Source organism: Nonomuraea maheshkhaliensis (assembly GCF_039529435.1).
Lineage (GTDB): Bacteria > Actinomycetota > Actinomycetes > Streptosporangiales > Streptosporangiaceae > Nonomuraea > Nonomuraea maheshkhaliensis.
Window position 1 is genome coordinate 28759 of sequence record NZ_BAAAMU010000024.1, and the last position, 55975, is coordinate 84733.

Here is a 55975-nt window from a genome sequence, read left to right on the forward strand (position 1 = left end):
TGGCTTGGTCGTGCCGACCTCGCGACAGTCAAGACCAGGCGCTCCGCGCGTTGGCTTGGTCGTGCCGACCTCGCGACAGTCAAGACCAGGCGCTCCGCGCGTTGGCCCCTACTCAGGCCCTGGAGATGGTCCAGAAGGTGGCATAGCGGCCGTCGCGGCTGAGCAGCTCCTCGTCGGCGCCCTCTTCCAGCACCCGGCCTTCGTCCAGGAAGGCGATGTGGTCGGCGTCGCGTACCGTACGCAACCGCTGCGCGGCCATCACCAGCGTCCGGCTCGCTACCTCCGGTTTCGAAACCGAAGGTAGCGTAACTTGGTATCGTGTGAGCGTGAGCACGACTTCGAGCACTCCCGCCCGGCCGCCCGGCCGCCCGCGTTCCGGCATCAACGACGTGGTCTTCGCCGCGACGCTGAGCACGGTCCACGAGCTGGGCTACGCGCGGGCCACGGTGGAGCGCATCGCCGCCGCGGCCGGCATCGCGAAGACGACGATCTACCGGCGCTGGCCGACGAAGGGGGCGCTGATCGTGGACTGTCTGCTCGACGCGTTCGGCCCGGTGCCGATGGAGGGTGACAGCCGGGCCGAGATCACGTCCTCGGCCGTCCGCTGGGCCGCGGGCAAGATCGCCGAGCCGGGGGTGGGCGACGCGTTCGCGGGCGTGTTCAGTGACGGCGTCAGCGATCCGGAGCTGCGCGAGATCCTCTCCTCGCGGCTGCAGGACCCCTACCGGCTCGCCCTCCAGGACGCGCTCGGCGAGCCGGAGCACCGGGTCCTGTTCTTCATCGACGTCGTCGTCGGGACCCTGCTCCACCGCATGGGCATGACCGGCCGGCCGATGGCCGGCGATGACGTGGACGCGCTGGTGGAGCTGGTCCTGCCGCTCTTCCGCTGAGAACGCGAAGCCAGGCCGGAGCCCCCCGGAAGACGGCGCCCCCGCACGGCGGGATGGATCGATCCAAAGATTAAGGACTTTGACAACCGTTTTCATTTTGGCGCATACTGAGTTCCATGATGTCAGGATTTTCCCGGTTGCGTGCCGGCGGTCTGCTGGCCACGGCCGCGCTGTTCGCCACTGCCGCCTGCGGCGCCGGCGCCGCTGAGACCGCCCCCGACGGCAAGCCCGCGGTGGTCGCCGCCTTCTACCCCCTGCAGTGGCTGACCGAGCAGGTCGGGGGATCCGACGCGCAGGTGAGCGGGCTGACTCCGCCCGGTGTCGAGCCGCATGACGTGGAGCTGGGCATCCAGCAGGTCACCGAGCTCAAGAACGCCACGCTGGCCGTCTACGTCAAGGGTGTCCAGCCGGCCGTGGACGAGGCCGTCGAGCCTGACACGAGCTTCGACGCCGCCACCTCTGTGGCGACCATCCCAGTCGGTGAGCACGCCGGTGAGCACGCCGGGGAAGGCGAGGAGAGCGCCGAGGAGCACGGTCACGAGGAGCTCCCGTACGACCCGCACCTCTGGCTCGACCCCTCCCGCCTGGCCACCGTCGCCACCAAGCTGGGCGAGCGCCTGGCCACGGCCGACCCCGCGCACGCCCAGGGCTACAAGGACCGCGCCGCGAAGACGGCCGCCGCTCTCACCGCCCTCGACCAGGAGTTCGCCAAGGGGCTCACCACGTGCACGACCAGGACGCTGGTGACCGCGCACGAGGCGTTCGGGTATCTGTCGGACCGTTACCGGCTCAAGCAGATCGGCATCACGCTCGACCCCGAGACCGAGCCCTCCCCCGCCCGCCTGTCCGAGGTCGCCAAGCTGGCCAAGGCCGAGGGCGTCACCACGATCTTCACCGAGGCCCTGGTCAGCCCGAAGGTGGCCGAGGTGCTGGCGAGCCAGGTCGGCGCCAAGACGGCCGTGCTCGACCCGCTGGAGAGCAAGCCCTCGGGCGATTACCTCTCCGCCATGCGCGATAACCTCAAAACCCTACAAACAGCACTGGGGTGTACAGCATGAACGAAACGGCCTTCGCGATGACCGACGGCCGGGTCTCCTTCGACGGCAAGCCCGTCCTGCGAGGGATCGACCTGACCGTCTGTCCCGGGGAGGTCGTCGCCCTGCTGGGCGCCAACGGCTCGGGCAAGTCCACGCTGGTGCGCACCCTGCTCGGCCTCACGCCGCTGACCGGCGGCAAGACCCTCGTGTACGGCACCCCGCCGAGCCGCTTCCGCGACTGGTGGCGCATCGGGTACGTGCCGCAGCGGCTCCAGGTCGGTGGCGGCGTGCCCGCGACCGTGCGCGAGGTCGTCGCCTCGGGCCGGATCGCCAGGCAGAGCCGGCTGCGCAGGACCAGCGCGGCCGACCGGGCGGCGGTGACCGGCGCGCTGGAGGCCGTCAGGCTGGCCGACCGGGCCGGCGACCCCGTCCAGTCGCTGTCCGGGGGGCAGCAGCAGCGGGTGCTCATCGCCCGCGCGCTGGCCGGCGAGCCGGACACGTACGTGATGGACGAGCCCACCGCGGGCGTGGACGCCGAGACCCAGCAGTTGCTCGCCGACACGCTGGCCGGGCTGGTGACCGGCGGCAAGACCGTGGTGCTCGTGGCGCACGAGCTGGGCCCGCTGGAGCCGATCATCACCCGCGGCGTGGTGATCCGCGAGGGCCGCGTCGCCCACGACGGCAGCCCGCCGCGCCCCGAGGGCGAGTGCGCGCGACCGGGGCACGAGCACCAGCACCCGCACGCCGACGAGGCCGCGGCGGGCCCGCTCACCGGGTGGCAGGGGGGACCAAGGTGATCTTCGAACTTCTGCAGGAGCAGCTCTTCCAGCTCGCGCTGATCGCGGCTCTGCTGGTGGGGCTCTGCGCGCCAGCCGTGGGCACGTTCATCGTGCAGCGGCGCCTGGCGCTGCTCGGCGACGGCGTCGGGCACGTGGCTCTGACCGGCGTGGCACTGGGCTTCCTGACCGGCACCGCGCCCGTGCTCACCGCCGTCCTCGTCTCCATCGCCGGCGCCGTGGCCATCGAGCTGGTCAGGGCGCGCGGCAGGACCAGCGGTGACGTGGCGCTGGCGCTGCTGTTCTACGGGGGCATCGCGGGCGGCGTGATGCTCATGGCCGTCTCTCCCGGCGGCAGCAACGCCAAGCTCAACTCCTACCTGTTCGGCGCCATCGCCAGCGTCACCCCCCTGGACATCTGGATCGTCGCCGCGCTGGCCGTCACCGTGCTCGGGGTCGTCGCGATCTTCGGCAGGGAGCTGTTCGTGCTCTGCCAGGACGAGGAGATGGCCAAGGCCAGCGGCCTGCCGGTGCGCTTCCTGAGCCTGCTCATCGCGGTCACCGCCGCGCTCACCGTCGTCATCGCCATGCGGGTGGTCGGCCTGCTGCTGGTCAGCGCGCTGATGGTGATCCCGGTGGCGACGAGTCAGCAGCTCACGCGCGGCTTCAGGACCACGATGGGGCTGGCCATGCTGTTCGGCGTGCTGGCCTCCGTGGGCGGTCTGCTCGCCTCCACCTACTCCCCCAAGGTTCCTCCTGGCGCCGCGATCGTTCTTCTTGCGCTCGCCGGCTTCGTCCTGGCCCTCGGTGTCGGTAAATTCGTACGCCGAGGCCGTACTCAGGAGTCCACTTTGAGCGAGCGACCAAAGCTGCGCGTGGAGGAGGTCGCATGACGACGAGGCGCGACGCTGTGCACGACACCCTGCGCGGGAGCTCCGGCTTCCGCAGCGCGCAGGACGTCTATGCCGAGATGCGCCTGCACGGGGCGAAGATCGGGCTGACCACCGTCTACCGCGCGCTGCAGGCGCTGGCCGACGGCGGCAAGGTCGACGTGCTGCGCACCGACGACGGCGAGTCCGTCTACCGGGCGTGCGCGACCGACTCCCATCACCATCACCTGGTGTGCCGCAAGTGCGGGCAGACGGTGGAGGTGGCCGGGCCCGCCGTGGAGCGCTGGGCGGAGATGGTGGGCAGCGAACACGGCTTCACCGAGATCACCCACACCGTCGAGGTCTTCGGCACCTGCTCGTCCTGCTCGACGCCGTCCAGGACCGCCTGAAGCCGGTCCCGTGGCGGCCGGCGGCGACGGGCGCTCCCGCTCAGACGACCGGTGCGCGCTCCCCGGCCGCGGCCGGTTCCGCCGACGGGGCCGGGGCGGGCCTGGCGCGGCGGGAGCCGTACAGGACGCCGAGCACGATCACCGCGCACCCGGTCAGCTGCACCGGCGACGGCCGCTCCCCCAGGGCCAGCGCGGAGATCGCCACCGTGGTCAAGGGCTGGATCAGCAGCAGCAGCGCGGTGAGCGCGGCGGGCTGGCGCGGCAGCGAGAACGTGATCAGCGACCAGCCGAGCACCTGCGGCCCGAGCGCGAGCAGCAGCAGCCACCCGTGACCCGGCCAGGTGGGCATCAGGTCGGCTCCGCCGAACAGCGGGCTGAGCGCGGCGATGGTGAGGGTGGCCACCACGGTCGCGTGCGCCAGCGGCCCCGCTCCCCGCTCGGAGCCGCCCTTCATCAGCAGCAGGAACGCCGCGTACGACACCGACGTCGCCACCCCGGCGAGCACCCCCAGCACGGGATCGCTGCCGTACGCGGCGCTGTCGAACACCCCGGAGATCAGCACGACCCCGGCGAACACGACCGGCGTGCCGACCATCAGCCGCGACGACGGCCGCTCGCCGAACACCGCCCACGCGGCGAACGCGACGATGAACACCTGCAGATTGCCCAGCACGGTCGCCAGCCCCGCGCCCACGTAGTCGATCGCGTGATGCCAGAACAGCAGGTCGAGCGCGAACACCACGCCCGCGAGCCAGGCCGCCACCATGCCCCTGCGCGGCAGCGGCCCGAGCCTGCGCCGCTCCAGCCAGGCCAGCAGCAGCATGGGCGGCACGGCGTACGCGCACCGGAACAGGGCGGACGTGGCGGGCGACACCTCGGACAACCGCACCAGAGGAGCGGAGGTGGAGATGATGAGCGCACCGGCCACCGCGATCAGCACGATACGGCGATGTGCACTCACAGAAACCCCTACAACTGCTGACAGGAGATACGCTGCGACCACGCTAGAACCCGGTGCGGACAGGAGTCAACATGACGTTTGGCCATGACATGGTGCATTCTCTGGCCACCGTTGTCGAGTTGGTCAACACCTCGCCGTCCACCGGCGGCGACGAGGGTCTGCCGGGTCTGCCGGAACTCGCGGCGTTCATCGAAGCCCGCGAGATCAGCGGCATCGGCGCGGTCACGGCCCGCGACCTGGGTCAGGTGCGGATCGTGCGCGAGGTGTTCCACCGCGTCTTCACCGCCGCCGATCAGCCTGCGGCCGTGCGCACCCTGAACGCGTTGCTGTCGGACACGCGGATCACGCCCCGGCTGGTCGAGCACGACGGGCATCCGCTGCACGTCCACTATCACGCGGCCGATTCGACGCTGGCGGAGCACCTGGCGGCCGACTGCGGGGTGGCGCTGGCTCACCTGCTGGTGGAGGGGGAGGCCGAGCGCCTGCGTACGTGCGCGGCCCCCGACTGCGACCGGGTGTTCGTGGACGAGTCGCGCAACCGGTCGCGGGTCTACTGCGACAGCCGCACCTGCGGCAACCGCATGCACGTGGCCGCCTACCGCGCCCGCCGCCGCGCCTGAACGACCCCGCCTGGGACGCGGTGCGACCGGCGGGGTTCCGGGTCAGCGGCCGAAGTCGCGGCGGCGCAGCGCGAGCAGGCCGGCCGACGCGAGCAGCGCCGTGACCGCGAGCAGGCCCGTGGTGGGCCCGGCGGCGAACGGCGGCCCCGTCATCGCGTTGCCGACGAAGTGGAACGGCTCCACGGGCAGCCCGCCCCACACCCCGTACAGGGGACCGGCGACCTGACCCAGGGCGGCGGTCAGGACCCACACGAGCCAGGAGACCGCCACGCTCGCCCGGGGCAGCAGCCCGTACGCCAGCACGCAGAGCGCCCCCACGCACCACGCCGCGGGCACGGTGCTCAGCGCCCCCGCCAGGAAGCCCGGCAGGTCGCTCGCCAGGTCCCCGACGAGCAGGGAGTAGACCGTGCCGAAGACGAGCCCGGCCACGGCCATGAGGCCCGCGGTGCCGAGCGCGGTCACGACGAGCTGACCGGCCGCCCAGCGCAGCCGGGTCAGCGGCGTCGACTGCACGTTCTCCGCCCGGCCCGAGAGCTCCTCCGCGCGCAGCCGCAGCGTCATGAGCACCGGGTAGAGGGCGACGGCGTAGGCGAGGATCAGGATCAGGTACCACGAGTACGCCCCCAGCGCCTCGGGGCCTGACGCGATGCCGAGGGAGCGCCGCAAGTTGTCGACCACGACGCTCGGCCGCGACAGCAGGTCGCGCGTCAGCGGGCTCAGCGCGCCGCCCGCCGCCGCGAAGACCGCCACGCCCGCCGCCCACTTTCCCAGCAGCCCCCTGTGCAGCCGCCAGGCCAGGCTGACCGGGCCGCGCAGCTCGGGGGCCGACTCCCGTCCCTGCCGCTCGGGGAGCAGGCCGGAGCCGAGGTCCCTGCGGCCGAGCAGCCGGTACGCGAGCGCGTACAGGATCGCGGCGGCCGCGATCGACACCCCGAGCAGCCACCACCGCTCCTCCTGGTACGGCCGCACCAGATGACTCCAGCCCACCGGTGAGAGGTACGCCGTCCACGACACCCCCGCCGCGTCGCCCGCGTACCGCAGCACGTAGGCGGCGGCGAGCGTGGCCAGGGCGGCGGCGGTGGCCGTGCGGGCGCCGCCGGCGATCTGAGCGGCCACCGCCCCGACGCCGCCGAACACCCAGCCGGCCACGGTGATGGCGGCCCCGTACGCGAGCGACCCCACGGGCTCCAGGCCGATCCCCGTCAGCACGGCGGCGGTCAGTGCCCCGCCGAGCAGGCTCACCGCGCCCGAGACAAGCATCGCGGCGGTCAGGGGCGCGTACCTGCCGACCGAGCCCGCCAGGACCAGCTCGCTCCTGCCCGCGTCCTCCTCCGCGCGGGTGTGCCGGATGACGGACATCAGGGCGGCGAAGGCGCTCGCCACGTAGAGGAAGCCGCCGCTGCGCCACGTGGCGAGCACCTCCAGCCGGGGCTCGACGGCGCCGCCGCCGAGGCCGCGCAGGAAGGCGTTGCGGCCGATCACCTCGACGTAGGTGGCCTTCAGCTCGGGGGTGGCCATGTTGGTCTGGATGTACTCGACCATCACCAGGGCCAGCGCCACCAGCGCCAGGATCCACCAGGGCGCGATGCCCCTCTCCCGGCGCAGCGCCAGGCGGACCAGGGCGGCGAGGCCGGGCAGCCGGGCGGCGCGCGATCCGTTCACCACGACCAGCTCCTATCCATGAGTGCAGCTGACTGTTCGCTAGGACAGGACGCTATACCCGTGTATAGCCGCACGGCAATCCGGGGCCGCCGACCTCAGGCAATCGGGGACCACGCAAGGGAAAGGCCCGCACAGAGCGCGCGAATCACGGCGCCGGGCGGGCCAAAGGGGCGGCAGGCCGGTCAGGCGGATGCCAGGTGAGGCCGCGGCTGGCGGCCGGGGGCGTCCGCTGAGGACCGCGCGTCAGACCTGGTTGGGGATCGCGCCGCCGTAACGCCGGTCGCGCTTGGCGTAGATCTCGCACGCTTCCCACAGGTCGCGCCGGTCGAAGTCGGGCCAGAGCCGGTCGAGGAAGACCATCTCGGCGTACGCCGACTGCCACAGCAGGAAGTTGGAGAAGCGCTGCTCGCCCGACGAGCGCAGGAACATGTCGACCGGAGGGATCTCCGGCTCGTCCAGGTAACGGGCGAACACCTTCTCGCTGACCTTGGACGGCTTGACCCGGCCGGCCGCGATGTCGGCCGCCAGCCGGACCGCCGCGTCGACGATCTCGGCCTGCCCGCCGTAATTGACACAGAACTGCAATGTGAGCTTACGGTTGGTGAGCGTCATCTGCTCGGCGGTCTGCAGCTCGGAGATGACGCTCTTCCACAGCCGCCCGGGCCGCCCGGCCCAGCGCACGCGCACGCCCATCGCGTTGAGCTCGTCGCGCCGCCGCCGGATGACGTCGCGGTTGAACCCCATCAGGAAGCGCACCTCGTCGGGCGAGCGCTTCCAGTTCTCGGTGGAGAACGCGTACGCGCTCAGGTAGGGGATGCCCAGCTCCAGCGCGCCCTCGATGACGTCGAACAGCGAGGACTCACCCGCCTTGTGCCCTTCGGTGCGCGGCAACCCGCGGGCCTTGGCCCAGCGCCCGTTGCCGTCCATGACGATGGCGACATGCTGGGGCACCAGCTCTTTCGGGATGGACGGCGGGGTCGCTCCCGACGGATGCGGAGTAGGCGGTCGTACGTTCACGCGGGCTCCCTTTCGACGTGTCGGAGAGAGCGTATTCCGTGTTCGAGGTGCCATTGCAGATAGGCGGCCACCAGGCCGCTGCACTCGCTGCGATGGCGCGGCTCTGAAGCGTCGGCGGCGGCCCAGTCGCCGCGCAGCAGCGCCGTCATGAGCCCCAGCGTCTCCCCTGCGGGCACGGCCGCGCCGGCCGGCTTGCACGCCCCGCACACCACGCCACCTGCGACGATGGCGAACGCCCTGATCGCCGGCGCCTGGCACTTGGCGCAGGCCTCCAGCGCGGGGGCGTAACCGGCCACGGCCAGGGAGCGCAGGAAGTAGGCGTCGAGGACCAGCCTGGCCTCATGACCCCGGTCGGCGAGCGTGCGCAGCCCGCCCACCAGCAGCAGGAACTGCCGCAGCGCCGGCTCCTTCTCCCCGTGCGTCAGCCGGTCGGCGGTCTCCAGCATCGCGCTGCCCGCGGTGTAGCGGGGATAGTCGGCGGCCAGCGCCTCGCCGTAGGGCCTGATCGTCTCGGCCTGGGTGACCACGTCGAGCGTGCGGCCGGTGTGGAACTGCACGTCGACATGGGTGAACGGCTCAAGCCTCGCCCCGAAGCGCGAGGTCGTGCGGCGCACGCCGCGCGCCACCGCCCGGACCTTTCCCGTGCGCTTGGCCAGGACGGTGATGATCCGGTCGGCCTCCCCGAGCTTCTGAGTGCGCAGGACCACGCCTTCGTCACGGTAGAGACTCACTCGGACATCTTACGGCCACCCCCATACCGGCGGACGGGACGTTACGGGCATGCTCTGTTGACGCGACTTTGCGTCACTCTCACTAGACTTTGACGCCTGTCCCCGCATCACCCGTTGTTCAACCCCCCGCTACCGCCTCGAAAGGGAGTCATGACCCGCGTGGTCCTGCTGGGTTCCTCGCCCGGCCCCGACATCTCTCCGACCGGCCTGAGGCTGGCCGCGCTGCCCGGCACCCCCACTGTTGCCGAGCGGCTTCGCAGCCAGCTCACCTCGATGGATCCGCGCTTCGCCACGATCCAGTCAGGCGACGTGGCCACCGCCCTTCGTGCCCTGGCCGACGTTGCCGAGTCCGCAACGGAGAACCTGTTCATCATCCCGGAGAACTCGGTCGTCCACGACGAGCTGATCTACCAGATCACCAAGTCCAAGCGCGGTGCGCTGGCGCTCGTCGCGAAAGAACCGCGGGTGGGGGTGACGGAGGAGCAGGAGGACAACGGCCAGGACGACAACGGTCCTGAAGACCGCATCCCGATCGACGAGGCCGACCCCGAGATCGGGCTCAACCGCGTCGAGGGACTGCCCGTACGCGTCCGCGTCGGCAAGTCGCGCGTCGTCTCGGTCGGCACCGCCAACCACGCCGTGACCAGGCCCAACGCGGTGATCCTCGGCCCGATGCACATCAGCGCGCGCAACGCGCCGACGCTGGCCGCCACCTGCCGCGAGCTGGCCGACATGGCCGACCGGTTCGGCGGCGACGACGACCTGATGCAGCTCGTCGTGTTCGGCCTGGTGCGCAACGGCGTGTCGGTCGGCATCAGGGGCCGCCGCGACCTGTTCTACCGCCGGGTCACCACCCAGGAGGAGATCAACGAGGCCGGCGCCGAGATGGCCGGCATGGACGAAGACCGCGCCCGCCTCAACAACGCGGTCAAGGGCGCCGACGGCTTCTTCACCACCTACTTCGTCTCCACCTACTCGCGCTACATCGCCCGCTGGGCCGCCAGGCGCGGGCTGACGCCCAACCAGGTGACGCTCATCTCGATCACCCTCGGCGTCGCCGCGGCCGCCTGCTTCGCCACCGGCGACCGGCCCTGGATGATCGCGGGCGGCGCGCTGATCTACTTCGCCTTCGTGTTCGACTGCGTCGACGGGCAGGTGGCCCGCTACGCGCGCAAGTTCGGCGTGCTCGGGGCCTGGCTGGACGCCACGTTCGACCGGTTCAAGGAATACGTGGTCTTCGCCGGTCTGGCCGTCGGCTGGGTCGTCTCGGGCAACGGCGACGACATCTGGATCCTGGCGCTGGCCGCGCTCGGCCTGCAGTCCGTACGCCACCTGCTCGACTTCTCCTTCGGCATCTCCAACCGCCGGAGCAAGACCCCCAACCCGCTGCCCACGACGCCGCTCGACGCCCCCGACGACCGCGAGCTGCGCCAGGCGCTCACCCGCCGCAAGGTCGAGCGGAGCCAGGGGCTCCGCGGCGTGCTGAAGATGTGGACGAAGGCGGGCAAGTACCGTGTGGTCCATTGGGCGCGTAAGATGATCGTCTTCCCCATCGGCGAGCGTTTCGCGGCCATCGCGATCACCGCCGCCCTCTTCGACGCCCGGATCACCTTCATCACCCTGGTGATCTGGGGCTCCGTCGCCGCCGCCTACACCCTCACCGGACGCCTCATGAGGTCGCTCGTATGATCACCCACCCGCAGGCCATGGCCACCCCCACGCCGGACCCCGACGAGGAGCGCCGCCGCATCCAGACCGCCCGCCTCGTCGCCTACCGCGACGACGGGCCCCTCGCTCACGCGCTGTCCACCAAGATCGGCAGCGGCGTTCCCCCTGTTCCGGCCACGCTCGTGGCCCTGCTCGCCGTGGTCGGCATCACGGCCGCCGGGCTGCTCGACCGCGGGCCGATCCTGCTGCTGCCCGTCGCGATCGTGCTGCTGCTCGTGCTGCCCACGACGCCGCGCGACCACCTCGGCCGCTTCGACTGGCTCACGCCGCCGCTGCTGCGCGGCGCGGAGTTCCTCACCGTGATCGCGGTCGGCCTGGCCGCCGACGCGCCGAAGTGGCTGCTGTTCGTGCTGGTGTACGTGGTCGGCTACCACACCTACGACACCGTCTACCGCACGCGGCAGAGCATCTGGCCGCCCGCCTGGGTGTTCCGGGCGGGGCTCGGCTGGGAGCTGCGGCTGCTCATCATCGGCCTCGGCGCGGCGCTCGACGTGCTGACGCCGGTGCTGGCGGTGCTGACGGCGTACTTGTTCGTGCTGTTCGCGGTGGAGAGCGTGACGAGCTGGGTGCGCCTGGACAAGGCGTCCGCCCAGGCCGGCGCCGACGCCGAGCAGGACCTGGAGGCCTCCCCTGAAGACGCCCTTGAGCAGGCCACGGGCGAGGCGGAGAAGGGCTGACCCGCCGCTCATCCGCGTCGCGGCGCCGCACACTCGTGCGGCGCCGCGGCGCTTTTGGCTTTCCGGCGCGCCATCGGGGGCACTGACTCCTTAGTCTGGGTTTCAGGGACACCTCGGACCGGGGTGCCGGTCCGGGCGGAGCCAGGAGACGCGGATGGCGTTCTTGTCGCGGCTGTTCAAGCGGGCCGATCCGCCGGCCGAGCGCGAGGAGGCGCACCGGCGGGGGATGCGCGACGCCCGCGAGCATCCCCTGAGCGAGTTCACCGATCCCGGCTTCCAGCCCGCTTACGTCACGGAGATCCGGGCCCTGGCCCGCGAGGAGATCACGCGGGTGGACCGGCGGCTGGCCGCCACGCGTACGGCGCTGCTGGAGCGGGCGCTCGGGGAGCGGGAGACGATCCTGCGCGAGCTGGGCCGCGCCGGCACCCGCCCGCCCGCGAACGGCCACGCGCCCCCGCCCTCCGGGAGCGACCCGGCGCAGGCGGACCCGTTCATCTCGATCGCGGAGTCGAGGGCGCGGCGGGAGGAGGCGCGGCGGCGGGTCCTGGTCGAGGAGTCGAACGCCGGCGTGCAGCGCTCCAGGGCCCGCATCGAGCACCTCACCCAGGAGTGGGAGAGCGCGCTGATCGAGCGCGACCACGAGGTGGAGGCGGTGCACGCCAGGGCCGAACGGCTCATCGCCGCCTACAAGAGCGGCGTGCTGCGCGCTCATCCGCGCAGGGAGGAGATCCCGTCCCTGTGGAAGGGCGAGGTCGTCGCGATGGACGCCACCGGCGACCGGCCGGCGGCGGTGTCGGGGCGGGAGGAGATCGGGCGGATCCTGCGGGAGGTGGAGGCGCGGATCGAGGTGTGGCACGCGGAGGTGTTACCCCGCGAACTCCCCACCGGCCCCGAAACCAGGCCCACCCCGGAGCTCACCCGCCAGGACGCCTCGGAGCGCATGCCGGAGGACATCCCGGAGTTCCCCCCGGAAGCCGCCTCGAACGACACCCCGGACCTCAGCTCGGACGCCACCCCGAGCCCCGCTACGAAGGACGGCTCGGAGAACGCCGGCGGGGGCAGCGGCCGATGGGCGGGCTGATGGGTGGGGCCGGGAGGGGTGCGCGCCGGCTGGTCGCGGGGGTCGGGGTGCTGTCGCTCGTCGCCGCCGGCCTGGCGGGCTGCGGGACCGAGGCGAAGGCCGTCTGTGGCGTGATCGTGGACTCCACCAGCTACGCCGACCCGGCCACGTCCAGGAACGACGTCACCTCCAAGCTCCCGCCGTTCACCGAGGGCTGCGACTGGATCGCCTTCGCCGCGGTCACCGGCAGCTCGGAGAGCAGCACGTGCCGGCAGGACCCGGTCGCCCTGGCCGCCACCAGGGCCGAGAACCCGAACGACAACCCCGTCGTCGAGGAGCGCGTCAGGGAGCACCGCGTCACGGAGGTGCTGCCGAGAGCGGTCAAGCTGTTCGACTGCCCGGCCGAGGGCGAGGGCTCCGACGTCCTGGGAGCGCTGCGGTACCTGGCCAAGCAACTCGGCGCGCGCCGGCAGCCCGACAGCGCCCACCAGATCATCGTGTTCAGCGACCTGATCAACAACCGCGGCGAGCTGGACGTCAACCGGCTGGACCTGAGCGCGGCGGCGCGGCAGCGGAAGATCAAGGAGCTGAGGGACGCGCGGCTGCTGCCCGACCTCGACGGGTACGCGGTGGTCGTCCACGGCTTCCTCCGGGAGAAGACGTCGAGCCCCGACCGCTTCCCACTGCTCGAAGGCTTCTGGCGGGAGTCGTTCGAGGCGGCGGGAGCGGCCACGGTGGACCTGCTCTGACCCGTTCGGAGAGCGCTCTCTGACAGCCCGTTCCGGCGTCTTGTGCGGATTGTTGACAGGAAGTCACGCCTGTGTTCACATCTTGTGAGAGCGCTCTCTCACCTCCGCCTCAGCACCCCCTGGAGCGATGATGACAACAGAACTCAGGTACAGACGCCGTCTGGCGGCTGTGGCCGTGGTGCTCGTGGCACTCAGCGGCCTGCTCGTCAAAGTGGCCGTGAGTGCCTCCGCCGCCGTCCCGCCCACCCCCTCGGGCTGGTCGCTGGTCTGGTCGGACGACTTCGACGGCCCGGCCAACACCCTCCCGTCGTCGTCCAACTGGATCATCGACACCGGGCACGCGTACCCAGGAGGACCCGCCAACTGGGGCACCGGCGAGATCCAGAACTACACCTCCAGCACCGGCAACCTGAGCCTCGACGGCTCGGGCAACCTGCGCATCACGCCGCTGCGCAGCTCCTCCGGCGAGTGGACCTCGGCCCGCATCGAGACCAGGCGGGCCGACTTCAAGCCCGCCGACGGGCGGGTGCTCCGCATCGAGAGCCGGATCCAGATGCCGAACGTGACGGGCAACGCCGCCCTCGGCTACTGGCCGGCGTTCTGGGCGCTGGGAGCGCCGTACCGGGGGAACTACTGGAACTGGCCGGCCATCGGTGAGTTCGACATCATGGAGAACGTCAACGGGCTCAACTCCGTGTGGGCCGTGCTCCACTGCGGCGTCAACCCCGGCGGGCCGTGCAACGAGACCACCGGCCTGGGCGCCAGCCGCGCCTGCCCCGGCTCGACCTGCCAGTCGGCGTTCCACACCTACCGCTTCGAGTGGGACCGCAGCGTCAGCCCGAACCAGTTGCGCTGGTACGTGGACGGCCAGCAGTTCCACAGCGTGAACCAGGCCCAGTTCGACGCCACGACCTGGAGCAACATGACCGGGCACGCGGGCTACTTCCTGCTGCTCAACGTGGCCATGGGCGGCGCCTTCCCGAACGCGCTCGGCGGGCAGACGCCGACCGCGGCCACCGTGCCGGGGCGGCCGATGGTGGTCGACTACGTGGCGGTCTGGCAGAGCGGCACCACCACCGACCCGACCGACCCGCCCGGCGGGGTCGACGCCCGCTCGACCATCCAGGCGGAGGCGTTCCAGGCGCAGTCTGGCACCATCACCGAGGCGACCACCGACTCCGGCGGCGGCCAGAACATCGGCGCCATCGCCAACGGCGACTGGCTGCGCTACGACGGGGTCAACTTCGGCTCGACGGCCGCCACGCAGTTCCGCGCCCGGGTCGCCTCCGGGGCCGGGGCCGGGGTGAGCGGGCTCGTGCAGGTGCGCCTGGACAGCCCCACGGCCACGCCCATCGGTGACTTCGCGCTGGGGAACACGGGCGGGTGGCAGAGCTGGCGTACGGTGCCGGCGAACATCTCAGGGGTGACGGGGACGCACACCGTCTACCTGACCTTCTCCTCCGGCCAGCCGGCCGACTTCGTCAACGTCAACTGGTTCAGCTTCTCGACCTCCTGAGGGGACTCGGGCCTTCAGGAGCCCCGCCGAGCCCGGTCACCTTCCCGGGCTCGGCCCCTCACGTCAGGGGTGGTCAGGGGCGGGTGGTGCGGCGGTGGTGGACGATGCGTTCGGCCCAGCTCGCCGCCTCCGGGTCCTTGAGCCCTTCCACGACGCCTCCGAGGTAGGCCGTACCCAGGCTGTCGAAGCCGCTGTCCAGTTGCCGCACCCGCCCGGCCCGCCGCCGTTCCACGCCTTGCAGATACTGCGCGATGCTCTCCGCGTACGAGGCGTCGCGCTGGTACGCGGCCTGCGCGGCGGCGCAGGCGCGGGACTCGGCGTCGCGCTTGGCGCGCAGCTCCCACAGGCGGCGGTCGTTCGGGTTGTGCATGCGCCGGCCCAGGTCGGCGGCGATGAGTGCGGTGGCGATCAGCAGCGCGAGGAGCAGGATCATGGTGGGGAGCTGCCCGACCCCGTCGGAGGTGGGGCCGATCTCCTGGCCGTCCACGACCAGCGGCCTGACCAGGGCCTCGCGGCGCAGGACGGCCACGGCGGCGATGAGGCCGAGCCAGACGAGCGCCGCGCCGATCAGCAGCACGCGCCCTTTGACCGGGCTGCCGTGCTCCTGCCAGGAGCGGAACGCCCGCCCGTACATGTGCGGCGCGACGAGCATGATCAGGGCGGCGCCGGCCGCCAGCAGCGCGGTCATGGCCACGCTGTCGCCCCAGCTCAGGATGACCTGGTAGAGGATCGGGACCTCGACGATCAGCAGCAGGAGCAGCAGCAGCGCGGCGGGCAGCCAGCGGCGCACGACGGGCCAGCGGCTGCCCGAGACGGCGATGGAGCTGGGCCGGCCGTCGCCGGGGCGCCTGCTGGGCTGCTCCAGCTCGGCGACCCGGCGCTGACTGTCCTCCAGGGCCTTCCTGGCCTCGCCGAACGCGCGCTGCGACTCCGCCAGGCTGATCTTCTGGCCTTCGAACTCCGCCCGCGCCCGCTGGATCTCCTGCTCCGTGCGCTCCTCGATCCTGGCCAGTTCCTCCAGCCGCTCGTCCTCCAGCTCGTGGAAGCGGGGCACGCTGCCGGTCTGCAGGGTGAGCGTGTCGATCTGGCCGTCGGCGGCGTGCGCGCGCCCCAGCTCGCGCTCCTCGCGCCGGCGCGCCGCCCAGTCGGGCAGGTGGTAGAGGTCGCCGTCGTAGGCCACGGCGGGCGCCCGGCGGACGACCTCGCCGTCCTCGGCACCCTCCGTACGGTCGCGGCTGAGGCGGGAACGGTTGCGGCGTAACAGGCGCATCGGGCCTCCCCGGCGGGGTTCTCCCTTCGATGCTAAGCCGCGCGTCCGGCACGGCCCTGGCTACCCGGGCGATTTGGGGAACAATGGTGCGGGTGAGCGCATTGCCGGTGATCGACGTGTCGCCCCTCCTCGCCACCGGAGCCGGACCCGAGCCTGAAGCGGGCAGACGGCGGGTCGCGGAGGAGATCGGGGCGGCCTGCCGGGAGAACGGCTTCTTCTACGTCACAGGTCACGGCGTGCCGGCCGAGCTCATCGACCGGCTCGACACGGCCGCCAGGCGCTTCTTCGCCCTTCCCGAAGAGGTCAAGGACGAGATCCGGATGGAACGGGGCGGCCGGGCCTGGCGCGGCTTCTTCCCTGTCGGCGGCGAGCTGACCTCCGGCCGTCCCGACCTGAAGGAGGGCGTCTACTTCGGCGCCGAGGAACCGGCGGGTACGCTGCCGCTGCACGGCCCCAACCTGTTCCCCGAGCGGGTCCCCGAGCTGCGGGAGGCGGTGCTGGAGTATCTGGGCCGGATGACGGAGCTCGGGCAGGCGGTGATGAGCGGGATCGCGCTGAGCCTGGGTCTGGAGGAGGACTACTTCCGTACGGGATACACCGCCGACCCGACCATCCTTTTCCGGATATTTCACTATCCGCCGAGCCCGCCTGACGACGACGGCTGGGGTGTGGGCGAGCACACCGACTACGGCCTGCTCACCCTGCTCCTCCAGGACGCCAACGGCGGCCTCCAGGTCCGTACGCGGGCCGGCTGGATCGACGCGCCCCCGGTGCCGGGCACGTTCGTGTGCAACATCGGCGACATGCTCGACAAGCTCACCGCCGGCCACTACCGCTCCACGCCCCACCGTGTTCGCAACCGCAGCGGCAACGAGCGCCTCAGCTTCCCGTTCTTCTTCGACCCCGGCTGGGACAGCGAGGTCCCGCCCCTCCCCTACGCCCCGGGGCGCCGGTGGGACGGCCAGGTGGACTTCACCGGCACGTACGGCGAGTACCTGCTGTCCAAGGTCGCCAAGGTCTTCCCCCGCCTCTTCGAGCAGCAGCTCTAGGCGGCCCTGAGCGGCTCTGAGCCGCCTTCTAGGCCGACTCGCGCACGACCAGCCGGGCCGGCAGCACGACGGAGGTGGTGTGCCGTCCCTCCAGGCGCGACAGCAGCAGCCGGGCCAGCGCGAGCGCCTGGTCGGCGACCGGGACGCGGACGGTGGTCAGCGCCGGTGTGGTGGCCGAGGCCGCGTCCACGTCGTCGAAGCCGACGACCGCGAGGTCCTTGGGCACCCGCCGCCCGGCCTCCCGCGCCGCCGCGAGCGCCCCGATGGCGAGCTGGTCGGTGGCGGCGAAGACGGCGTCCAGTGACGGGTCGTCCTCGAGGAGACGGCGGAGGGGCGCTGGTCGCCCGGCTGATGGACCGGCAGCTGCGCTGCCCCCCGCCCCCGCCGCGCGGGTGAGGTCGTCGGCCACGGCCAGGTGCGGGCTCAGGCCCGCCCGCCGCAGCGCCGTACGGTGGCCGGCCAGCCGGTCCTGGACGGTGACCAGGTCCATGGGGCCGCAGATCATGCCGATGCGCCGCCGGCCGAGCGCGACGAGGTGGTCGGTGGCGGCCGCCGCGCCGCCCGCGTTGTCCACGTCCACGTACGGGACCAGCGACGCGATGGGCGGCTTGCCCAGCAGCACGACCGGCACCTCGGTCCGCGAGAGCCGCTCGGCCAGCGTGTCGCCCCGGTCGGGCGGCAGCAGCACGACCCCGTCCGCCAGCCCGCTCTCGACGTGCGCGACGATGCGGCGATGGCTCTCGGCCGTGTCGGCGAGCATGAGCGTGATCTGCTTGCCCGCGCCCTCCAGCAGGCTCGTGACGTACTGGACGACGGACTGGACGACGGCGGCCGTCAGCGCGTCGCCGCCCTGGCGGGGCACGGACAGCACGAGGGCGACGGCGTTGGTGCGGCGGGTGACTAGGCTGCGGGCGGCGGCGTTGGGCACGTAGCCGATGTCCCTGACGGCCCGCATCACCGCGGCCCTGACCGAGGAGCTGACCGACGACTCCCCGTTGACGACGCGCGAGACCGTGGCCCGCGACACCCCGGCGCGGGCGGCCACCGTCTCCAGGGTCGGGCGTTTCGGCCGGGTCTCGGTCAGGCCGTTGCGGCTAATGACGTCGCGGTACCACAGGGCGCTGTCCTTCGGCCGGCGTTTCTGGGTGGCGAAGTCGACGTGCACGAGGCCGAACTTGCGCTGGTATCCGTCGGCCCATTCGAGATTGTCGAGCAGCGTCCAGACGAGATATCCGCGCACCTTCGCGCCGTTCTCGACCGCGCCGCGCAGGGCCCGCAGATGTTCCTCGACGAAGCTGATCCGGTCGACGTCGTGAATGCCGTCGCCGGTCACCACGTCCACGAAGTCGGCGCCGTTCTCGGTGACCATCAGCTCCAGGTCCGGATATTCGCCGGAAAGGCGGTCGAGGAGCAGCGCGAGGCAGTTGGGCACGATCGGCCAGCCCATCGCGGTGACGGCCGTGGGAATGGTGCAGAAGAGGATTCCCTCGCTGCCGGGAAAGGCCGGGTCGGCGGGCTCGCTCGGCTGGGCCTGGACGACCAGCGGGGTGTAGTAGTTGACGCCGAGCAGGTCGAGCGGCTGGGCGATGACGTCGAGGTCGCCGTCGCGCACGTGATCGAGGCCACCGTGGCGCTCGGCGATGGCGAGCAGTTCGGCGGGGTAGGCGCCGCGCAGCATCGGTTCGAGGAACTGCCGGTTGGCCAGGGCGTCGATCCGCGCGACGGCCTCGGCGTCCTCGTCCGACAACGTCCTGCCGAAGTCGCTGACCTGGGCCGGCGTCATCACGGGCGAGATGTTGAGCACGGCGCCGACCTCGGCGGCTCCGCCGTCGCGCAGGGCGCGCGCGCTCAGGCCGTGCGCGAGCAGCATGTGGTGGGCGGCGCGGAAGGCGTCGGCGGCCGACGCGCGGCCCGGGGCGTGCACGCCTGAGCCGTAGCCGAGGAAGGCGGCCACCCACGGCTCGTTCAGCGTGAACCAGGTGCCGACCCGGTCGCCGATCCGCTCGTGCACGGCGGCGGCGTAGTCGGCGAAACGGTAGGCCGTGTCCCGCGCGGGCCAGCCGCCCAGATCCTCCAGCCACTGCGGCAGGTCCCAGTGATAAAGGGTGGCGTACGGCGTGATGCCCGCGCCGGTCAGCTCGTCGGCCAATCTGTCGTAGAAATCGAGCCCGGCCTGGTTGACCTTTCCCGACTCGTCGGGAAAGACGCGCGTCCAGCTCACCGAGAACCGGTAGGCGGCCATGCCCAGCTCTTTCATCAGCCGCACGTCCTCCGGATAACGGTGGTAATGGTCGCACGCCTCGGCCCGGTCGGCGGTGAAGGTGTCCCAGATCGACGGGGAACGGCCGTCGGCGGTCGTCGCCCCCTCGATCTGGAAGGCCGAGGTCGACACTCCCCACACGAAATTCTCGGGAAAGCTGGCGATATTCATGCTGCGAAATACCTTCCGGTGACACGTCGAAGGGGCGGCGCTCGACGGGGGTCGCGGCCGGCCCCGCCCAGTGTCCCGCGTGCCGCTCGTCGCGCGCCAGCCTGGCCAGGCGGTATACAGAGCGCGTGGAACTGGACCGGCTCGATCGTGACATCATCGCGGCGCTCGTGGACGACGCCCGCCAGACCTACGCCGAGATCGGCCACCGGGTCGGGCTGAGCGCCTCGGCGGTCAAGCGGCGGGTGGACCGGCTGCGCGAGCTCGGAGCGATCACCGGGTTCAGCGCGCGGGTGGCGCCGCAGGCACTCGGCTGGACGACCGAGGCGTACGTGGAGCTGTTCTGCCAGGGCAAGACGAAGCCGTCGGACATCGCGCTGGCCGTGACCAGGTTCCCCGAAGTGGTGGGCGCGGCCACGATCACCGGCGAGGCGGACGCGCTCCTGCACATCAGGGCGACGGACGTGCGCCACGTCGAACGGGTGATCGAGCGCATCGCGGCCGAGGCGTTCGTGGTGCGGACCAAGAGCGCCATCGTGCTGTCGCGCCTGGTGGACGCAACTCACAACCCGTCTGTGCCCGAGGTGCGCAACGAATCCCCCTCGACCGGGTGAAAGACGCAACCGATCAGCGGCAAGACGCAATGTCAACCCCTTGGCTTGCCCAATCGGGAATTCCTAGGCTTGCTCCGTCCCCCTGAAGAGGGGTTTCCCCTGGTTACGACACGTTGGAGCGTTGCATGCCCAAACACTTCCTCATGTGCCGCCCGGACTTCTTCACGGTCGAGTACGCGATCAACCCGTGGATGCGTCCCGAGGCCGGAGCGGACCGCGACGTGGCGGTCCGGCAGTGGGAGGGCCTCAAGACGGCGTACGAGGAACTCGGACACCAGGTGAGCCTGATCGACCCGATCGCGGGCCTGCCCGACATGGTGTTCGCCGCGAACGGCGCCCTGGTGGTGGGCGGCCGCGTCTACGGCGCGCGCTTCGCCTACCCGCAGCGCGCCGCGGAGGGCCCGGCCTACCTGCGCTGGTTCACCGACCGCGGCTACGAGGCGCTCGAACCCTCCCACGTCAACGAGGGCGAGGGCGACTTCCTCACCCTCGACGACGTCATCCTGGCCGGGACGGGCTTCCGCACGGACGTGGTCGCCCACCAGGAGGCGCAGGAATACCTGGGCCGGCCCGTCGTCTCGCTGACGCTGGTGGACCCGCGTTTCTACCACCTCGACACGGCGCTGTTCCCGATCGACGGGCACAACGTCGGCTACTACCCCGCCGCCTTCTCGCCCGGGAGCCTCGCGGTGCTGCGCCGCATGTTCCCCGACGCGGTGATCGCGACGGACCGCGACGCCGAGGTGCTCGGGCTGAACGCGGTCAGCGACGGCACGAACGTGGTCATCAACGCCGAGGCCTCCGATCTCCACCTTGAGCTCAAGCGGCGCGGCTACGAGGTGATCCCCGTCGATCTGTCGGAGCTGCGTAAGGCGGGTGGCGGCCCCAAGTGCTGCACACTTGAGATCAGGGGGGAGATCTGATCATGACCAGCAGCGCAGAACTGATCGAAGTGAGCGAGCGCCGCAGCGCGCACAACTACCATCCACTGCCCGTGGTGATCCACGAGGCGCACGGCGCCTGGGTCACCGACGTCGACGGCAAGCGGTATCTGGACTGCCTGTCCGGCTACTCCTCGCTCAACTTCGGCCACGGCCATCCGAAGATCATCGAGGCCGCGAAGGAGCAACTCGAACGGCTGACGCTGACCAGCCGCGCCTTCTACCACGACCAGTTCGCGCAGTTCTGCGCCGGGCTCGGCGACCTCACGGGCAAGGACCTGGTCCTGCCCATGAACACCGGCGCCGAGGCGGTGGAGACCGCCATCAAGGTGGCTCGCAAGTGGGGCTACGAGGTCAAGGGCGTCGAGCCGGACCAGGCCAACATCATCGTGATGGAGGGCAACTTCCACGGCCGTACGACCACGATCGTCAGCTTCTCCACCGACCCCGAGGCGCACGACAACTTCGGCCCGTACACGCCGGGCTTCCGTGTCGTCCGCTACGGCGACGTCGAGGCGATCAGGCAGGCCCTCGACGCCAACACGGTCGGGGTGCTGGTCGAGCCGATCCAGGGCGAGGCCGGGGTGCTGGTGCCGCCGGACGGCTACCTGGGCGAGGTGCGGGAGCTGTGCACGGCCGAGGGCATCCTGATGATCGCCGACGAGGTCCAGTCGGGGCTGGGGCGCACGGGCCAGACGTTCGCGTGCGACTTCGAGGGCGTCGTGCCCGACATCTACGTGCTGGGCAAGGCGCTGGGCGGCGGCGTCGTACCGGTCTCGGCCATCGCCGCGAACCGGGACGTGCTCGGGGTCATCCACCCCGGCCAGCACGGTTCCACGTTCGGCGGCAACCCGCTGGCGTGCGCGGTGGCCAACGCGGTGATCGAGATCCTCGGCACCGGCGAGATCCAGGCCAGGGCCGCCAAGCTGGGCGAGGTGCTGCACACGCGGCTGCGCGACATGGTCGGCAAGGGCGGCGTGGTCGCGGTGCGCGGGCGCGGGCTATGGGCGGGCGTGGACATCCACCCCGACCTGGGCACCGGCCGTGAGGTGTCGAAGGCGCTGCTGAAGCGGGGCGTGCTGGCCAAGGACACGCACGGGTCCACGATCCGGCTGGCGCCGCCCATCGTCATCTCGGAAGAGGACCTGCTCTGGGCGATCGACCAGTTCACCGACGCCATCTACGACCTGCAGCACCCGCAGAACTCGTAGGACCTACAGGAACTCGCAGGACTCGCAGGACGAGCCGGGCCCGGCCGCCCGTGGTGGCCGGGCCTCGCACATCAGCCGGGCCTCGCACATCAGCCGGGCCTCGCACATCAGCCGGGCAACGGACGTCGGCCGGGCCCTGGGCGTCAGCCGGGCAGCGACCACACCTGAATGCCGTCGGGCGCGTCCTCCGCGACGAACCCGTGCTCCTTCAGCTCGGCCACCAGCACCTCCCCCGCAGGCCAGTGGCTGGTGGAGACCACCTCGTCCTCGGTCACCACCACCCCGCGCTGCCTGGTCCGGTAGACGAAGCGCGAGGTGACGCTCTCCCCCTCGGCCTCCAGCACCTGCCCGGCCACCTCGTACGTGTGCCGCCCCACCGGATAGGAGCCCATGGACACGAGCTCCCCCGGCACGGCCGCGGCCCGCTGCCGCCAGTTGAACAGCAGCCGCCCGCCCGGCTCAAGCTGCCTGGCCAGCACCCGCCACAGCTCGTCCCGCTCGGCGGCGGAGAAGCTCTGCAGCACCGAGATCATCACGACGGCCTCGACCGGCTCGTCCACGTCCACGTCGAGGGCCCCGCACGGCAGCACGGTCACCCGCCGCAGCGTCGGCGGGTCCTGGGCCAGCCGGGAGATCAGCACGGACCGCATGCCGAGCGACGGCTCGACAGCGTAGATCTCGGCCGGGGTGACGCGGGCGATCAGCTCGGTGATCAGGCCCGTGCCCGCGCCGATCTCGATCAGGCTGCGCCGCACCCCGGCCAGCAGCGGCGGCAGCAGCTCGCGGATCAGGGGCACGTGCCCGTCCTCGTGCCAGAGGTCGTAGAAGGGTACGGCGACGGCGTTGGCATCCATGGGGATCAGCGTAGGCGGACGGAGTCGATCGGCTTGACCACCTCGCCGGTGGAGCCGTACCAGGTCACCTCGTCGGGCAGGGTCAGCACGGCGAGCGCGTTCTGGAACAGCGGGCCCTTGGTGATCCGCCAGCGGAACGGCGGGCGCGGGATGCCCGCCGACCGCGCCAGCAGGCCGCCCACCAGGGTCGCGATCGAGAACTGGGTGAACACGTTGGCCCAGCGCAACATGCGGCTGAGCGGGTTGCGGATCGGCGAGCAGACGATCTGGAAGACAGGCCCCCGGTCGGCCTGGGCCAGGTACGAGTAGTGCACGTCGCCCGAGAGGATCAGCACCGGCTTGCCCAGCCCGATGAGCAGCCGGGCCAGGTCCTCGAACGAGCGCCGGAACGCCGCCCAGTGCTCCAGGTCGATGGCCTGCCGGAACGTCTCCGACCACCGCCGCACCACGGGCCCCCACTTGCCGTCGCACAGGGCCTCGTTCCAGTTCTGCACGCCGTGGACGCCCTCGGGCAGCAGGAACGGGATCGACGAGCCGATGATCAGCTGCTCGGTCGGGCGGCTGACCTGCTCCTCCAGCCAGGCCCACTCGTCCGCGTCGAGCATGCGGCGGTCGCCGGGGGTGAGCTGCCTGGCGCACCGGGTGTCGACCACGATGAGGCGCGCCGGGCCGAGGTCGCGGGCGTAGCTCCAGCGGTTGCTGGTGGGCTCGGCGTCGGCCTTGTCGGCGAAGGCGTCGAGCGCCTGGCCGCCGTCGCCCTCCATCACCTTGCGCAGCAGCGGGTCCTCCGCCCGCTCGGCGGGTGAGAGGTTGCCGAGGTGCTGGTAGATCCAGTACGCCCCCAGCCCGGCCACCACCCGGCGGCGCCACCACGACGTCCTGGCCATCTGCTCGCGCCAGGGCTGGGAGGTGTTCCAGTCGTCGCGCAGGTCGTGGTCGTCGAAGATCATCGCGGTCGGCACGGTGGACAGCAGCCAGCGGATCTCGGTCTCGGTCCACGCCTGGCGGTAGAGCTCGGCGTACTCCTCGAAGTCGGCGATCTCGCCCTGCGGCTCGGTGTCCCTGCGGGAGCGGATGTAGGCCAGCATGTCGGGCGAGGGGTTGTCGGCGTAGACCTGGTCGCCGAGGAGCAGCAGCAGATCGGGCCACTCGTCCTCGGCCGCCTCGGGGAGGTGCTCGCCGAAGGCCCGCAGCACGTCGTCACCGTGGGAACGCACGTGCGCGGCGTCGTGGGGCACGCTGGTGCGGCACGATCCGAACGCCAGCTTGCGCACCCCTTCCCTGGGCAGCAGCCTGATCCGGGACGGCGGGCGACCCGCCATCGGCCAAACCTGCTCCCCGTCGAGCTCCACCGTGTACGACGCGATATCCTGGGACAACTCGACGAGATCGACGATCGCGTAGTGGTGACCGTGCACAGTGAAGGTGGGCGACCGGTAAGTCCTGCCTCCCGCCTCGACGGCGACTGTGCAGGGCTCGGCGGTCTCCACCCAGATCGACGCGCTGTCGGAGTCGACGTACCGCAGCATCGGCCCCACCACCAGTGCGGGCAATGGAAAACCTCCTGGTTCGACGTTCCGTCACACTCTCGTGCGCAAGCCTGCCAGAGTGGCGCTGTCCGCCACATCCGATCAACGGCTTGGATTTCTACCAAAACTCGGCAAGGTCAAACGCCCCGCTCTAGGATGATCGTGACATCAACGCCCAAAAGGGAGAGGCAACGGCGCCTGTTCCCGTAAAAAAGGGCGTTACATATCGGGAGGAAGTTCTTCCATGAGCATCATGGTGCCGTCAACGACGCCGGCCCTGATCACCCCGGGCCGTCAGGCCCTCGACTCCGCGTTGCACCAGCTCGACCGGGCCGCCGAACATCTCGGCCTCGACGACGGGCTCCGCACGATGCTGGCCACGCCCCGCCGCTCCCTGACCGTCTCGGTCCCGGTGCGCCGCGAGGACGGTCGTCTGGACGTCGTCCAGGGCTACCGGGTCCAGCACAACGTCTCACGCGGCCCCGCCAAGGGCGGGCTGCGGTTTCATCCCGCCGTCGACATCCACGAGGTCACCGCGCTCGCGATGTGGATGACGTGGAAGTGCGCACTGGTCGGCATCCCGTACGGCGGCGCCAAGGGCGGCGTGGCCGTGGACCCGGCCCAGCTCACCACCCGCGAGCTGGAACGGCTGACCCGCCGCTACGTCAACGAGATCCTGCCGCTGATCGGCCCGGAGAAGGACATCCCGGCCCCCGACGTCGGCACCGACGAGCGGACCATGGCCTGGATCATGGACACCTACAGCGTCAACACCGGCTACTCGGTGCCCGGCGTCGTCACCGGGAAGCCGACGACGCTGGGCGGCTCGCTGGGACGCGCGGGCGCGACTTCGCGGGGCGTGCAGATCGCGGCGCTGGCCGCGCTCGGCCGCTCGCCCGAGGGCGTGACCGTGGCCGTGCAGGGCTTCGGCAAGGTGGGTGCGCCGGCCGCGCGATATCTGGCCGACGCGGGCTGCAAGGTGGTGGCGGTCTCCGACGTCAGCGGAGCCGTCTACAACGCGGCCGGCCTCGACATCGCCCGCCTGCGCGCGTGGGTGGCCGAGTCGGGCGGCGTGCGCGGGTTCCACCAGGCCGACGACCTGCCTCGCGAGGACCTCTTCGAGCTCGACGTGGACGTCCTGGTCCCGGCCGCGCTCGAAGGCGCGATCACCGAGGCCAACGCGCCCAGGGTGCGCGCCCGGCTGATCGTCGAGGGCGCCAACGGGCCCGTCACGCCCGAGGCGGACGAGATCCTCGCCGCCGGCGGCACCACGGTCGTGCCCGACATCCTGGCCAACGCCGGCGGGGTGATCGTGTCGTACCTGGAGTGGGTGCAGAACATGCAGGCCTACTCCTGGAGCTCGGGCGACGTCGAGCTGAAGCTGCGCGAGCTCATGCTGGCCGCCTACGCCGAGGTCACGGCCACGGCCGCGGACCGCGGGCTGACGCTCAGGCAGGCTGCCCACGTCATCGGCGTGAGCAGGGTGGCCGAGGCGCACCAGATGCGCGGGCTCTACCCGTGACGACCCGCGCGTAGGCCCTGAGCGAGGCACGACTTAAGTAGCACGCGGCCCGCCCAAGGTTCGATGCCCTGGGCGGGCTTCGTGCTGGATCGTGATGGGCATGAGAGGAATCTTCAACATCGTCGGCGTGATCGCCATCATCCAGGGCGTCGTCGGATTCGTGGGACAGATGTGGTTCGACAGCAACTGGGGCTTCCTGCACCGGCTCGTGGACCTGCCGCTGTGGGCCTACCTGGGCGTGGCCGCGGCCGGGCTGGTGGTGCTGCTCGCGGCCGACTCCACCAAGAAGCGCGAGGACCGGTGATCAGAGCTTCACCGCAGTGCGGTCGAGCGCCTCGACCAGGTCCTCCAGGTCGCGCATGAGCTGCTCGGTGCGCTCCTGCCCGAACGCCCGCGCGATCTCCCCCTGCTGCTCGGCCACCGCGCCGTCCACCCGCGCCAGCAGCTCGGCGCCGCGTTCCGAGACGAACACCGCCACCCGCCGCCGGTCGCCCTTCGCCGGCCCCCGGTAGACCAGCGCCCGGTCGATGAGCCGGTCGACGGCCTTGGTCAGCGTGGGGTGCGGCATGAGCACGGCCGCGGCCAGCTCGCCCATCGACTCGCCGCGGCCGTCGGCCAGGGCTCGCATGATGCGCCACTGCTCGACCGTGACGTCCTCGCCGGCGAGCACCGCGGCCAGCCCGCGGTTGACGCCCCGCTCCGCACGACTGAGCAGGTAGGCGAGTGAGGACCCCAGCCCGGAGGTGGTCATCGCAAGGTCCTTTCGTCGGGGAGCTTGAAGGGAGGATACTCGTCGGCGTGGCGCCGATGGTCGATCCCTTCGAAGCACGACTCCTCCCGTCGGGCTCGGTCAGGGTCGCGCTGATCGTGCCCGTCTCCGGCGTGCTGGGGCTCATGGGGCCGTGCGCGATCAACTGCGCCGTGCTGGCCGCCGAGGAGGTCAACGACCGGGGCGGCGTGCTGGGCCGGCCGGTCGAGCTGGTCCTCGTGGACGGCGGCCGTCCCGCGCGCGTGGTGGCGGCCGAGGTGGCGGGGCTGGTCCGGTCGGGCACGGTGCAGGCGGCGGTCGGGGCGCACGCGAGCGACGTGCGGGTGGAGGTGGTGGCCGCCATCGCGGGGCGGGTGCCGTTCGTGTACGCGCCGCCGTACGAGGGAGGAGGCCGCGCGCCCGGCGTCTACTTCCTGGGCGAGACCCCCGACCGGCAGCTCGCCCCCGGCATCGAGTGGCTGGCCGGCACCCGGCGGGCGCGTCGCTGGTACCTGCTGGGCAACGACTACATCTGGCCGCGCCTGGTGCACGCCAGCGCCCGCAGGAGGCTGCGGGAGGCGGGGGCGAGCGTGGTCGGCGAGAGTCTCGTCGCGAACGGCCAGGCGGTGCGCCGGCTGGAGCGGGTGGCCGAGGCCAGGCCGGACGCCATCCTGCTGACGCTGATCGGCAGCGACCTGATCGACTTCAACCGCGCGTACGCGGACTCCGGCCTGACCGCGGCCCGGCTGTGCGGCGCGCTGGAGGAGCACGGCCTGCTCGGCATCGGCGGCGACGCGACGGGCGGCCTGTACGCCTCCATGGGCTACTTCCGCGGCCTGCCGACCACGGCCAGCCTCGACTTCGCGCAGCGGTACGCGGCCAGGTTCGGCCAGGACGCCCCCTCGCTCAACGCCCATGGCCACGGTTGCTACGAGGCGGTGGCCATGCTGGCCGCCCTGAGCGCGCGGGCCGGCTCGCTGGCGGTGCCGGCGCTCGACGCGGCGGCCGACGGGGCCACGATCACGAGCGCGCGCGGCACGGTCACGCTGCTCGACCGGCAGGTCCGCCATCCCGTCCACCTGGGCAGGGCCGACGGCCTGAGTTTCTTTCTGGAGAAACCTTTTCAATAGAAAGCTTTGGCTCTAAGGTGCGAAACGCCCCCCGGGGCAGCCCCGAGCACCCCGCGCAAGCCCCCCTGTGCAGCCCCCAGGCAGCAAGGAGCCGTCCATGAGCACCATCGAACAGTTCGGCTACCGGCAGGAGCTGAAGCGTACCCTCGGCTTCGCCGACCTGATGATCTACGGCTTGATCTTCATGGTGCCGATCGCGCCCTTCGGCATCTTCGGCTACGTCTTCTCCGCCTCGCACGGGATGGTGGCGCTGGCGTACGTGATCGGGCTGCTGGCGATGGCGTTCACGGCGCTGTCGTACGCGCAGATGGCGCGGGCCTTCCCGATGGCCGGGTCGGTCTACACCTACGCAGGGCGCGGCATCGCGGCCCCGGTCGGGTTCATGGCCGGCTGGGCGATCCTGCTGGACTACGTGCTCGTACCCTCGCTGCTCTACCTGATCGCCAGCGGCGCCATGCACTCGTTCGTGCCCGCGATCCCCGTCTGGGCCTGGCTGGTCATGTTCGTGCTGCTCAACACCGGCATCAACTACCTCGGCATCCAGATGACGGCCAGGATCACCCGGATCATGCTGGTCGCCGAGCTGGCCGTGCTGGCGATCTTCCTGGTGGCCGGCGGCGTCGCGCTGGCCCAGGGCGAGGGCCAGGCGGGCGCGTTCTCCCCGATCTTCGAGTCCTCCTCCTTCACCTGGAGCGTCGTGTTCGCCGCCGCGTCGGTGGCCGTGCTGTCGTTCCTCGGCTTCGACGGCATCTCCACGCTGGCGGAGGAGAACCGCGAGGACGCCAGGCGGCTCGGCCGCTCCATGATCGCCGCGCTCGGCGTGGCGGCCGTGCTGTTCGTGGTGCAGACATGGGTGGCGGCGCTGCTCACCCCCGGCAGGGACAAGCTGATCGCCGAGGGCGACCTCACCGGCAACGCCTTCTACGACACCGCCGCGTTCGCCGGCGGGCAGTGGCTGGCGGTGCTCACCGCCGTGGCCACCGCCATCGCCTGGGGCTTCGCCAACTCGCTGGTCGCGCAGGCGGCCACCTCGCGGCTGCTGTTCGCCATGGCCCGCGACCGGCAGTTGCCCGGGTTCCTGGCCAAGGTGGACCCGAAGCGGCAGGTGCCGGTCAACGCCACGTTCGTGGTGGCGGGTATATCGCTGGCCGTGGGCCTGTTCATGAGCACCAGGGAGCAGGGCGCCGGGGAGCTGACCTCGCTGGTCAACTTCGGCGCCATGACCGCCTTCCTGCTCCTGCACGTGGCGGTGGTCGTCCACTACGCGATCAGGCAGGGCAGCCGCAATTACTGGGCGCACCTGGTCGCGCCCGTGATCGGCTTCGGCATCCTGGTGGCCGTGGTGATCAACCAGAACGTCGCGGCCCAGTGGGCCGGCGGCATCTGGCTGGCCGCCGGTCTCGTCGTGCTCGGCCTGTCGTACCTGTCGGGCCGCGGGCCCGTCCTTCCCAAGGAGGTCATGTGAACGTCGTCTCGTACCATCCCTCGCCTGAAGAGCTGAGCTACACCTTCGGTGGGCGCCCGGCCGTCGGCAAGGTGCGGCCGGGCACGATCATGGAGCTGTACACGGAGGACTGCTTCGGCGGCCTGGTCAGGAGCGTGGACGACCTGCCCTCGCGGGTGTGCGAGTTCCCCTATCTCAACCCCGTGACCGGGCCCTTCCACGTCGAGGGCGCCGAGCCGGGCGACACCCTGGCGCTGCACTTCGTCTCCATCACCCCGGCCAGGGACTGGGCGGTGTCCACGACGTTCCCCCACTTCGGCGCGCTGACCGGCACGCACACCACGGCCATGCTGCAGCCGCCGCTGGAGGAGCGCGTCTGGCGCTACGACATCGACCTCGACCGGGGTGTGGCCGTCTACCACGCCCGCAACAGCGACTTCAGCGTGGCGCTGCCGCTCGACCCGATGCACGGCACGGTCGGCGTGGCCCCCGCCGCGAACGAGGCCCGCATGACGATCACCCCCGACGCGCACGGCGGCAACATGGACACCCCTGAGCTGCGCGCGGGCGTCACCGTCTACCTGGGCGTCAACGTCGAGGGCGGCCTGTTCTCGATCGGCGACGGCCACGGGCGGCAGGGACACGGCGAGGTGTGCGGCACGGCGGTGGAGTCGGCCATGAACACCGTGGTCGCGGTCGAGCTGGTCAAGGGCGTGGCCACGCCGTGGCCCCGGCTGGAGGACGACCTGCACCTGATGTCCACGGGGTCGGCCAGGCCGCTGGAGGACGCGTACCGGATCAGCCAGCACGACCTCGTCACCTGGACCTCCGAGCTGACCGGGCTGGACACGCTGGACGCCTACCAGCTCGTCAGCCAGGCCGGGCAGGCGCCGGTCGGCAACGTGTGCGACACCAACTACACGATGGTCGCCAAGATCCCCAAGGAGTTCCTCGGCCGGGCGCCGGTCTACGAGTCGGCGCACGAGCGGCTGCGGGCCCTGGGTTCGGCGTACACAAGATAGGGTAAACATTGATGTCGCAGGTCAGAGCACTGATCATCTTCCCCTTAGAGTGGAGCGGTGCTCAGGTTGGTGCTCTCTCTGGTCCTGCTCGATCCAGCCGCCCTCACCGAGGTGTCCCAACGCAACGTCCCCGTTCCCCGCGTGCTGACGCCTGACGGCGACCGCCTGGGCTACGCGCCGGTCCCGCGCCCCTACACGGGGGCGCGGCGGCTGACCGGGGTGCTGCTCGGCCACGATCCCGTCGCGAAGACCGACGTGCTGTGCGGGGGCACGGTGATCGGCTCGCGCAGCCGCAGCCTGGTGCTGACGGCGGCCCACTGCCTCTATCACGACGGGCGGCTGCTCGAACGGCTGGCGTTCCTGCCGGGCTACGACAGTGGCCGGCCGCCGCTCGGGGTCTGGCCCGTCGTGCGCACGTGGGTGCCGGCCCGCTGGCGCAGCAGGCCGTTCTCCTCCGAGCTGCTGCCGTACGACGTGGGCCTGGTCGGGGTCGTGCGCCGCAAGCGCCCGCTGGAGGACGTGACCGGGCGGGGGCTGCCGCCCATGCCCACGGCCAGGGGCACCAAGTTGCGCGGGCTTGAGCTGCTCGGCTATCCGGTGGGCCGGGGTTATCCGGGTACCAAGATGTACCGGTGCGTGGGCGACACCGTCGAGGGCGTCTCCGAAGGGCCCGGGCTGATGGTCACCCGCAACTGCCACGCCGCCGCCGGCGGCAGCGGCGGGCCGGCGTTGTACGGGGGCTCGGTGGCGGGCGTCGTGTCGTCCTCCAGCCCGCTGAGCGACGCCAAGGGCTACACCGTGCTGACCCGGCTGGGCGACAGGTTCGGCCGGATGCTGGCCAGGGCCGACCGCGCGATGCGCCTGCTCACCCCGACCGGCTGACCCGCGCTCCCCCAGAGCCGCACGGCCGGGCCGGAGCCGCACGGCCGGGCCGGATCAAGTCGCCTGGGCGACGATCTCCTCGCAGAGGGCGTGGGTGGCCAGGGCGTCGCCCGCGTCGATCCGGCGGCCCGCGCGCACGGCGGCCAGGAACTCCAGGCAGATCTGCTCGATGCCGCGCTGCCTGGCCACCGGCACCCAGTCGGGCCGCCTGGCCAGTTCCTCGCCGCCCTGGTAGTCGACGACGTCGCCGAGGTTGACCACGCGGCGCTTGCGGCCGTCGCCCATCGCCTCGCAGGTCTCCTCGCTCGCGCCGCCCACCCTGTTCATGACGCCGAGGGCGGTGAAGCCGTCGCCCGACAGCTCCAGGACGATGTGCTCGATGAGCCCGTCACGAACGCGGGTCCTGATCGTGGTGCCGGTGACCTCGCCGGGGGCGAGGAACCTGAGGGTGTCGGCCACGTGGATGAAGTCGTCGAAGACGGCCCGGCGCGGGGTGTCGGGCAGGTTGTGCCGGTTCTTCTGCATGACGACGAGGTGCCGGGGGTGGGCGGCCAGCGAGACGTAGCCGGGGGCGTGGCGGCGGTTGAAGCCGGTCATCAGCGACCTGCCGGTGGTCCTGGCCAGGCGTACCAGGCGCTCGGACTCGGCCAGGGTGTAGGCGATGGGCTTGTCGACGTAGACGTGGATCCCGGCTTCGAGCAGCGCCTCGACGATCTCGGGATGGGCCTCGGTGGCGGCGTGCACGAACGCCGCCTCGACCCCGGCCTTGATCACCTCGTCGACGCGGGTGAACCGGGCCGCGATGCGGTGGGCGTCGCCGAGCCGGTCGAGCCTGGCCTCGTCGCGGGTGCACAGGTGCAGGTCGAGGGCGGGCTGGGCGGCCAGCACGGGCAGGTACGCCTTCTCCGCGATGTCGCCCAGGCCGATCATGGCTGTCTTCACGGGTCGAGCGTAGCCGTACCGGGAGCTCAGCTCTGGTTCCAGACCAGGCGCAGGACGGCGTTGAGGACGAAGAGCGCGGCGAAGACGGCGGCGGAGGTGAGCATCCCGGAGGCGTAGAGCGCCAGGGCGCCGCCGCCGAACCAGAGGATCTCCAGGGCGGCCCGGGCCAGGCCGGTCAGCGGGTAGACGGCGTTCTCGCCACCGCCGGCCCCGAACAGCGCCCACGCGGCGATGAACAGGGCCGGGCCACCGATCCCGGCCAGCAGCTTGACGGCCCAGTTCGGGCTGAGCGTGAACCCCCAGTACGCGACGGAGGCCAGCACGCCGAGCTCCAGCAGGAACATCAGCAGGGCGTTGGCGTGCTTGGCGAGGGCGAGCATGGGGGCCTCCGTGGTTCAGGCGTTCAGGCGTTCACTTGCGAGATCAATGCTCTCTCAAGAGAGCGCCAGTCGTCAAGAGCAGTGCTCTCGTTTGCCTGCGCCGCTCTGGTAGCCTGCCGAGCATGACAGCCAGCCGTACCGCCAGAGAACGCGTCAGGGCCGAACTCACCCGGGAGATCACCGACATCGCGCGGCGCCGGCTCGCCACGGAAGGGGCGGGCGGCCTGTCACTGCGGGCCGTGGCGCGGGAGATGGGCATGGTCTCCTCGGCCATCTACCGCTACTTCCCGAGCCGCGACGACCTGCTGACCACGCTGATCATCGACTCCTACAACGCGCTCGGCGAGGCCGTCGAGCAGGCCGAGGCGGCGGCCCCGCGCGCCGGCCATCTCGCTCGCTGGCTGGCGGCCTGCCACGGCGTGCGCGACTGGGCGGTGGCCCACCCGCACGAATACGCCCTGATCTACGGCTCCCCCGTGCCCGGCTACCAGGCGCCGCAGGACACGATCGCGGCCCGCGTACGCGACCTCACCGTGCTGGCCGGCATCGTCCGCGACGCCTGGCAGGCGGGCGCGGTGCGCGCCCCCGAGGCAGGGCCGCCGGACGAGCTGGAGCCGGACACGGCCGGTCTGCGCGCCCTCATGCCGGAAGTCCCCGACGCGGTGATCTGGCGCGCCGTCACCGCGTGGACCGCGATGTACGGCTGGGTCAGCTTCGAGGTGTTCGGCCAGTTCAACAACACGATCGAGCACAGGCGCACGGCCTTCGGCCACTCGATGCTGACCATGGCCGAGACGATGGGTCTTGCCCGGTGACCCTCACTCACTTTTACTGAGGAGATGGCTCGCGGGAACCAAGCGCTCAGCCGCTTCACGGACGTGGCGCTGCTGGTGCTCATCAGCCTCGCGGAGGGGCCCAAGCACGGCTATCGCATGATCGGCGACATCGAGGAGTTCTCGGGGACCTCTCTGGAGCCGGGCACTCTCTACGGGGCGCTGATGCGGCTGGAGGAGGACGGCCTGATCGAGGCCGTGCGGTCGGTGGAGCGGCACAGACCGTACCGGATCACCGAGACCGGGCGTGACGCGCTGCGCGAGCAGCTCGGCCTGCTGCGCCGGATCGAGCAGGCGGGGGTCAGCCGCGTGGTCTGAGCAGCGGCATGAGCACCTGGTCCACGATCTCGACCACGAGCCGCTCCGGGATGGGCGGGCCCTCGAAGAGGAAGTGGTGGCGCAGCAGCGCGTGCCCCGAGTCGAGGCGGAGCGGGGTGACGTCGCCGGGATCCACCTCGCCGCGCTCGACCGCGCGCCGCACGACCTCCTCCATCAGCCGCCTGGCCATGCCCTGGGAGTTGCGCCGCATCGCGCTCAGCGGCGACTCCCCCCTCAGCGCCTCGCCGAGCAGCCCGCGCATGGCCTCGCCCGCTGGACCCGACAGGGCCTGCGCCGTGAGGCTGAGCATGGCCACCAGGTCGTCACGGAGGTTGCCCAGGTCGGGCGAGCGGCCCGGCGTCGGCAGGCTCTGGTAGACCGCCTCCATCACCAGCTCGATCCGGGTGGGCCAGCGCCGGTAGAGCGAGGCCTTGCTGGCCTTGGCGCGCTCGGCCACCCGCTCCATGGTCAGCCCGGCGTAGCCCACCTCGGCCAGCTCGTCGAGCGTGGCCTGGTAGATGGCCGCGTTGAGCGCGTCGCCCCGGCGGCGTGGCAGCTTGCGGTGGTCGGTGACCATGGCATGCATTCTAAGGAGCCGCGGTGACCGCGCCGGTGTCGCCGTTCACGGTCACCACCTGACCGTCCTCCAGCACCGACGTCGCCGTGCCCGTGCCCATCACGGCCGGGATGCCGTACTCCCTGGCCACGATGGCCGCGTGCGAGGCCGCGCCGCCGGTGTCGACGACCACCGCCGCCGCCTGCTGGAAGAGCGGCGTCCACGAGGGGTTCGTGTACGGGCACACGAGCACGTCGCCCGGCGCGAGCCGGCCGAACTCGGCGGGCTCCCTGATCACCTTGACCGGCCCGGTCGCGCTGCCGCCCCCGGCCGGCGCGCCCGTGATCAGCGCGTCGCCGGTGTCCCCCGCCCCGAAGACCTCGGCGGGGTCGATGAGCCGCACGCCGGACAGCTGCTCGCGCTTGACCGCGCGTGCCCTGACCGTCTCGCGCAGCCGCTCGGCGTCCTCGGGGCGCAGGTCGGCGAGGCCCGTGATCTCCTCCAGCTCCTCCAGCCGCAGGTGGAAGAGGGCTTCCGGCCGGTCGAGCACGTCCCGCTCGGTCATCCGGCGGCCCATCTCCAGCAGCGACCTGCGCAGGATGGGATGCGGCAGCATGAAGGCGAGGTGGCTGTCCTCGCGGAAGGCGATGCCGGCGCGGGCCGCCGCCACTTTGCGCGCCAGCCGGGCGCGCCGGCGCTCCGAGCGCAGCCGCGGGTGGGTGAGCAGGCCTTCCAGCGGGTCCCGCGGCCTGTCCTTGGGCGGCTCGGCGGCCAGCACCTCGACCAGGCTGAGCACGATCTCGGGGGCCTCCGACCAGGTGGGCGGGGTGATGAGGATGGGGCTCGCGCTCTCGCGGTGGCCGTACTCGGCCAGGAACGCGGCGAACTCCCGCTGGAACTCCTCCGGCTGCGGGCCGCCCTTCAGCGCCCCTGTGCGCCTGGCGACTTCGGCCAGCCGTTCCAGTGCCTGGTTGGCGTCGCTCGTCCTGGTACGCGCCCCGCCCATCAGCGGGCCGTACCACTCCGCGAGCCCGAGCAGCCGCAGCGCCAGGATCAGCCGCAGCAGCGCGATCCCGGTGCCGGGCAGGTAGTCGATGCGCAGGTCGGCCACCGGTTCGACGAGGGCGAGCGCCTGCCTGGGCATGCGGACGAGCTCGGGCCACGACATCGCGGTCAGGTCGCGGGCGCGCAGCCGCTCGGCCGCCGCCAGGTAGTCGCGGAAGCGCGGGTCCTCGGTCCAGCGGGCGGGGTCGTACCGCCTCGCCTTGCGCATCATCTTGAACGGCGTCGCGAGCATCCGCGGGCTCGGGCTCGGGGACGGCGGCACGATCCGGTAGACGACGCCGTCCTCCTCCACCAGGAACCCCTCGAACGCCTGCCGCAGGCCGAAGTAGCGGGTGACCTTGCCCATCAGCCCCGCCGGCCCGTACGGGAGCCAGGTCGTCATGTCGATCGGGTACGGCCGCACCGGCAGGTACTCCAGCAGCACCGTGGCGAGGCGGCGGCGGATGGGGTTGAGCGGGCCCACCGGGGGCGGCGGCAGCGCGGTCATCGGGCGGGCCTGCAGCAGGTGGACGCGGCCCTTGGCGTAGGCCCACTCGATGTCCTGCGGCCGGCCGAAGTGCCCGGCCACGCGCCGCCCCAGCCCGCCCAGCTCCGTCAGCACCGCGTCCGGCAGCCGCTCCGCCCGCTCCGCGCCCCCGCTCTCGTGCACGACCCCGCCGCCTTCCACGCCGCGGATGACCACCTCGCGCCGCCCGGGGGTGAAGTCGATCTCGCCCGACCGGCGCAGCACGTAGTGGTCCGGCGTCACCAGGCCGGAGACGACCGCCTCGCCCAGGCCGCTGCTGGCGTCGACGACGATCCTGGTCCGGTCGCCGCTCACCGGGTCGGCGGTGAACATCACCCCCGCCGCCTCGGCCTGCACCATGCTCTGCACGACCACCGCGATCCGCACCTCGGCGTCGTCGATGCCCAGCCGGGCCCGGTAGGCGACGGCGCGCTCGGTGAAGAGCGAGCCCCAGCAGCGGCGTACCGCGTCGAGCAGGGCCTGCTCGCCGACCACGTTGAGGTAGGTGTCCTGCTGGCCGGCGAACGCGGCCCCCGGCAGGTCCTCGGCGGTGGCGCTCGACCGCACGGCCACGGCCCCGCCGCCGAGCTCCGCGTAGGCGCCGACGATCGCCTGCCGCAGGTCGTCCGGCAGTTCGGCCCGTTCGAGCTGCTCGCGGGTGTTACGGCCCTGGGCTACCTGCTCGTACGCCTGCGTGGTGACGACGAAGCCGTCAGGCACCGGAAAGGCGTTGTTGACCAGCTCTCCCAGGTTGGCGCCCTTGCCACCGGCCGTGGCGAGGTCGCCCCGGTCGAAGGCGCTCAGGGGTGCGACGAGTTTCACGACTTCTCCTCGGCATAGGCGGTGGTACGAAGGGGACGCGCCGGCAGCGCCAGCGCGAGCAGGAACGCCACGGCGAGCAGCGGCGCCATGGCGGCGAACACCGGTGGCACGGCCTCGGCGAAGGCCACGCGGACGCTCTCCGGCAGGTCGGACGGCACCGAGGCCGGGATCCCCGCCGGAAAGCGCAGCGTGATCAACGCGCCCACCAGCGCGACCCCGGCCGAGGCGCCGATCTGGCGCAGGAACGTCACCGACGAGGTGGCGGTGCCCAGGTCGGCGTACTCGACCGCGTTCTGCGCGGCCAGCACCATGACCTGCATGACCAGCCCGACGCCGAGCCCGGTCAGCAGCATGGCCAGGGCCAGCCCGAGCGGCGAGTCCGCCGCCAGGCCGAGCGCCCCGAGCCCGGCCGCCGCCAGGGCCGTGCCCGCGACGGGGTAGGGCTTGTACGTGCCGGTCCTGGTGATGAGCCGCCCGGACGCGATGGTGGTGAACAGGACACCGCCCATGAGCGCGGTGACCAGCAGGCCGGCCTGGGTGGCGCTCGTGTGCAGCGCGATCTGTACGTACGCCGGCATGTACGTGATCGTGCCGAACAGCGCGAACCCGATAAGCAGGCTGATCAGGACCGGCACCGCGAACGCCCGGTCCCTGAACAGCCGCAGCGGCAGGATCGGATCCTTGGCGAAGCGCGCGCTGACCAGCCACCCGGCCACGCCCGCCACGGCCGGCACCAGGTAGAGCGGGTTCCTGGTCTGGCCGACCATGACCACGCCGACGACGGCGATGGCCAGCGTGACGGCTCCCGCGACGTCCAGCGGCGCCCGTGACCGGGGGCTGGGCAGCTTGAGCGCGACGCTCAGCACGACCAGCGCCACCAGGCCGAGTGGCGGGTAGAGGGCGAAGATCCACCGCCAGCTCAGCCGGTCGATGAAGAATCCGCCGATCAGCGGCCCGCCCACGGCGGCGACGACGTACGCGGCGCCGATGAACCCGAGGTAGCGGCCCCGTTCACGCGGGCTGACGATCTCGCCCATGATCGCCTGCGCCCCGATCATCAGCCCGCCGCCGCCCAGCCCCTGGACGGCGCGGAAGACGATGAACTGCGGCATCGACGTGGCCAGCGCGCACAGGACCGCCCCGGCGACGAAGACGACGATGGCGACCTGCATGGTGGGCTTGCGCCCGTATCGGTCGCCGAGCTTGCCGTAGACGGGCATGACGACGGTGGCGGCGACGACGTAGGCGGTGACGACGGCGGGCATCTGGTCGATCCCGCCGAGGTCGCCCGCGACTGCGGGCAGGGCAGGCGCCATGATCGTCTGGTCGAGGGCGCCCAGCAGCATGGCCAGGATCAGGCCCGACAGCACTAGGCCCATGTGGTCGCTCCTTAGAGAACGAGGCGTTCTCTAAGGAGCATAGATTTCTTCGCGTAGATACGCAACGTTCACTATGCGGGCCAGCCGTCGGCCACCTGAACGAACGAGCGAGGGCCCGCCTCCACCGAGCGCACTCGGCAGGGGCGGGCCCGTCAGCGAAAGGGTGGTGAAGGTGTCAGCGGGAGGCGCGGTTGACGGCGGAGATGATGGCCTTGAGCGAGGCCGTCGTGGTGTTGGCGTCGACGCCGACACCCCACAGCACCTGCCCGTCGACCTCGCACTCCAGGTAGGACGCCGCCTTGGCGTCGCTGCCCGCGCTCATCGCGTGCTCCACGTAGTCGAGCACCCGCACCTGGATGCCGACGCCCGCGATCGCGTCGACGAAGGCCGAGATCGGGCCGTTGCCGGTGCCCTCGATCTCGCGGATCTCCCCGTCGAGACGGACATCGGCGCCGATGCGGTCCTTGTCGTCCACCGTGGAGGCGTGACGGTGGGCCATGAGGCTCAGGCGGCCCCAGCGGTTGGCCGGGTTGGGCAGGTATTCGTCGCGGAAGATCTCGAACATGGCGGCGGGGCTGATCTCGCCGCCCTCGCTGTCGGTGCGGGCCTGCACGACCTTGGAGAACTCGATCTGCAGCCGGCGCGGCAGGTCGAGCTGGTGGTCGGCCTTCATGATGTAGGCGACCCCGCCCTTGCCCGACTGGCTGTTGACCCGGATGACCGCCTCGTAGGAGCGGCCGATGTCCTTCGGGTCGATCGGCAGGTAGGGCACCGCCCAGGTGAACCGCTCGACCGGCACGCCGGCCGCCGCCGCGTCGCGTTCGAGGTGCTCGAAGCCCTTCTTGATGGCGTCCTGGTGGGAGCCGGAGAAGGCGGTGTAGACCAGCTCGCCGCCCCACGGGTGGCGCGGGTGCACGGGCAGCTGGTTGCAGTATTCGGTGACCCGGCGGATCTCGTCGATGTCACTGAAGTCGATCTGGGGGTCGACGCCCTGGGAGAACAGGTTCATGCCCAGGGTGACCAGGCAGACGTTGCCGGTGCGCTCGCCGTTGCCGAACAGGCAGCCCTCGATGCGGTCGGCGCCCGCCATGTAGCCCAGCTCGGCGGCGGCCACGGCGGTGCCGCGGTCGTTGTGCGGGTGCAGCGACAGGACGATCGAGTCGCGGTGGGCGAGGTTGCGGTGCATCCACTCGATCTGGTCGGCGTAGACGTTGGGGGTGGCCATCTCGACGGTGGCCGGCAGGTTGATGATGACCTTGCGGTCGGGGGTCGGCTGCCACACCTCGTTGACCGCGTCGCACACCTCGACCGCGTAGTCCAGCTCGGTGCCGGTGAACGACTCGGGCGAGTACTGGAAGCGCACGTCGACGTCGGAGGCGTCGGCGAGCTTCTTGACCAGCTTGGCGCCCTCGACCGCGATGGCGGTGATGCCGTCCTTGTCCTGGCCGAAGACCACGCGGCGCTGGAGGGTGGAGGTCGAGTTGTACAGGTGGACGATGGCCTGCTTCGCGCCCTGGATCGACTCGAAGGTGCGCTCGATGAGCTCGGGCCTGGCCTGCGTCAGCACCTGGATGACCACGTCGCCGGGGATGCGGTCCTCTTCGATGATCTGGCGGACGAAGTCGAAGTCGGTCTGCGAGGCGGCGGGGAAGCCCACCTCGATCTCCTTGTAGCCCATGCGTACCAGCAGCTCGAACATCTGGAGCTTGCGGTGGGAGTCCATCGGGTCGATCAGGGCCTGGTTGCCGTCGCGCAGGTCGACGGCGCACCATCGGGGCGCCTCGGTGATGACCTTGCCGGGCCAGGTGCGATCGGCCAGCCTTACCGGCTCGAACGGCTGGTAGCGATGGATCGGCATGCGGCTGGGCTGCTGAGCGGTCATGTCTGCTGCTCCTCGTCGGTCTCGAAAAGAAAGCGGCCGACGCGCACGACTCGCTCCGCGGCGAGGGAGCCGGCCTTAGAGGCCCCCGCCGCGGCAGCTAAGAAGGAGACCGCGCAGCATGCCATGAACGGTATCAGACGTCTCGCCGTGGACCGTCCAGCATCTCAGATCCTGAGAAACTCCTGAGCCAGGTCCCCGAGCCGGGTCCTGAGAAGGGTCAGTCCGCGACGAGGACGCTGAGGCAGGTCACGCAGCCTTCCAGCTTCTCGTACTCCGAGATATCCACCTTCGTCACGAAAAATCCGCGTTTTTCGAGCATTGCGGCGGTCTGTGGGGCCGACGCGGCCAGCAGCACCCGGTCCTCCCCCAGCACCACCACGTGCGCGCCCGCCTCCTCCTCCGGCACCAGCAGGCCGTGCAGGTCCGCCTGGTCCGGGTCCCCGATCAGCGTCCCGTCGGGCAACGCGGTCACCGCCGACTTCAGGTGCAGCACACCGCGCAGCTCGACGGGCACGACGTTGCGCTCGGGCAGGAGGGCGGTGAGCTGTCTGATGCCGTCGTCGTCGGTGCGGGCGGACCTGCCGACGTACACGGTGGGGCCGACCTGGAGCACGTCGCCGCCGTCCAGCGTGCCGGGCGCGGCGATCCGGACCGACGTGACGCCCAGCTCCCGCACGGCTTGAGCCACCGATTCCACCTCGGGCCGCCGCTCCGGCGCCCCCGGCCTGGTCAGCACGGCCAACCGGCCCGACATCACCAGCGTGTCCTCCACGAACGGCCCGTCGGGCAGGTCGTCGGCGGGCGCGACGTACGTCGGCCGCCAACCGTTCGCGGCCAGCGCCGCCACGTAGGCATCGTGCTGGACGGCGGCCCGCTCGTGGTCCACGGGCTCTCTCGCCAGATGCGTGACGATGCCCTCGGCGATTCTGGGGCCGGGCCTTCTTACCAGCGCGATACCAGACATAGGGCGCTTTCTATCACGAGGTGACTAGAGTCTTGGGCATGCGGGACGACGAAATTCTCACCACGATCAGCGCATTGGTCTCCGAGGAGCACGACCTGCGCGACAAACTACGGGCCGGCGACGTGACCACGGACGAGGAACACGCACGCATCAAGGAACTGGAGACGGCCCTCGACCAGTGCTGGGACCTGCTCAGGCAGCGCCGGGCCAGGCGCAACGTGGGCGAGGACCCTGACGGCGCCGCCGCCCGCCCCGCCGGCGAGGTGGAGAACTACCGCCAGTGAGACCCACTGAGATTCTGGGCCGTGAGCCGCCGCCGGTGAACGGACCGGTGACGCCACGCGGTGAAGTGGTGGGTTGGCCACGCGACTCCGGTGGGGTGCCACATGGTGAGCGGCGGAGTGGCGCGCGATAAAACCGTTCGCCTCGGCCGGAGCCCGTGCGTTTGGCTACAGGCATGCGGATCCAGCCCATCCCCATCCCCGACCAGCCGCCGGGCCCGTCCGGCACCCGCCTCCCTGACGCCGACGACCTCGTCGCGGGCCTGCACGCGGCGCTCACGGTGGCCACCGCCGACGTCCCTGGGCCCAGGCTGTCCCTCACCCGGTTCCGCCACGACATCTGCGCGCACACGCCCTCCGCCAGGGCGGAGGCGTGGGCGCTGGTCGACGGCGGCAAGGTCGCCGGCGGCTACGCGCTGTCGCTGCCCACGTCCGACAACCCCCACATGGCCTGGATCTTCCCCCTCACCGTGCGCCCTGAGCACCAGGGCCACGGCCACGGCTCGGCGCTCTTCGCGCACGCCCTCGACCGCATGCGCGCCCACGGCAGGAGCCTGCTCCTCACCGATGCCACGGCCGCCGGCGCCCGGTTCGGCCGCGCGCGCGGCATGACGGTGGGGCACGTGCGGGCGCGCCGCGTGCTCGACCTCCGCACGGCCGACTGGACGGCCCTGCGGGCCATGTCCCCCTCGGCCGAGGGCTACACCCTGGAGAGCTGGATCGGCCCGGCGACGCCGGAGCTGCTGCCTGACCTCTCGGCGGTCATGGCCGGCATGAACGACGCCCCGCGCGACGGCGACGTCGCCGACATCGACTACGACCTCGACCGCGTGCGCGCGTTCGAGGAACGCATCCCGTACGGCGACGAGACCTGCTACACCACGATCGCCCGCCGCGACAGCGACGGCGCCCCCGCCGGATACACCCGCATCTTCGTCGCGACCGGCCGGCCGAGCGGCGGCTGGGCCGAGCAGGCGGACACGACCGTGCTGCGCGAGCACCGCGGTCATCGCCTGGGCCTGGCGCTCAAGCTGGCCAACCTGTTCCTCATGCGGGCGCACGAGCCCGCGGTCGAACGCGTCATCACCTGGAACGCCACCTCCAACGCCCACATGCTCGCCGTCAACGAGGCCATGGGGTACGTGCTCTTCGACGAGTGGTACGACCTGCGGCTGTCGCTGTAGCCGGTCGGACGGCGTGGATCTTCCGTTGACTCCTTGGTTTACTGACCGTCTATGACCGTGCAGGCACTGAGGGACGAGGATCCGCGGCAGGCAGGGCCGTACACGCTGCTCGGGCGGCTGGGCGAGGGCGGCATGGGCGTCGTCTACCTGGGGCGGGGGCCCGACGGCACCCGGGTGGCGGTGAAGCTGATCCACGCCAGGATGGACGCGCACTCCGACTTCAGGCGGCGCTTCGCCCGCGAGGTGGAGGCCGCCAAGCGGGTGGCCCGCTTCTGCACCGCGCCCGTGCTGGACGCCGACGTGGAGGGCGAGACGGCCTACCTCGTCACCGAATACGTCGAAGGTCCCAGTCTCGCGGACGCCGTGCACGAGTCGGGCTCCCTGAAGGGCTCGGCCCTCGACGGGCTGGCCGCCGCGATGGCCATGGCCCTGCACGCCATCCACGGGGCCGGGGTGGTGCACCGCGATCTCAAGCCGTCGAACGTGCTGCTGTCGCAGGTCGGGCCCAAGGTCATCGACTTCGGGATCGCGCGGCTGGCGGGCGCCGAGGTGAGCAGCGCGATCGTGGGGACGCCGTCGTACATGTCGCCCGAGCAGGTGTCGGGCTCCGCCATCGGCCCGGCCTCCGACGTCTTCTCCTGGGGCTGCACGGTCGCCTTCGCCGCCGGGGGCGTGCCGCCGTTCGGCTCGGGCTCGATCCCGACGATCCTGCTGCGCATCGTCAACGAGCCGCCCGAGCTGCATGGTCTGTCGGGGCCGCTGCGTGAGCTGGTGCTGGCGTCCCTGACCAAGAACCCCGGCCGGCGCCCGACGGCCCAGGAGCTGATGGACCGGCTGAGCGCCGCCAACATCACCGCCGCCGGCCCGGAACCCGGCTCCTCCGGCCCGGAACCCACCTCCTCCGTCTCCGCGACCCCGGCGCCGGGATCCGACGCCACCGGGCCCACCCCATCTCAGGACGCGGGCGCCACCCCGCCTCCGGCGGCCCCTGCCACCGAGCCGCCCGCCTCCTCGCCGGTGCGGCGCAGGCTCCTGGTCGCGGGCACCGCCGTGGTGCTGGCCGTCGCCGGTGTCTCGGCGGCCGTCGTGCTGCGCGACCGGGGCTCGTCGGCCGCCAGGACCACCCCCGCCGTTCAGACCGAGCCGGCCGTCCAGACCACGACGGCCACAACGGGCACCCCGCAGCCCCCGGCCACCCGCCAGAACCCCCTCAGAGCCACCGACAACGCGACGTTCTACGCCCCCGACGAGCCCAACGCCTCCCGTCAGGCCGAGCTCTGGAAGAAGGACCGCCCGCAGGACGCCGCCCTCATGCGCAAGCTCGCCGCGGTCCCCTACGCCATCAGGCTCGGTGAGCCGGAGGTCCGCGCGAAGGTGGACGACACGATCACGAACGCGCGGCAGGAGGGCGGCGTCCCCGTCTTCCTGATCAACCGCATGCCGGGCAGCGACTGCCGCCGCCCGGCCGGCGACGCCGAGATGCGGACGTACCAGGACTGGATCAGCGGCATCGCGCGCCAGATCGGCCCGGCCCCGGCGGTGGTCGTCCTGGAGCCCTCCAGCCTGGTCAAGCTCCCCGGCGCCGCGAACTGCCCGGTTCCCGGCGACGACGGCCGGCGCTACCGCGACCTGCGCCAGGCGGTACGGAGCCTGAAGGCCGGCCCGCGCACGGCGGTCTACCTCGACGGCGGCCAGGCGCTCTACCCGGGCACGGAGATCATGGCCGGGCGGCTCATCGGCGCGGGCGTGGACGAGGCGGACGGCTTCATCGTCAACACCTCCGCCTACACGGCCACGGGCAAGAGCGTCGCGTACGGCGAGGAGCTGTCGGCCTGCATCGCCGTCCGCCTGAAGACGAAGGGAACGGACTGCCCGAAGGACGCCGGCGTCGACCCCGCGTCCATGCCGCACTTCGCCGTGGACACCTCCAGGAACGGCCGCGGCTCCTGGCGCACGGACAAGCCCTACAAGGACCCGCAGACGTGGTGCAACCCGCCGGGCAGGGGCGTCGGCGAGCGGCCGACGACGGAGACGGGCGCGGAGCTGGTGGACGCCTACCTGTGGGTGGCCAGGCCGGGCACGTCCGACGGCCGGTGCCGGCGCGGCACGAACGGGGAGAAGGACCCGGAACGCGGCGTCGTGTCCCCGGAAGCGGGCCAGTGGTGGGACGTCCTGGCGCTGGAACGGGCGAAGAACGCCAGCCCCGCGTTGCGCTGAGGCAGCGGGAAGATTCCGGCCAGCGTCACGCTGAAGTAGCGGGAAACGTCGGCCCCGCATAGCGCCGAGGTAATGCACGCGTAAGAACGCCATGTTAAGCGCACGTTAGATCTGACGCCCGCTCCCTTGTCCGAACATCCTTCTGACGTAAGGCTCTGGCCGGCAGCTACTCCCCCCAGAAGCCCCCCGGAGGTATTTCGTGAGCAAGGCCCGCGTGCCGTGGAAAGCCGTGCTCGGCGGCTCGGTCGGCAACATGGTCGAATGGTATGACTGGTTCGTCTACAGCAGTTTCGCCGTCTATTTCGCCGCTTCCTTCTTCCCGGACGGCAACGACACGGCGAAGCTGCTCAACACCGCCGCGATCTTCGCCGTCGGCTTCTTCATGCGCCCGCTCGGCGGCTGGCTGCTCGGCCGCTACGCCGACAGGAAGGGCCGCAAGGCGGCGCTCACGCTCACCGTCACGCTGATGTCGGCCAGCGCCCTGCTGATCGCCATCGCCCCGACGTACGAGGCGGTCGGCTACTTCGGCGCGCTCGTGCTGGTGGTGGCGCGCCTGCTGCAGGGCCTGTCGGTCGGCGGCGAGTACGCGGCCAGCGCCACGTACCTCACCGAGGCCACCCCGCGCGGCCGGCGCGGCTTCGCCTCCAGCTTCCAGTACGTCTCCATGACCGCCGGCCAGCTCGTCGGCCTCGGCCTGCAGATCATCCTGCAGAACTCGATGTCGAAGGAGGCGCTGAGCTCCTACGGCTGGCGCATCCCGTTCGTGGTCGGCGCGCTGGCCGCCGCGGTCGTGTTCTACCTGCGCCGCAGCCTGCTGGAGACGGAGGCGTACGACGAGGAGGAGCGCGAGACCTCGCAGGGCCGCGGCACGATCGCGCAGCTGCTCGCGCACAAGAAGGAGGCGCTGCTGGTCATCGCGCTGACGATGGGCGGCACGGTCGCGTACTACACCTACACCACCTACCTCACCAAGTACCTGTCGAACACGGCGGGCCTGGCCAAGGAGACGGCCACGCTGGTGAGCTTCTGCGCGCTGTTCATCTTCATGTGCCTGCAGCCGCTGGCGGGCGGGCTGTCGGACCGGATCGGGCGCAGGCCGCTGCTGATCACGTTCGGCATCGGGTCGATGGTGGGGACGGTGCCGCTGATGACCGCGCTCGGCGGCGTGCAGGGCTTCGGCGGCGGCCTGGTGCTGTCGCTGATCGGGCTGATCATCGTCACCGGCTACACCTCGATCAACGCCGTGGTGAAGGCCGAGCTCTTCCCGACGCACGTGCGCGCGCTCGGCGTGGCGCTCCCGTACGCGATCGCGAACGCCCTGTTCGGCGGCACCGCCGAGTACGTGGCGCTGTGGTTCAAGGACAGCGGCATCGAGTCCGGTTTCTTCTGGTACGTCTCCGGCTGCGCCGCCGTCTCCCTCGTCGTCTACCTCTCCATGCGCGAGACCAGGGACGCCGCGCTCTCCCGCGCCGAGCAGGCCACGGCGGAGTCGGTGCCGGCGCGCGTCTAACCTGACGGCATGCGAGTTCTCCTGGTCGAGGACGACGATCGGCTCGCGTCCGCGCTCACCACGGCCCTCGACCGGCACGGCCACCAGGTCACCAGGGCGGGCCTGGCCGTCGACGCCCTCCGCCTGGCGGGGGGCGTCGACTTCGTCCTGCTCGACCTGGGATTGCCGGACATGGACGGGCTCGACGTGCTGCGCCGCCTGCGCCGGGTGTCGGCGGTGCCGCTGATCGTGGTCACGGCCCGCACCGAGGAGCGTGAGGTGCTGCGCGGCCTGCGGTCGGGGGCGGACGACTACCTGGTCAAGCCGTTCCGTACGGTCGAGCTGATGGCGCGCATGGAGGCGGTGGTCCGGCGGGGCACGCGCCCGCGCCCGCCGCGCGACGACGTGGTGAGCGTCGGCGACGTCCGCATCGACCTGGAGTACCGGCAGGTCACGGTGGCCGGGCGGCCGGTGACGCTGACGCGGCGGGAGTTCGACCTGCTGGCGATGCTGGCCCGCGAGCCCGGCGTGGTGCGCGGCAGGGAGGAGATCCTCGACGAGGTCTGGGGCGACCCGCTGCTGTCGGCCTCGCGCTCGCTCGACGTGCACGTGGCCCACCTGCGCTCCAAGACCGGCCGGCCGGGCCTGGTGGAGACGTTGCGCGGGACCGGCTACCGGCTGGGCTCGACGACGTGAACTCGCGGCTGGTGGTCACGTTCACGACGCTGATCGTGTTCCTGGTGGCGGCGCTGGCGGTGCCGCTGGGCCTGGCCTACGCCTCCCACCGGACGAACCGCCTGCTGCTCGACCGCCGCGCCGACGCCACCCGCTTCGCCGAGCTGGCCGACCAGGCCGCGCGGGACGACGACCGCACGGGGCTGCTGTCCGAGATCACCCGCTACGCCGACCTGTACGGCGCCGCCGTCCGCGTACGTGACCGCGACGGCTCCATCCTGCTGACCGCCGGCAGCTTCACCGCCGACGACGGCGACGCCCTGCGCCTGGCGTTGTCCGGCCGCACGACCGAGGACCTGCCCACGATCAGCCCGTTCGGCCCCGACACGGTGCTGCTGGCCGAGCCCGCGGGCCGGGACGCGCAGTTGTCCGGGGTGGTGCTGCTGCAGGCCCCCGCGGGCCGGGCCCGCCTGGAGGTGAGCCTGGTGTGGGCCGCGCTGGCGCTGGGCGCGCTGCTGATGCTGGGCGTCTCGACGGTGGCGGCCAGGCGGCTGGCGCGCTGGATCCTGCGGCCGGTCACCGAGCTCGACCGCACCACGCGGGCCATCGCGCAGGGCCGGATGGACGCGCGGGCGCATCCCGGCGCGGGCCCGTCCGAGCTGCGGCGGCTGGAGGAGCGCTTCAACGCGATGGCGGACGCGGTCGCGGGCGCGATGGAACGGCAGCGGGCGTTCGTCGCCGACGCCTCGCACGAGCTGCGGACGCCGCTCACGGTGCTGAGCCTGCGGCTGGAGAACCTGGAGCCGCATCTGCGGGCCGAGGGGACGGCCGAGTTCGAGGAGGCGATGGCCGAGCTGGACCGGCTGGCGCTGCTGGTCGAGGACCTGCTGGTGCTGGCCAGGGTGGAGGCGGGCGCGGGGGTCGAGGGCAAGGAGGTCGCGCTGGAGCCGCGGCTGGGGGTGTGGCGGGAGGTGTACGCGGCGAAGGACGTACGGCTGACGACCGACATTCCCGAAATGTCGGTCGTGCCGGAGGCGGCGGCCAGGATCGCCGACATCGCCCTCGACAACGCGCAGAAGTTCGTCCCCGCGGGCGGCACCGTGACCGTCACCCTGCGCGAGGGCGTGCTGCGGGTGGCCGACGACGGGCCGGGGCTGAGCGAGGAGGAACGCGCGGAGGCGCAAGCGCGCTTCTGGCGCTCAGGGGCGCACGCGAACGTGCCCGGCAGCGGCCTGGGCCTGGCCATCGCCGCCGAACTGGCCAGAGCCTGCGGAGCCACGCTCGAACTGCGTCCGGCCGAGCCGCACGGGCTCGTGGTCGAGCTCCGCCTGCCCGAGCCGTGACCGCCTCCCTGCTCGGGTCCCGCCCCTCGGCCTCACCCGTAGACGGCGCGGTAGTAGCGGGCGGCGCCCGCGTGCAGCGGCACGACTCCGGTGCCGATGGCGTAGCGCCGGTCCAGCCGTCCCCCGGGGGCCGACGGAGCCTGGAGCCGGTCGCGGGCGGTGAAGAGGGTCTCGGTGATCGTGTAGGCCAGGTCGTCCGGCAGCGAGGTCCGGCACATCAGGTAACTGGGCGTGCCCACGGTCGGCACCGCCCTGGGCCCGCCGTACGCGCGGGCGGGCACGGTGGCGTCCTCGTACACGGGGCCGAACTCGCGCCGCAGCACCGGCACCAGCGACTCCAGCGGCAGCAGCCGGATGTCGTCGAGCTCGGCCAGCGCGGGCGTGGGCACCCCGCCGGACCAGAAGAACGCCTCGACCCGGCCCGCGCGCAGCGCGCCGATGGAGGCATCCAGCCCCAGCCTGGTGATCCGGGGCGGACGCCGGAGCCGGGCGGCGGCCAGCACGCGGGTGGCGGTCACCGCCGTGCCCGAGCCCTCCACCCCGATGGACACGGCCCGCCCCGCCAGCCCGCCGACCGAGCTGATCTCGGAGTTCGTGCCGACGACCAGGTGCACGTAGTTCATGTACATCCTGGCCAGCGCGGAGACGGGCTGGTGGCGTACGCGTACGGCGTCGTCGGCGCTGTCGGCCAGCGCGAACCCGACGTCGGCGCGCCCGTCGGTCATCATCGTGAGGTTCTGCACGCTGGCGGCGGTCGGCAGCACCCGCACGCCCAGCCCGCCGCGCCGCAGCTCCTCGGCGAGCCGGTCGCCGAGCGCCCCGTAAGGCCCGCCCGCGAGCCCGGTCGCCAGCCGCAGCTCGGGCTGCCCGTCGCCGCCGCCCGAACACCCGGCGGCCCCGGCGGCGAACAGGGCGGCGAACCCCGCCACCCCGGCGAACGAGCGGCGGGATATCGGCATGAATTCACGGTACTCGGTGTCACAGAATGGACTTTGTGACGACCGCACGCCTGCGCATCTCCTCAGAGCTGAGGATGTTCCTGCCCGCGAACCGCCGCCACGAGTGGCAGGAGGTGACCCCCGACGGCACCTCGACGCTGGGCCACCACGTGGAGTCGATCGGGGTCCCGCTGACCGAGGTGGGGCCCATGGTGGTGAACGGCAGGGGCGTGGCGCCCTCCTACCAGCCGGCCGACGGTGACGTGGTGGAGGTGCATCCGGTCCCACGGCCCCAGCAGTTGCCCGAGGAGCCCCGGTTCCTGCTGGACGTGCACCTGGGCACGCTGGCGCGGCGGCTGCGGCTGCTGGGTGTCGACACCGCCTACCACAACGACATGGACGATCCGGCGCTGGTGGTGCAGGCCAACGAGGAGCGTCGAGTGCTGCTCACGCAGGACCGCGGCCTGCTGCGCCGCCGCGCGCTGTGGCTGGGCGCGTACGTGCGCGGCTCCGCCCCCGCCGACCAGCTCCGCGACCTGCTCGAACGCTTCTCCCCGCCGCTGCGCCCGTGGACGCGCTGCACCGCGTGCAACGGCGTGCTGGCGCCGGCGCCGAAGGAGGAGGTCGAGCCGCGGCTGGAGGCGGGCACGCGGCGCAGCTACGACGCCTACGGCCGCTGCGCCGACTGCGGCCAGGTCTACTGGCACGGCGCGCACAGCGATCACCTTGAGGAGATCGTCCGCACGGCCAGAGCCTGGGCGAGCGGCGCCGGCTCCGGTCAGGAGCAGAGGGCGAACGGGTCTGCGCCGGGCAGATAGTCCCTCCACTCGGCGGCGGTGAGCGCGCGTCCGCCCCGCTCGCACACCGTCGCGGCCAGGCGCGCGCCGTCGAGCTCGTGCGTACGGAACGTGCCGTCCACGCCCAGGCTGTGCAGCTTCGTCCCGTCGGCCGAGAAGCCGAGCCACGCGTTGTCGATCTGCGGCCCCGCCAGCCCGTCGTACACGACCCCGATCTGCCGCCCGCTCGCCACGTCCCACAAGCGCAGCCGCGGCCCGCCTTCGTACGAGGCGATCCAGCGACCGTCCGGCGACCATGTCAGCAGGGTGGCTTCGCCCATCCCGGCCGTCACGGGGAAGGCGCCGAGGCGGGTGCGCAGGTCACGGTCCCAGATGGTGATCCGGTCCGGTCCGGAGAAGGCGATCCTGCGCCCGTCGGGGCTGTAGGCGAACGTGCCCCCGAGCCGTGCGGCGTCGGCGGAAACGGGTACGAGGGTGTCGCGTCCCGGGTCGTAGAGCCGCGGTCGCGGGTCAGCGACGAACAGCCGGGCACCGTCAGGGGCGAACCCCATGGGCCCGTCACCCGGCGCGCCGCTGCCGGCGGACGACCTGCGCTTGAGGTCCCGCAGGTCCATCACGAAGAACGCGCCGCCGTCCGGCTGCACGGCCAGCGTCCGGCCGTCGGGCCCGAAGGCCAGCTCGGAGACACTGACGGGCGGCTCGGAGGCACTGTCGGCCGGTTCGGGGGTGCTGTCGGCCGGCTCGGGAGCGTTGTCGTCCTGCTCGAAAACGCCGCCGGGCGGCTCAGAGACGCTGCCGGGCTGTTCGGAGGTGCTGTCGACCTCATCGGTGACGCTGTATTCCGGTCCTGAGGCACTGTCGGTCTGCTCGGCGGCGAGCCCGAACTGCCGCGTGATCCGCCCGGAGGCGACGTCGAGCACGCGCACCACGTCGCCGTCGCCGAAGGCCAGCCGGGTGCCGTCCCGGCTGAAGGCCATCGCCTTCCCCTCGCCCTCCCAGGCGATCGGACCGGCCTTCCGCGCGCCGGTCGCCGGGTCGAGCAGTTCCAGGGTGCGCAGTTGGTGGGCGGTGACGGCCGAGGGCTCCCTCTTCACGGCCAGCACCCGGCCGCCGGGCGCCACTTCGAGGGTGACGACGTCGTGGTCGAGCGGCGGGTCGAGCCTCAGCGGCCGGTCGAACATCATGGAGACGTCCAGGGTGACGACGCCGCCCTGCCCGTTCAGCACGCGTACGGCCTTGCCCGCCAGGTCGTAGCGGACCTGGACGGGATCGGTCGGCAGCGGGAGGCTCAGCATGGTCGTCCAGTCGTCCCAGCGCGCCACGGTGAGCTCCTGCCCCGGTGACCACATGCCGACGTACCCGCCGCCGAAGACGAAATCCGCGGCCTGCAGCGGGCCACCCTCGATGGGCTGTTTCGCCCTGCGCGTGCTCAGGTCGTACAGGTGCACGACGGGCTTGTCGTGGCGGGGCACGTCCTCGATGAGCGCCAGTGCCCGGCCGTCGTCGCTGAAGGCGGCGGCGATCGTGGTGCCGCTGCCCGGCAGGGAGGGCAGGCTCAGCCGCCGGCCGCGTCGCAGGTCCCACACCTCGGCCGTCCGCTCGCCCGCGGCGACGACCCCGTAGCGGCCGTCGGGGCTGATCCCGGTGAGCGCCGCCCCGCCGGGAGCGGTGAGCTTGGCCCGCCCGGCCACGTCCCACCACTCCACGCCGCCCGACGCGCGCGGCACGGAGAGCAGCCGGCCCGACCGGTCGAACTCCAGCCCGCCGAACCCGCCCGCCTCCTTCGCGAACGGCTCGCCGAGCGGCCTGCCGGTGACGGTGTGCCACACCCGCACGCCGTCGTCGTCCAGAGCGGCCAGGCGGCGCCCGTCGCGGCTCACGGCCAGCCGGGTCATGCCCGCGCCGAGCCCGGTGACCTCGCGCAGCCGCCGCCCGCTCGCGACGTCCCAGAGCCGGGCGCTGTCGCCCGCCACGGAGGCCAGGACGCGGCCGTCCGGGTCGAGCGCCTGCACGCTCGACGAGTCCACGTACGGGGCCACGAACACGTCGCTCACGTGCTGGGACGCCGAGTCGAGCAGCGCTCCCCACGCCTCCGTCGTCTCCGGCGACAGCCGCCAGGCCGCCACGGACAGCAGCCGCGCCAGCTCCGGCTCCACCTCGCGCAGCCCGGACGCGCGCAGCGCCAGCTCCTTGGCCCTGGCGTCGTCGCGCTGGCGTACGGACTCCCTGCGCAGGTACTCGGCCGCCCCCAGCCCGGCCAGCGCGGCGGCCAGCAGCCCGGCCAGCGCCGCCGCGATCAGGCCGCGCCTCCTGCCGCGCCTGCGCACCTGGGCCGCGGCGGCGTCGAGGAACTCGCGCTCCCGCCTGGCCAGCGTGAGGTCCCTGCGCTCGGCGGCGGCCCAGCGCAGGGTGCGGTCCAGCGGGGTGCCCTGCATCAGGTCGGCGGGCCGCCTGCCGTGACCGTCCCACTCGGCGGCGGCGTCGGCCAACCGGCGGTGCACGGGCAACCCGTCGCTGTTGGCCCCCACCCAGTCCCGCAACCGCGGCCAGGCCCGCACCAGCCCGGGCGCGGGCAACTCGTACACCACCCCAGGCCGCTCGCCCGCCTCGCCCTTGCCCTTACCCGTCTCCCCGCGCGACTCGTCTGTCCCCCCGCTCTGCTCATCCACCTCCCCGGAGCGCTCGTCCGCGTCCTCGTTCCCGTCCGCCTCCTCGCGCCGCGTCACGAGGCCCGCCGCGGTGAACAGGTCGAGCATGGCGTCCAGGCCCTCGACCTCCGGCAGTTCGTCGCGCCGCACCGGGCGCAGCGCGTCGCCGTCGAGCATCCGCAGGAACACCTCGGGCACGCAGACCCGCTCCGCCTCGCTCAGCTCGCGGTAGAGCTCCTCGGCCACCGCGCCCAGTCCGGGACCCGCCTCACCGGTGAGTTCAGCCGCCACTCCGCTGCCGCGAACCAGCGGATCGTCCGCCGCACATGAGCCGCCTTCCGCAGCACCATCACCGTCGCCCGGCAACTCCGGCGGCTCCGGCGGCTCCGGCAGCCCCAGCAGGCCGAGCAGCAGGTCTCTGGCGGCCGGACGGGCGGCGGGATCCTGCGCCGTGGCGGCGGCCACCAGCGGCGCGATCCCCTCGGGCAGCCCCGAGACGTCGGCCGTGAACTCCAGCACCCGGCCCACCACCGCCATCGGCTCGCCCGCCGGAATCGCGTCACACCCCCGCGCCGCGAACAGCAGCACCATCGCCCACGCCCACACGTCCGCCGCCCCGCTGGCGGCGCGGCCGGTGAGCACCTCGGGCGCCATGTAGCCGGGCGTGCCCATGGCCGGTCCCGTCGTGGTGGGCCCGCTCTCGCGCGCCACGCCGAAGTCGATCACGCGCGGCCCGTCGGGGCCGAGGATGATGTTGTCCGGTTTGAGGTCGCGGTGCACGATGCCGGCCTGGTGGATGGCGGTCAGCGCGGTGGCCACGCCGACCGCGAGCCGGCGCAGCGGGCCGGCCCCGAACGGCCCGGATTCGGCCACCGCCTGACGCAGGCTGGGCCCGGGGACGTACTCGCTGACGATGTACAGCGGCGCCGTCTCGACCTGGGCCTCGATCACGGCGGCGGTGCAGAACGAGGCCACCCGCCCGGCCGCGGCCGCCTCCTTGGCCAGCCTGGCCCGGGCCTCGGGGCCGTCGAGCCTGGGCACCTTGACCGCGACGCGCTCGCCGCTCTCGCCGTACGCCTCGTACACGACACCCTGGCCGCCCGCGCCGAGCCGGCCGGCCAGCCAGTAGCGGCCCAGCCGTCGGGGGTCGGTGGGAGTGAGGGCAGTCATCAAGTGTGCCATTCTGATCGAGATCTCCTCCCCGAAGGAAGGCCGCGTGGAATTTCGCATCATGGGGCCGCTTGAGGTACGCGACGGCGAGGGGCACGACCGCACCCCGACCGTGCCCAAGCACCGCGACCTGCTCGCGATGTTCCTGCTGAACGCGGGCCGCCCGCTGACGGTCGAGCGGCTGCGCAGGCTGCTGTGGCCGCGCGAGGGCGGCGACCGCTCCGACTCCCTGGTCCGCGGTTATGTCGGCGAGCTGCGCCGGCTCGTCGGCAAGGACGTGATCAGCACCGTGTCCGGCTCGTACGTGCTGGCGCTCGGCGACGAGCAGCTCGACATCGACCGCTTCCGGCTGCTGGTCGACAAGGGCGCCTACGAGGAGGCGCTGAGCCTGTGGCGGGGCGACCTGCTGGAGGACGTCGATCCCGAGGGCGAGCGCTGGGCCGAGACACGACATCTGCGCGAGGAGCTGGAGGAGCTGCGGCTGCTGGCCCTGGAGCGCAGGCTGCAGGCCGACCTCGACGCGGGCCGCCATCGCGAGCTGCTGGTGGAGCTGCGCCGGCTGACCAAGCAGCACCCGACGTGGCAGCGCTTCCGCGGCCAGTACATGCTGGCCCTCTACCGCAGTGGCCGCCGGGTGGACGCGCTGGCCGCGTACGCGGTGCTGCGCGACCAGCTCGACGGCGGGCACGCCATCGAGCCCGACTCGGAGCTGCAGCTCCTCTACCACCGCATGCTGCACGACGACGTCTCGCTGCACGTCTCGGCGGGGCCCCCGGTGCTGCTGCCGCCCGACGTGCCCGACTTCACCGGCCGCGCCGGCCTGCTCGACCGGGTGCTCGGCGACCGGGTGGTGGTGCACGGCCAGGCGGGCGCGGGCAAGTCGGCGCTGGCCGTGCGCGCGGCCTGGCGCGGGCGCGAGGCGTACCCCGACGGCATCCTGTACGCCGACCTGCGCGAGACGACGTCGCCCGCGGCCGTCCTTGAGGACTTCCTGCGCTGGCTGGGCTGCCCGGCCCAGGCGATCCCGGCGACGCTGGAGCAGCGCGAGCGCCTGTTCCGCGCCTACTGCGCCAACCGGCGGCTGCTGGTGCTGCTCGACAACGCCGCCGACGAGGCTCAGGTGCGCCCGCTGCTGACCTCCTGCCCGACGGTCGTGACCAGCCGTTCCCCGCTGGGCGGCCTGGCCGGGGCGACCCGGCTGTCGGTGGGCGTGCTCGGCCCTGAAGAGTCGCTCGACCTGCTGACAGCCGGCTCAGGCCGGCCCGCCGATGAGGCGATGGGCCGGCTGGCCAGGTTCTGCGGCGGGCTGCCGATCGCGCTGCGCATCGCCGCCTCCAGGCTGGCGGCCCGCCCGGAGTGGACGGTCGACTACCTGGTGGGTCTGCTGGAGGACGAGCACGGGCGGCTCGACCGGCTGCACGCGGGCGACCGGACGGTGCGCAGCGTGTTCACGGTCGGCTACGACGGGCTGCCCGAGCCGGCCCGGCTGACGCTGCGCGGCCTCGGCGCGCTGTCGGCGCCCGACTTCGCCGACTGGCTGACCGAGCAGCTCGGCGGCGGCGCCGAGGCGCTGGTGGACGCGGGCCTGCTGGAGACGGCGGGCGTGGACGCGGCGGGGCAGGTCCGCTATCGGATGCACGCCCTGACCAGGCTGTTCGCCCGCGAGCAGCCGGTGCCGGGCGTGCTGGACCGGGTGTCGGCGGTGGTGCTGGCCAGGGTGCGGGCCTCCCGGTTCTCGCTGGTGTCGGGCGATCCGGCGACGGCGGTGGCGACCCGCGACATCAGGGAGTCGGTCGAGTGGCTGGACGCCGAGCGCTCGTTCCTGGTGAGCCTGGTCGCCGACCTGCACGACGCGGGGCTCGACGACCCCTGCTGGCGCCTTGCGCACCTGCTGGCGCCCTACCTGGAGCGGCACCGCTTCCTCGACGACTGGCGTGAGGTGTCGCGCCGGGCGCTGGAGTCGGCCCGCCGTTCGGGGGACGACCAGGGCGAGGCGCTCGTCCTGCTCGACCTGGGCGATCTGCATCTCGCCGAGCGCGAATGGGATCTGGCGCACGAGAAGCTGCGGCTCGCGCTGGGCATGTTCCTGCGCCAGGGCCGCACCCGGAAGGTGAACCACACCCGGCGCCGGCTCGGCCGGGTGCACCTGGAGCGGGGCCGGCTGGAGGAGGCCGAGCGGGCGCTGGTGTCGTGTCTGGAGGCTGCGTCGCGCTGGTTGCCCGCAGCCTCCAGACACGACA

Annotated in this window: 50 protein-coding genes; 31 read left to right on the top strand and 19 right to left on the bottom strand. The window is 72.1% G+C overall.

What is annotated here, in order from left to right; genetic code table 11:
* Nucleotides 1-112 precede the first annotated feature (112 nt).
* Nucleotides 113-259 (bottom strand): hypothetical protein, encoded by a 147-nt coding sequence (locus tag ABFX54_RS18375; protein WP_346106306.1) that lies wholly within the window; start codon nt 257-259, stop codon nt 113-115.
* A gap of 67 nt (nt 260-326) precedes the next feature.
* Between ABFX54_RS18375 and ABFX54_RS18380 the strand changes: the two genes are divergently transcribed.
* From ABFX54_RS18380 to ABFX54_RS18400, 5 genes are all read left to right on the top strand, one after another.
* Nucleotides 327-890, top strand: coding sequence for a TetR/AcrR family transcriptional regulator (locus ABFX54_RS18380; protein WP_346106308.1), 564 nt, complete (start codon nt 327-329; stop codon nt 888-890).
* Between the two features lie 116 nt (nt 891-1006).
* On the top strand, nt 1007-1948 hold the full coding sequence (locus tag ABFX54_RS18385) for a metal ABC transporter substrate-binding protein (RefSeq protein WP_346106309.1): 942 nt from the start codon (nt 1007-1009) through the stop codon (nt 1946-1948).
* The gene (locus tag ABFX54_RS18390) at nt 1945-2724 is read left to right on the top strand and encodes a metal ABC transporter ATP-binding protein (protein ID WP_346106311.1); all 780 of its coding nucleotides are present in this window, start codon (nt 1945-1947) and stop codon (nt 2722-2724) included. Before ABFX54_RS18385 ends, ABFX54_RS18390 begins: the two co-directional genes overlap by 4 nt.
* Nucleotides 2724-3596, top strand: a complete 873-nt coding sequence (locus tag ABFX54_RS18395) for a metal ABC transporter permease (protein WP_346106450.1) — start codon at nt 2724-2726, stop codon at nt 3594-3596. The genes ABFX54_RS18390 and ABFX54_RS18395 overlap by 1 nt, the downstream gene beginning before the upstream one ends.
* Nucleotides 3593-3982: a Fur family transcriptional regulator gene (locus ABFX54_RS18400; protein WP_346106313.1), complete on the top strand. Its 390-nt coding sequence runs from the start codon at nt 3593-3595 to the stop codon at nt 3980-3982. The genes ABFX54_RS18395 and ABFX54_RS18400 overlap by 4 nt, the downstream gene beginning before the upstream one ends.
* Nucleotides 3983-4022: 40 nt before the next feature.
* Here the strand turns inward: ABFX54_RS18400 and ABFX54_RS18405 are convergent, their stop codons facing one another.
* Nucleotides 4023-4943 (bottom strand): DMT family transporter, encoded by a 921-nt coding sequence (locus tag ABFX54_RS18405; protein WP_346106314.1) that lies wholly within the window; start codon nt 4941-4943, stop codon nt 4023-4025.
* A 71-nt stretch (nt 4944-5014) separates the two neighbouring features.
* Here ABFX54_RS18405 and ABFX54_RS18410 point away from each other — a divergent pair, with 71 nt between their 5' ends.
* Nucleotides 5015-5563: a CGNR zinc finger domain-containing protein gene (locus ABFX54_RS18410; RefSeq protein WP_346106315.1), complete on the top strand. Its 549-nt coding sequence runs from the start codon at nt 5015-5017 to the stop codon at nt 5561-5563.
* A 42-nt stretch (nt 5564-5605) separates the two neighbouring features.
* Here ABFX54_RS18410 and ABFX54_RS18415 read toward each other — a convergent pair whose 3' ends face one another.
* From ABFX54_RS18415 to recO, 3 genes are all read right to left on the bottom strand, one after another.
* Nucleotides 5606-7228 (bottom strand): ABC transporter permease, encoded by a 1623-nt coding sequence (locus ABFX54_RS18415; protein WP_346106316.1) that lies wholly within the window; start codon nt 7226-7228, stop codon nt 5606-5608.
* 240 nt (nt 7229-7468) lie between these two features.
* Complete coding sequence (locus tag ABFX54_RS18420) at nt 7469-8242, bottom strand: isoprenyl transferase (RefSeq protein WP_428834536.1); 774 nt, start codon at nt 8240-8242, stop codon at nt 7469-7471.
* On the bottom strand, nt 8239-8973 hold the full coding sequence (recO, locus tag ABFX54_RS18425) for a DNA repair protein RecO (RefSeq protein WP_106235563.1): 735 nt from the start codon (nt 8971-8973) through the stop codon (nt 8239-8241). Before recO ends, ABFX54_RS18420 begins: the two co-directional genes overlap by 4 nt.
* 150 nt (nt 8974-9123) lie before the next feature.
* Here recO and ABFX54_RS18430 point away from each other — a divergent pair, with 150 nt between their 5' ends.
* The 5 genes from ABFX54_RS18430 (at nt 9124) to ABFX54_RS18450 (ending at nt 14703) form a co-directional block, all read left to right on the top strand.
* Nucleotides 9124-10662: a CDP-alcohol phosphatidyltransferase family protein gene (locus tag ABFX54_RS18430; protein ID WP_346106320.1), complete on the top strand. Its 1539-nt coding sequence runs from the start codon at nt 9124-9126 to the stop codon at nt 10660-10662.
* A complete protein-coding gene (locus ABFX54_RS18435; protein ID WP_346106322.1) occupies nt 10659-11378 on the top strand; it encodes a DUF5941 domain-containing protein in 720 nt (239 codons plus the stop codon). Before ABFX54_RS18430 ends, ABFX54_RS18435 begins: the two co-directional genes overlap by 4 nt.
* 154 nt (nt 11379-11532) lie before the next feature.
* On the top strand, nt 11533-12459 hold the full coding sequence (locus ABFX54_RS18440) for a hypothetical protein (protein ID WP_346106324.1): 927 nt from the start codon (nt 11533-11535) through the stop codon (nt 12457-12459).
* A complete protein-coding gene (locus tag ABFX54_RS18445) occupies nt 12447-13187 on the top strand; it encodes a vWA domain-containing protein (protein ID WP_346106325.1) in 741 nt (246 codons plus the stop codon). The genes ABFX54_RS18440 and ABFX54_RS18445 overlap by 13 nt, the downstream gene beginning before the upstream one ends.
* A 169-nt stretch (nt 13188-13356) precedes the next feature.
* Nucleotides 13357-14703: a glycoside hydrolase family 16 protein gene (locus tag ABFX54_RS18450; protein ID WP_346106327.1), complete on the top strand. Its 1347-nt coding sequence runs from the start codon at nt 13357-13359 to the stop codon at nt 14701-14703.
* Between the two features lie 73 nt (nt 14704-14776).
* On the opposite strand, the gene ABFX54_RS18455 is transcribed toward ABFX54_RS18450, so the two are convergent.
* Nucleotides 14777-15973: a hypothetical protein gene (locus ABFX54_RS18455; protein ID WP_346106328.1), complete on the bottom strand. Its 1197-nt coding sequence runs from the start codon at nt 15971-15973 to the stop codon at nt 14777-14779.
* A 92-nt stretch (nt 15974-16065) separates the two neighbouring features.
* On the opposite strand from ABFX54_RS18455, the gene ABFX54_RS18460 reads away from it, so the two are divergent.
* A complete protein-coding gene (locus tag ABFX54_RS18460) occupies nt 16066-17022 on the top strand; it encodes an isopenicillin N synthase family dioxygenase (protein WP_346106330.1) in 957 nt (318 codons plus the stop codon).
* 28 nt (nt 17023-17050) lie between these two features.
* Here ABFX54_RS18460 and ABFX54_RS18465 read toward each other — a convergent pair whose 3' ends face one another.
* A complete protein-coding gene (locus ABFX54_RS18465; RefSeq protein WP_346106332.1) occupies nt 17051-19453 on the bottom strand; it encodes a GH1 family beta-glucosidase in 2403 nt (800 codons plus the stop codon).
* 125 nt (nt 19454-19578) lie between these two features.
* On the opposite strand from ABFX54_RS18465, the gene ABFX54_RS18470 reads away from it, so the two are divergent.
* The 3 genes from ABFX54_RS18470 (at nt 19579) to rocD (ending at nt 22216) form a co-directional block, all read left to right on the top strand.
* A complete protein-coding gene (locus ABFX54_RS18470; RefSeq protein WP_346106334.1) occupies nt 19579-20064 on the top strand; it encodes an Lrp/AsnC family transcriptional regulator in 486 nt (161 codons plus the stop codon).
* Nucleotides 20065-20189: 125 nt separating this feature from the next.
* The gene (ddaH, locus tag ABFX54_RS18475; protein ID WP_346106336.1) at nt 20190-20987 is read left to right on the top strand and encodes a dimethylargininase; all 798 of its coding nucleotides are present in this window, start codon (nt 20190-20192) and stop codon (nt 20985-20987) included.
* A 2-nt stretch (nt 20988-20989) separates the two neighbouring features.
* Complete coding sequence (rocD, locus tag ABFX54_RS18480) at nt 20990-22216, top strand: ornithine--oxo-acid transaminase (protein WP_346106338.1); 1227 nt, start codon at nt 20990-20992, stop codon at nt 22214-22216.
* Nucleotides 22217-22359: 143 nt separating this feature from the next.
* On the opposite strand, the gene ABFX54_RS18485 is transcribed toward rocD, so the two are convergent.
* A complete protein-coding gene (locus ABFX54_RS18485; protein WP_346106340.1) occupies nt 22360-23070 on the bottom strand; it encodes a class I SAM-dependent methyltransferase in 711 nt (236 codons plus the stop codon).
* Between the two features lie 5 nt (nt 23071-23075).
* Complete coding sequence (locus ABFX54_RS18490) at nt 23076-24623, bottom strand: alkaline phosphatase D family protein (protein ID WP_346106341.1); 1548 nt, start codon at nt 24621-24623, stop codon at nt 23076-23078.
* A gap of 220 nt (nt 24624-24843) precedes the next feature.
* Here ABFX54_RS18490 and ABFX54_RS18495 point away from each other — a divergent pair, with 220 nt between their 5' ends.
* Nucleotides 24844-26121, top strand: a complete 1278-nt coding sequence (locus ABFX54_RS18495) for a Glu/Leu/Phe/Val family dehydrogenase (protein WP_346106343.1) — start codon at nt 24844-24846, stop codon at nt 26119-26121.
* A gap of 100 nt (nt 26122-26221) precedes the next feature.
* Nucleotides 26222-26425 carry a hypothetical protein gene (locus ABFX54_RS18500; protein WP_346106345.1) on the top strand — a complete coding sequence of 68 codons (204 nt, stop codon included), beginning with the start codon at nt 26222-26224 and terminating at the stop codon, nt 26423-26425.
* Here ABFX54_RS18500 and ABFX54_RS18505 read toward each other — a convergent pair whose 3' ends face one another.
* Nucleotides 26426-26872 (bottom strand): MarR family winged helix-turn-helix transcriptional regulator, encoded by a 447-nt coding sequence (locus ABFX54_RS18505; RefSeq protein ID WP_346106347.1) that lies wholly within the window; start codon nt 26870-26872, stop codon nt 26426-26428. It lies immediately after the preceding gene.
* A 56-nt stretch (nt 26873-26928) separates the two neighbouring features.
* On the opposite strand from ABFX54_RS18505, the gene ABFX54_RS18510 reads away from it, so the two are divergent.
* The 4 genes from ABFX54_RS18510 to ABFX54_RS18525 all read left to right on the top strand — a co-directional run bounded on the left by ABFX54_RS18510 (nt 26929) and on the right by ABFX54_RS18525 (nt 31347).
* A complete protein-coding gene (locus ABFX54_RS18510) occupies nt 26929-27999 on the top strand; it encodes a substrate-binding domain-containing protein (RefSeq protein WP_346106451.1) in 1071 nt (356 codons plus the stop codon).
* Between the two features lie 97 nt (nt 28000-28096).
* The gene (locus ABFX54_RS18515; RefSeq protein ID WP_346106349.1) at nt 28097-29464 is read left to right on the top strand and encodes an APC family permease; all 1368 of its coding nucleotides are present in this window, start codon (nt 28097-28099) and stop codon (nt 29462-29464) included.
* Nucleotides 29461-30465 carry an acetamidase/formamidase family protein gene (locus ABFX54_RS18520; protein ID WP_346106350.1) on the top strand — a complete coding sequence of 335 codons (1005 nt, stop codon included), beginning with the start codon at nt 29461-29463 and terminating at the stop codon, nt 30463-30465. Before ABFX54_RS18515 ends, ABFX54_RS18520 begins: the two co-directional genes overlap by 4 nt.
* 57 nt (nt 30466-30522) lie before the next feature.
* Nucleotides 30523-31347 carry a trypsin-like serine peptidase gene (locus tag ABFX54_RS18525; protein WP_346106352.1) on the top strand — a complete coding sequence of 275 codons (825 nt, stop codon included), beginning with the start codon at nt 30523-30525 and terminating at the stop codon, nt 31345-31347.
* Nucleotides 31348-31401: 54 nt separating this feature from the next.
* On the opposite strand, the gene ABFX54_RS18530 is transcribed toward ABFX54_RS18525, so the two are convergent.
* Both ABFX54_RS18530 and ABFX54_RS18535 read right to left on the bottom strand, forming a co-directional pair.
* On the bottom strand, nt 31402-32289 hold the full coding sequence (locus tag ABFX54_RS18530) for a Gfo/Idh/MocA family protein (protein ID WP_346106353.1): 888 nt from the start codon (nt 32287-32289) through the stop codon (nt 31402-31404).
* 26 nt (nt 32290-32315) lie between these two features.
* Nucleotides 32316-32669, bottom strand: a complete 354-nt coding sequence (locus tag ABFX54_RS18535; RefSeq protein ID WP_346106355.1) for a YrdB family protein — start codon at nt 32667-32669, stop codon at nt 32316-32318.
* A 122-nt stretch (nt 32670-32791) separates the two neighbouring features.
* Between ABFX54_RS18535 and ABFX54_RS18540 the strand changes: the two genes are divergently transcribed.
* Both ABFX54_RS18540 and ABFX54_RS18545 read left to right on the top strand, forming a co-directional pair.
* The gene (locus ABFX54_RS18540; protein WP_346106357.1) at nt 32792-33484 is read left to right on the top strand and encodes a TetR/AcrR family transcriptional regulator; all 693 of its coding nucleotides are present in this window, start codon (nt 32792-32794) and stop codon (nt 33482-33484) included.
* 24 nt (nt 33485-33508) lie between these two features.
* Nucleotides 33509-33820, top strand: a complete 312-nt coding sequence (locus tag ABFX54_RS18545; protein WP_346106359.1) for a PadR family transcriptional regulator — start codon at nt 33509-33511, stop codon at nt 33818-33820.
* Here the strand turns inward: ABFX54_RS18545 and ABFX54_RS18550 are convergent.
* The 5 genes from ABFX54_RS18550 to ddaH (ABFX54_RS18570) all read right to left on the bottom strand — a co-directional run bounded on the left by ABFX54_RS18550 (nt 33804) and on the right by ddaH (ABFX54_RS18570) (nt 40993).
* The gene (locus ABFX54_RS18550) at nt 33804-34397 is read right to left on the bottom strand and encodes a TetR/AcrR family transcriptional regulator (protein ID WP_346106360.1); all 594 of its coding nucleotides are present in this window, start codon (nt 34395-34397) and stop codon (nt 33804-33806) included. The genes ABFX54_RS18545 and ABFX54_RS18550 overlap by 17 nt on opposite strands.
* A gap of 10 nt (nt 34398-34407) precedes the next feature.
* Nucleotides 34408-36768: a PEP/pyruvate-binding domain-containing protein gene (locus ABFX54_RS18555; protein WP_346106362.1), complete on the bottom strand. Its 2361-nt coding sequence runs from the start codon at nt 36766-36768 to the stop codon at nt 34408-34410.
* Nucleotides 36765-38147, bottom strand: a complete 1383-nt coding sequence (locus ABFX54_RS18560; RefSeq protein WP_346106364.1) for an MFS transporter — start codon at nt 38145-38147, stop codon at nt 36765-36767. The genes ABFX54_RS18555 and ABFX54_RS18560 overlap by 4 nt, the downstream gene beginning before the upstream one ends.
* Before the next feature lie 175 nt (nt 38148-38322).
* A complete protein-coding gene (gene leuA / locus ABFX54_RS18565) occupies nt 38323-40029 on the bottom strand; it encodes a 2-isopropylmalate synthase (RefSeq protein WP_346106366.1) in 1707 nt (568 codons plus the stop codon).
* Between the two features lie 217 nt (nt 40030-40246).
* Nucleotides 40247-40993 carry a dimethylargininase gene (ddaH, locus tag ABFX54_RS18570; protein WP_346106368.1) on the bottom strand — a complete coding sequence of 249 codons (747 nt, stop codon included), beginning with the start codon at nt 40991-40993 and terminating at the stop codon, nt 40247-40249.
* A 38-nt stretch (nt 40994-41031) separates the two neighbouring features.
* Here ddaH (ABFX54_RS18570) and ABFX54_RS18575 point away from each other — a divergent pair, with 38 nt between their 5' ends.
* The 6 genes from ABFX54_RS18575 (at nt 41032) to ABFX54_RS18600 (ending at nt 48182) form a co-directional block, all read left to right on the top strand.
* Entirely contained in the window at nt 41032-41277 is a 246-nt protein-coding gene (locus ABFX54_RS18575; RefSeq protein WP_346106369.1) for a DUF2630 family protein, read from the top strand.
* Between the two features lie 173 nt (nt 41278-41450).
* The gene (locus ABFX54_RS18580; protein WP_346106371.1) at nt 41451-42458 is read left to right on the top strand and encodes a GNAT family N-acetyltransferase; all 1008 of its coding nucleotides are present in this window, start codon (nt 41451-41453) and stop codon (nt 42456-42458) included.
* Nucleotides 42459-42509: 51 nt separating this feature from the next.
* Nucleotides 42510-44675 carry a glycoside hydrolase family 6 protein gene (locus ABFX54_RS18585; protein ID WP_346106373.1) on the top strand — a complete coding sequence of 722 codons (2166 nt, stop codon included), beginning with the start codon at nt 42510-42512 and terminating at the stop codon, nt 44673-44675.
* 199 nt (nt 44676-44874) lie between these two features.
* Nucleotides 44875-46185, top strand: coding sequence for an MFS transporter (locus ABFX54_RS18590; protein WP_346106375.1), 1311 nt, complete (start codon nt 44875-44877; stop codon nt 46183-46185).
* Nucleotides 46186-46194: 9 nt separating this feature from the next.
* Complete coding sequence (locus ABFX54_RS18595) at nt 46195-46860, top strand: response regulator transcription factor (protein ID WP_346106377.1); 666 nt, start codon at nt 46195-46197, stop codon at nt 46858-46860.
* Nucleotides 46857-48182 (top strand): sensor histidine kinase, encoded by a 1326-nt coding sequence (locus ABFX54_RS18600; RefSeq protein ID WP_346106379.1) that lies wholly within the window; start codon nt 46857-46859, stop codon nt 48180-48182. The genes ABFX54_RS18595 and ABFX54_RS18600 overlap by 4 nt, the downstream gene beginning before the upstream one ends.
* Nucleotides 48183-48214: 32 nt before the next feature.
* Here the strand turns inward: ABFX54_RS18600 and ABFX54_RS18605 are convergent, their stop codons facing one another.
* A complete protein-coding gene (locus ABFX54_RS18605) occupies nt 48215-49141 on the bottom strand; it encodes a TAXI family TRAP transporter solute-binding subunit (RefSeq protein ID WP_346106380.1) in 927 nt (308 codons plus the stop codon).
* Nucleotides 49142-49167: 26 nt separating this feature from the next.
* Between ABFX54_RS18605 and ABFX54_RS18610 the strand changes: the two genes are divergently transcribed.
* A complete protein-coding gene (locus ABFX54_RS18610; RefSeq protein ID WP_346106382.1) occupies nt 49168-49938 on the top strand; it encodes a Mut7-C RNAse domain-containing protein in 771 nt (256 codons plus the stop codon).
* Here the strand turns inward: ABFX54_RS18610 and ABFX54_RS18615 are convergent.
* Nucleotides 49899-53735, bottom strand: a complete 3837-nt coding sequence (locus ABFX54_RS18615; RefSeq protein WP_346106383.1) for a protein kinase domain-containing protein — start codon at nt 53733-53735, stop codon at nt 49899-49901. The genes ABFX54_RS18610 and ABFX54_RS18615 overlap by 40 nt on opposite strands.
* 46 nt (nt 53736-53781) lie before the next feature.
* Between ABFX54_RS18615 and ABFX54_RS18620 the strand changes: the two genes are divergently transcribed.
* On the top strand, nt 53782-55975 hold a 2194-nt coding region (locus tag ABFX54_RS18620), incomplete at its 3' end, for an AfsR/SARP family transcriptional regulator (protein ID WP_346106385.1).

What these genes read in the sequence shown, in the direction of transcription:
- ABFX54_RS18575 (WP_346106369.1), top strand. Translation starts at nt 41,032, where the DNA reads ATGCGGGACGACGAAATTCTCACCACGATCAGCGCATTGGTCTCCGAG.
- ABFX54_RS18610 (WP_346106382.1), top strand. Translation starts at nt 49,168, where the DNA reads ATGGACTTTGTGACGACCGCACGCCTGCGCATCTCCTCAGAGCTGAGG.
- ABFX54_RS18385 (WP_346106309.1), top strand. Translation starts at nt 1,007, where the DNA reads ATGATGTCAGGATTTTCCCGGTTGCGTGCCGGCGGTCTGCTGGCCACG.
- ABFX54_RS18605 (WP_346106380.1), bottom strand. Translation starts at nt 49,141, where the DNA reads ATGCCGATATCCCGCCGCTCGTTCGCCGGGGTGGCGGGGTTCGCCGCC.
- ABFX54_RS18585 (WP_346106373.1), top strand. Translation starts at nt 42,510, where the DNA reads ATGACCGTGCAGGCACTGAGGGACGAGGATCCGCGGCAGGCAGGGCCG.
- ABFX54_RS18540 (WP_346106357.1), top strand. Translation starts at nt 32,792, where the DNA reads ATGACAGCCAGCCGTACCGCCAGAGAACGCGTCAGGGCCGAACTCACC.
- ABFX54_RS18495 (WP_346106343.1), top strand. Translation starts at nt 24,844, where the DNA reads ATGAGCATCATGGTGCCGTCAACGACGCCGGCCCTGATCACCCCGGGC.
- ABFX54_RS18430 (WP_346106320.1), top strand. Translation starts at nt 9,124, where the DNA reads ATGACCCGCGTGGTCCTGCTGGGTTCCTCGCCCGGCCCCGACATCTCT.
- ABFX54_RS18615 (WP_346106383.1), bottom strand. Translation starts at nt 53,735, where the DNA reads ATGACTGCCCTCACTCCCACCGACCCCCGACGGCTGGGCCGCTACTGG.
- ddaH (WP_346106368.1), bottom strand. Translation starts at nt 40,993, where the DNA reads ATGTCTGGTATCGCGCTGGTAAGAAGGCCCGGCCCCAGAATCGCCGAG.
- ABFX54_RS18440 (WP_346106324.1), top strand. Translation starts at nt 11,533, where the DNA reads ATGGCGTTCTTGTCGCGGCTGTTCAAGCGGGCCGATCCGCCGGCCGAG.
- ABFX54_RS18500 (WP_346106345.1), top strand. Translation starts at nt 26,222, where the DNA reads ATGAGAGGAATCTTCAACATCGTCGGCGTGATCGCCATCATCCAGGGC.
- ABFX54_RS18410 (WP_346106315.1), top strand. Translation starts at nt 5,015, where the DNA reads ATGACGTTTGGCCATGACATGGTGCATTCTCTGGCCACCGTTGTCGAG.
- ABFX54_RS18485 (WP_346106340.1), bottom strand. Translation starts at nt 23,070, where the DNA reads ATGGATGCCAACGCCGTCGCCGTACCCTTCTACGACCTCTGGCACGAG.
- ABFX54_RS18445 (WP_346106325.1), top strand. Translation starts at nt 12,447, where the DNA reads ATGGGCGGGCTGATGGGTGGGGCCGGGAGGGGTGCGCGCCGGCTGGTC.
- ABFX54_RS18455 (WP_346106328.1), bottom strand. Translation starts at nt 15,973, where the DNA reads ATGCGCCTGTTACGCCGCAACCGTTCCCGCCTCAGCCGCGACCGTACG.
- ABFX54_RS18435 (WP_346106322.1), top strand. Translation starts at nt 10,659, where the DNA reads ATGATCACCCACCCGCAGGCCATGGCCACCCCCACGCCGGACCCCGAC.
- ABFX54_RS18595 (WP_346106377.1), top strand. Translation starts at nt 46,195, where the DNA reads ATGCGAGTTCTCCTGGTCGAGGACGACGATCGGCTCGCGTCCGCGCTC.
- ABFX54_RS18375 (WP_346106306.1), bottom strand. Translation starts at nt 259, where the DNA reads ATGGCCGCGCAGCGGTTGCGTACGGTACGCGACGCCGACCACATCGCC.
- ABFX54_RS18510 (WP_346106451.1), top strand. Translation starts at nt 26,929, where the DNA reads ATGGTCGATCCCTTCGAAGCACGACTCCTCCCGTCGGGCTCGGTCAGG.
- ABFX54_RS18535 (WP_346106355.1), bottom strand. Translation starts at nt 32,669, where the DNA reads ATGCTCGCCCTCGCCAAGCACGCCAACGCCCTGCTGATGTTCCTGCTG.
- ABFX54_RS18390 (WP_346106311.1), top strand. Translation starts at nt 1,945, where the DNA reads ATGAACGAAACGGCCTTCGCGATGACCGACGGCCGGGTCTCCTTCGAC.
- ddaH (WP_346106336.1), top strand. Translation starts at nt 20,190, where the DNA reads ATGCCCAAACACTTCCTCATGTGCCGCCCGGACTTCTTCACGGTCGAG.
- ABFX54_RS18550 (WP_346106360.1), bottom strand. Translation starts at nt 34,397, where the DNA reads ATGGTCACCGACCACCGCAAGCTGCCACGCCGCCGGGGCGACGCGCTC.
- ABFX54_RS18515 (WP_346106349.1), top strand. Translation starts at nt 28,097, where the DNA reads ATGAGCACCATCGAACAGTTCGGCTACCGGCAGGAGCTGAAGCGTACC.
- ABFX54_RS18545 (WP_346106359.1), top strand. Translation starts at nt 33,509, where the DNA reads ATGGCTCGCGGGAACCAAGCGCTCAGCCGCTTCACGGACGTGGCGCTG.
- rocD (WP_346106338.1), top strand. Translation starts at nt 20,990, where the DNA reads ATGACCAGCAGCGCAGAACTGATCGAAGTGAGCGAGCGCCGCAGCGCG.
- ABFX54_RS18580 (WP_346106371.1), top strand. Translation starts at nt 41,451, where the DNA reads ATGCGGATCCAGCCCATCCCCATCCCCGACCAGCCGCCGGGCCCGTCC.
- ABFX54_RS18400 (WP_346106313.1), top strand. Translation starts at nt 3,593, where the DNA reads ATGACGACGAGGCGCGACGCTGTGCACGACACCCTGCGCGGGAGCTCC.
- ABFX54_RS18465 (WP_346106332.1), bottom strand. Translation starts at nt 19,453, where the DNA reads ATGAATATCGCCAGCTTTCCCGAGAATTTCGTGTGGGGAGTGTCGACC.
- ABFX54_RS18505 (WP_346106347.1), bottom strand. Translation starts at nt 26,872, where the DNA reads ATGACCACCTCCGGGCTGGGGTCCTCACTCGCCTACCTGCTCAGTCGT.
- ABFX54_RS18560 (WP_346106364.1), bottom strand. Translation starts at nt 38,147, where the DNA reads ATGGGCCTAGTGCTGTCGGGCCTGATCCTGGCCATGCTGCTGGGCGCC.
- leuA (WP_346106366.1), bottom strand. Translation starts at nt 40,029, where the DNA reads ATGACCGCTCAGCAGCCCAGCCGCATGCCGATCCATCGCTACCAGCCG.